57 protein-coding genes and 1 pseudogene (1 of these 58 running past the window's edge) are annotated in these 55,869 nt (G+C 65.2%); 38 read left to right on the top strand and 20 right to left on the bottom strand.

Going from position 1 to position 55,869, the window contains the following annotated elements; translation table 11 throughout:
* The 3 genes from LJ754_RS01555 to LJ754_RS01545 form a co-directional block, all read left to right on the top strand.
* A protein-coding gene (locus LJ754_RS01555) for an ABC transporter permease (RefSeq protein ID WP_227925054.1) crosses the window boundary here: on the top strand, positions 1–602 show its 3' portion. Its footprint begins 163 nt before the window's first position; 602 of the gene's 765 nt are visible here — the last part of the coding sequence; its start codon lies beyond the left edge, outside the window; the stop codon is at positions 600–602.
* Complete coding sequence (locus LJ754_RS01550) at positions 599–1,552, top strand: ABC transporter substrate-binding protein (RefSeq protein WP_227912902.1); 954 nt, start codon at positions 599–601, stop codon at positions 1,550–1,552. The genes LJ754_RS01555 and LJ754_RS01550 overlap by 4 nt, the downstream gene beginning before the upstream one ends.
* A gap of 169 nt (positions 1,553–1,721) precedes the next feature.
* Entirely contained in the window at positions 1,722–2,939 is a 1,218-nt protein-coding gene (locus LJ754_RS01545) for a pyridoxal phosphate-dependent aminotransferase (protein WP_227912903.1), read from the top strand.
* 3 nt (positions 2,940–2,942) lie between these two features.
* On the opposite strand, the gene LJ754_RS01540 is transcribed toward LJ754_RS01545, so the two are convergent.
* Positions 2,943–3,170: an exodeoxyribonuclease VII small subunit gene (locus tag LJ754_RS01540; protein WP_227912905.1), complete on the bottom strand. Its 228-nt coding sequence runs from the start codon at positions 3,168–3,170 to the stop codon at positions 2,943–2,945.
* Between the two features lie 71 nt (positions 3,171–3,241).
* Positions 3,242–4,510: an exodeoxyribonuclease VII large subunit gene (gene xseA / locus LJ754_RS01535; RefSeq protein ID WP_227925053.1), complete on the bottom strand. Its 1,269-nt coding sequence runs from the start codon at positions 4,508–4,510 to the stop codon at positions 3,242–3,244.
* Between the two features lie 143 nt (positions 4,511–4,653).
* Between xseA and LJ754_RS01530 the strand changes: the two genes are divergently transcribed.
* The 8 genes from LJ754_RS01530 (at position 4,654) to LJ754_RS01495 (ending at position 11,609) form a co-directional block, all read left to right on the top strand.
* On the top strand, positions 4,654–5,484 hold the full coding sequence (locus LJ754_RS01530) for a hypothetical protein (protein WP_227925052.1): 831 nt from the start codon (positions 4,654–4,656) through the stop codon (positions 5,482–5,484).
* A gap of 68 nt (positions 5,485–5,552) precedes the next feature.
* Entirely contained in the window at positions 5,553–6,644 is a 1,092-nt protein-coding gene (locus LJ754_RS01525) for a 4-hydroxy-3-methylbut-2-enyl diphosphate reductase (RefSeq protein ID WP_227925051.1), read from the top strand.
* Between the two features lie 518 nt (positions 6,645–7,162).
* On the top strand, positions 7,163–8,635 hold the full coding sequence (locus LJ754_RS01520) for an HNH endonuclease (protein ID WP_227925050.1): 1,473 nt from the start codon (positions 7,163–7,165) through the stop codon (positions 8,633–8,635).
* A gap of 1 nt (position 8,636) precedes the next feature.
* Positions 8,637–9,722 (top strand): redox-regulated ATPase YchF, encoded by a 1,086-nt coding sequence (gene ychF, locus LJ754_RS01515; RefSeq protein ID WP_227925049.1) that lies wholly within the window; start codon positions 8,637–8,639, stop codon positions 9,720–9,722.
* Positions 9,723–10,047: 325 nt separating this feature from the next.
* A complete protein-coding gene (locus LJ754_RS01510) occupies positions 10,048–10,212 on the top strand; it encodes a hypothetical protein (RefSeq protein WP_227925048.1) in 165 nt (54 codons plus the stop codon).
* Between the two features lie 59 nt (positions 10,213–10,271).
* Positions 10,272–10,523, top strand: coding sequence for a hypothetical protein (locus LJ754_RS01505; RefSeq protein WP_227925047.1), 252 nt, complete (start codon positions 10,272–10,274; stop codon positions 10,521–10,523).
* Between the two features lie 64 nt (positions 10,524–10,587).
* On the top strand, positions 10,588–10,836 hold the full coding sequence (locus tag LJ754_RS01500) for a hypothetical protein (protein ID WP_227925046.1): 249 nt from the start codon (positions 10,588–10,590) through the stop codon (positions 10,834–10,836).
* Positions 10,833–11,609, top strand: coding sequence for a hypothetical protein (locus LJ754_RS01495; RefSeq protein ID WP_227925045.1), 777 nt, complete (start codon positions 10,833–10,835; stop codon positions 11,607–11,609). The genes LJ754_RS01500 and LJ754_RS01495 overlap by 4 nt, the downstream gene beginning before the upstream one ends.
* 258 nt (positions 11,610–11,867) lie before the next feature.
* On the opposite strand, the gene LJ754_RS01490 is transcribed toward LJ754_RS01495, so the two are convergent.
* On the bottom strand, positions 11,868–12,071 hold the full coding sequence (locus tag LJ754_RS01490; protein WP_227925044.1) for a hypothetical protein: 204 nt from the start codon (positions 12,069–12,071) through the stop codon (positions 11,868–11,870).
* A gap of 644 nt (positions 12,072–12,715) precedes the next feature.
* On the opposite strand from LJ754_RS01490, the gene LJ754_RS01485 reads away from it, so the two are divergent.
* From LJ754_RS01485 to LJ754_RS01470, 4 genes are all read left to right on the top strand, one after another.
* On the top strand, positions 12,716–13,159 hold the full coding sequence (locus tag LJ754_RS01485) for a DUF6507 family protein (RefSeq protein WP_227925043.1): 444 nt from the start codon (positions 12,716–12,718) through the stop codon (positions 13,157–13,159).
* The gene (locus tag LJ754_RS01480; RefSeq protein WP_227925042.1) at positions 13,156–14,160 is read left to right on the top strand and encodes a hypothetical protein; all 1,005 of its coding nucleotides are present in this window, start codon (positions 13,156–13,158) and stop codon (positions 14,158–14,160) included. The genes LJ754_RS01485 and LJ754_RS01480 overlap by 4 nt, the downstream gene beginning before the upstream one ends.
* Before the next feature lie 402 nt (positions 14,161–14,562).
* Entirely contained in the window at positions 14,563–14,970 is a 408-nt protein-coding gene (locus tag LJ754_RS01475) for a hypothetical protein (protein ID WP_227925041.1), read from the top strand.
* Positions 14,952–15,791 (top strand): hypothetical protein, encoded by an 840-nt coding sequence (locus tag LJ754_RS01470; RefSeq protein WP_227925040.1) that lies wholly within the window; start codon positions 14,952–14,954, stop codon positions 15,789–15,791. Before LJ754_RS01475 ends, LJ754_RS01470 begins: the two co-directional genes overlap by 19 nt.
* A 448-nt stretch (positions 15,792–16,239) precedes the next feature.
* Here the strand turns inward: LJ754_RS01470 and LJ754_RS01465 are convergent, their stop codons facing one another.
* The gene (locus LJ754_RS01465; protein ID WP_227925039.1) at positions 16,240–16,866 is read right to left on the bottom strand and encodes a hypothetical protein; all 627 of its coding nucleotides are present in this window, start codon (positions 16,864–16,866) and stop codon (positions 16,240–16,242) included.
* Between the two features lie 550 nt (positions 16,867–17,416).
* Between LJ754_RS01465 and LJ754_RS01460 the strand changes: the two genes are divergently transcribed.
* A complete protein-coding gene (locus LJ754_RS01460; protein WP_227925038.1) occupies positions 17,417–17,800 on the top strand; it encodes a VOC family protein in 384 nt (127 codons plus the stop codon).
* A 10-nt stretch (positions 17,801–17,810) separates the two neighbouring features.
* A pseudogene (locus tag LJ754_RS01455) lies at positions 17,811–18,032 on the top strand (type II toxin-antitoxin system Phd/YefM family antitoxin); the annotation flags it as partial.
* Between the two features lie 84 nt (positions 18,033–18,116).
* Here the strand turns inward: LJ754_RS01455 and LJ754_RS01450 are convergent.
* Positions 18,117–18,728, bottom strand: a complete 612-nt coding sequence (locus LJ754_RS01450) for an NAD(P)-dependent oxidoreductase (protein ID WP_227925037.1) — start codon at positions 18,726–18,728, stop codon at positions 18,117–18,119.
* A gap of 348 nt (positions 18,729–19,076) precedes the next feature.
* Between LJ754_RS01450 and LJ754_RS01445 the strand changes: the two genes are divergently transcribed.
* The 6 genes from LJ754_RS01445 (at position 19,077) to LJ754_RS01420 (ending at position 27,145) form a co-directional block, all read left to right on the top strand.
* Positions 19,077–20,726 (top strand): peptide ABC transporter substrate-binding protein, encoded by a 1,650-nt coding sequence (locus LJ754_RS01445; RefSeq protein WP_227925036.1) that lies wholly within the window; start codon positions 19,077–19,079, stop codon positions 20,724–20,726.
* A 136-nt stretch (positions 20,727–20,862) separates the two neighbouring features.
* Positions 20,863–21,789 carry an ABC transporter permease gene (locus LJ754_RS01440; protein WP_227925035.1) on the top strand — a complete coding sequence of 309 codons (927 nt, stop codon included), beginning with the start codon at positions 20,863–20,865 and terminating at the stop codon, positions 21,787–21,789.
* Positions 21,782–22,735: an ABC transporter permease gene (locus LJ754_RS01435; protein WP_227925034.1), complete on the top strand. Its 954-nt coding sequence runs from the start codon at positions 21,782–21,784 to the stop codon at positions 22,733–22,735. Before LJ754_RS01440 ends, LJ754_RS01435 begins: the two co-directional genes overlap by 8 nt.
* Complete coding sequence (locus tag LJ754_RS01430) at positions 22,732–24,426, top strand: ABC transporter ATP-binding protein (RefSeq protein WP_227913597.1); 1,695 nt, start codon at positions 22,732–22,734, stop codon at positions 24,424–24,426. The genes LJ754_RS01435 and LJ754_RS01430 overlap by 4 nt, the downstream gene beginning before the upstream one ends.
* A gap of 350 nt (positions 24,427–24,776) precedes the next feature.
* A complete protein-coding gene (gene typA / locus LJ754_RS01425; protein WP_227925033.1) occupies positions 24,777–26,699 on the top strand; it encodes a translational GTPase TypA in 1,923 nt (640 codons plus the stop codon).
* A gap of 62 nt (positions 26,700–26,761) precedes the next feature.
* Positions 26,762–27,145 carry a hypothetical protein gene (locus LJ754_RS01420; RefSeq protein ID WP_227913599.1) on the top strand — a complete coding sequence of 128 codons (384 nt, stop codon included), beginning with the start codon at positions 26,762–26,764 and terminating at the stop codon, positions 27,143–27,145.
* A gap of 73 nt (positions 27,146–27,218) precedes the next feature.
* On the opposite strand, the gene LJ754_RS01415 is transcribed toward LJ754_RS01420, so the two are convergent.
* Complete coding sequence (locus tag LJ754_RS01415; RefSeq protein ID WP_227913600.1) at positions 27,219–27,455, bottom strand: putative acetyltransferase; 237 nt, start codon at positions 27,453–27,455, stop codon at positions 27,219–27,221.
* A 156-nt stretch (positions 27,456–27,611) separates the two neighbouring features.
* On the opposite strand from LJ754_RS01415, the gene fdxA reads away from it, so the two are divergent.
* The 3 genes from fdxA to LJ754_RS01400 all read left to right on the top strand — a co-directional run bounded on the left by fdxA (position 27,612) and on the right by LJ754_RS01400 (position 30,590).
* Positions 27,612–27,935: a ferredoxin gene (gene fdxA, locus LJ754_RS01410; protein ID WP_227903680.1), complete on the top strand. Its 324-nt coding sequence runs from the start codon at positions 27,612–27,614 to the stop codon at positions 27,933–27,935.
* Positions 27,932–29,113, top strand: a complete 1,182-nt coding sequence (gene dapC / locus LJ754_RS01405; protein ID WP_227925032.1) for a succinyldiaminopimelate transaminase — start codon at positions 27,932–27,934, stop codon at positions 29,111–29,113. The genes fdxA and dapC overlap by 4 nt, the downstream gene beginning before the upstream one ends.
* Before the next feature lie 184 nt (positions 29,114–29,297).
* On the top strand, positions 29,298–30,590 hold the full coding sequence (locus LJ754_RS01400; RefSeq protein ID WP_227913602.1) for a citrate synthase: 1,293 nt from the start codon (positions 29,298–29,300) through the stop codon (positions 30,588–30,590).
* A 99-nt stretch (positions 30,591–30,689) separates the two neighbouring features.
* Here LJ754_RS01400 and galE read toward each other — a convergent pair whose 3' ends face one another.
* The 3 genes from galE to dapD are packed head-to-tail and all read right to left on the bottom strand — an operon-like array spanning position 30,690 to position 33,623.
* The gene (galE, locus tag LJ754_RS01395) at positions 30,690–31,706 is read right to left on the bottom strand and encodes a UDP-glucose 4-epimerase GalE (protein WP_227925031.1); all 1,017 of its coding nucleotides are present in this window, start codon (positions 31,704–31,706) and stop codon (positions 30,690–30,692) included.
* 55 nt (positions 31,707–31,761) lie between these two features.
* Positions 31,762–32,631 (bottom strand): hypothetical protein, encoded by an 870-nt coding sequence (locus LJ754_RS01390; RefSeq protein ID WP_227913604.1) that lies wholly within the window; start codon positions 32,629–32,631, stop codon positions 31,762–31,764.
* Positions 32,632–32,642: 11 nt separating this feature from the next.
* Positions 32,643–33,623, bottom strand: coding sequence for a 2,3,4,5-tetrahydropyridine-2,6-dicarboxylate N-succinyltransferase (gene dapD / locus LJ754_RS01385; RefSeq protein ID WP_227925030.1), 981 nt, complete (start codon positions 33,621–33,623; stop codon positions 32,643–32,645).
* A gap of 33 nt (positions 33,624–33,656) precedes the next feature.
* Between dapD and dapE the strand changes: the two genes are divergently transcribed.
* The gene (gene dapE, locus LJ754_RS01380; RefSeq protein WP_227925029.1) at positions 33,657–34,748 is read left to right on the top strand and encodes a succinyl-diaminopimelate desuccinylase; all 1,092 of its coding nucleotides are present in this window, start codon (positions 33,657–33,659) and stop codon (positions 34,746–34,748) included.
* A gap of 129 nt (positions 34,749–34,877) precedes the next feature.
* Here the strand turns inward: dapE and LJ754_RS01375 are convergent, their stop codons facing one another.
* From LJ754_RS01375 to LJ754_RS01360, 4 genes are all read right to left on the bottom strand, one after another.
* Positions 34,878–35,759 (bottom strand): amino acid ABC transporter permease, encoded by an 882-nt coding sequence (locus LJ754_RS01375; RefSeq protein WP_227913607.1) that lies wholly within the window; start codon positions 35,757–35,759, stop codon positions 34,878–34,880.
* Complete coding sequence (locus LJ754_RS01370; protein ID WP_227913608.1) at positions 35,756–36,433, bottom strand: amino acid ABC transporter permease; 678 nt, start codon at positions 36,431–36,433, stop codon at positions 35,756–35,758. The genes LJ754_RS01375 and LJ754_RS01370 overlap by 4 nt, the downstream gene beginning before the upstream one ends.
* 100 nt (positions 36,434–36,533) lie before the next feature.
* Positions 36,534–37,385 (bottom strand): glutamate ABC transporter substrate-binding protein, encoded by an 852-nt coding sequence (locus LJ754_RS01365; RefSeq protein WP_227925028.1) that lies wholly within the window; start codon positions 37,383–37,385, stop codon positions 36,534–36,536.
* A gap of 113 nt (positions 37,386–37,498) precedes the next feature.
* Complete coding sequence (locus LJ754_RS01360; RefSeq protein WP_227925414.1) at positions 37,499–38,254, bottom strand: amino acid ABC transporter ATP-binding protein; 756 nt, start codon at positions 38,252–38,254, stop codon at positions 37,499–37,501.
* Positions 38,255–38,426: 172 nt separating this feature from the next.
* Here LJ754_RS01360 and LJ754_RS01355 point away from each other — a divergent pair, with 172 nt between their 5' ends.
* The 6 genes from LJ754_RS01355 (at position 38,427) to LJ754_RS01330 (ending at position 43,419) form a co-directional block, all read left to right on the top strand.
* A complete protein-coding gene (locus LJ754_RS01355) occupies positions 38,427–39,197 on the top strand; it encodes a TIGR00730 family Rossman fold protein (RefSeq protein ID WP_227913610.1) in 771 nt (256 codons plus the stop codon).
* Between the two features lie 31 nt (positions 39,198–39,228).
* Complete coding sequence (locus LJ754_RS01350; protein WP_227925027.1) at positions 39,229–39,606, top strand: DivIVA domain-containing protein; 378 nt, start codon at positions 39,229–39,231, stop codon at positions 39,604–39,606.
* Positions 39,603–40,178, top strand: a complete 576-nt coding sequence (locus LJ754_RS01345; protein WP_227925026.1) for a DNA-3-methyladenine glycosylase I — start codon at positions 39,603–39,605, stop codon at positions 40,176–40,178. Before LJ754_RS01350 ends, LJ754_RS01345 begins: the two co-directional genes overlap by 4 nt.
* Positions 40,171–41,448, top strand: coding sequence for a hypothetical protein (locus LJ754_RS01340; protein ID WP_227925025.1), 1,278 nt, complete (start codon positions 40,171–40,173; stop codon positions 41,446–41,448). The genes LJ754_RS01345 and LJ754_RS01340 overlap by 8 nt, the downstream gene beginning before the upstream one ends.
* Before the next feature lie 147 nt (positions 41,449–41,595).
* Complete coding sequence (locus LJ754_RS01335) at positions 41,596–41,763, top strand: DUF3117 domain-containing protein (protein WP_227913614.1); 168 nt, start codon at positions 41,596–41,598, stop codon at positions 41,761–41,763.
* A gap of 9 nt (positions 41,764–41,772) precedes the next feature.
* Positions 41,773–43,419 carry a leucyl aminopeptidase family protein gene (locus tag LJ754_RS01330; protein WP_227925024.1) on the top strand — a complete coding sequence of 549 codons (1,647 nt, stop codon included), beginning with the start codon at positions 41,773–41,775 and terminating at the stop codon, positions 43,417–43,419.
* Here LJ754_RS01330 and LJ754_RS01325 read toward each other — a convergent pair.
* Positions 43,416–44,051, bottom strand: a complete 636-nt coding sequence (locus LJ754_RS01325) for an O-methyltransferase (RefSeq protein WP_227913616.1) — start codon at positions 44,049–44,051, stop codon at positions 43,416–43,418. The two genes, LJ754_RS01330 and LJ754_RS01325, sit on opposite strands and share 4 nt — an antisense overlap.
* Before the next feature lie 278 nt (positions 44,052–44,329).
* Here LJ754_RS01325 and sigE point away from each other — a divergent pair, with 278 nt between their 5' ends.
* Genes sigE through LJ754_RS01310 form a run of 3 tightly spaced genes read left to right on the top strand, consistent with a single transcriptional unit; the run spans position 44,330 to position 46,423 of the window.
* Positions 44,330–44,938 (top strand): RNA polymerase sigma factor SigE, encoded by a 609-nt coding sequence (gene sigE / locus LJ754_RS01320; RefSeq protein WP_227925023.1) that lies wholly within the window; start codon positions 44,330–44,332, stop codon positions 44,936–44,938.
* Positions 44,939–44,941: 3 nt separating this feature from the next.
* Entirely contained in the window at positions 44,942–45,919 is a 978-nt protein-coding gene (locus tag LJ754_RS01315; protein ID WP_227925022.1) for a zf-HC2 domain-containing protein, read from the top strand.
* A gap of 48 nt (positions 45,920–45,967) precedes the next feature.
* Positions 45,968–46,423 (top strand): Sec-independent protein translocase TatB, encoded by a 456-nt coding sequence (locus LJ754_RS01310; protein ID WP_227925021.1) that lies wholly within the window; start codon positions 45,968–45,970, stop codon positions 46,421–46,423.
* 18 nt (positions 46,424–46,441) lie between these two features.
* Here LJ754_RS01310 and LJ754_RS01305 read toward each other — a convergent pair whose 3' ends face one another.
* Genes LJ754_RS01305 through LJ754_RS01295 form a run of 3 tightly spaced genes read right to left on the bottom strand, consistent with a single transcriptional unit; the run spans position 46,442 to position 49,496 of the window.
* Positions 46,442–47,626 carry an Mrp/NBP35 family ATP-binding protein gene (locus LJ754_RS01305; protein WP_227925020.1) on the bottom strand — a complete coding sequence of 395 codons (1,185 nt, stop codon included), beginning with the start codon at positions 47,624–47,626 and terminating at the stop codon, positions 46,442–46,444.
* A gap of 3 nt (positions 47,627–47,629) precedes the next feature.
* A complete protein-coding gene (locus LJ754_RS01300; RefSeq protein ID WP_227925019.1) occupies positions 47,630–48,217 on the bottom strand; it encodes a DUF1003 domain-containing protein in 588 nt (195 codons plus the stop codon).
* The gene (locus tag LJ754_RS01295; protein ID WP_227925018.1) at positions 48,210–49,496 is read right to left on the bottom strand and encodes a magnesium transporter MgtE N-terminal domain-containing protein; all 1,287 of its coding nucleotides are present in this window, start codon (positions 49,494–49,496) and stop codon (positions 48,210–48,212) included. Before LJ754_RS01295 ends, LJ754_RS01300 begins: the two co-directional genes overlap by 8 nt.
* A gap of 118 nt (positions 49,497–49,614) precedes the next feature.
* Here LJ754_RS01295 and LJ754_RS01290 point away from each other — a divergent pair, with 118 nt between their 5' ends.
* A complete protein-coding gene (locus tag LJ754_RS01290) occupies positions 49,615–50,517 on the top strand; it encodes a general stress protein (RefSeq protein WP_227925017.1) in 903 nt (300 codons plus the stop codon).
* A 76-nt stretch (positions 50,518–50,593) separates the two neighbouring features.
* Here the strand turns inward: LJ754_RS01290 and LJ754_RS01285 are convergent, their stop codons facing one another.
* Positions 50,594–52,162 (bottom strand): aminopeptidase P family protein, encoded by a 1,569-nt coding sequence (locus LJ754_RS01285; RefSeq protein ID WP_227925413.1) that lies wholly within the window; start codon positions 52,160–52,162, stop codon positions 50,594–50,596.
* A gap of 138 nt (positions 52,163–52,300) precedes the next feature.
* Between LJ754_RS01285 and LJ754_RS01280 the strand changes: the two genes are divergently transcribed.
* Positions 52,301–53,158, top strand: coding sequence for a PHP domain-containing protein (locus LJ754_RS01280; protein ID WP_227913624.1), 858 nt, complete (start codon positions 52,301–52,303; stop codon positions 53,156–53,158).
* Between the two features lie 17 nt (positions 53,159–53,175).
* Here the strand turns inward: LJ754_RS01280 and LJ754_RS01275 are convergent, their stop codons facing one another.
* Positions 53,176–54,072, bottom strand: a complete 897-nt coding sequence (locus LJ754_RS01275) for a DNA-methyltransferase (RefSeq protein WP_227913625.1) — start codon at positions 54,070–54,072, stop codon at positions 53,176–53,178.
* A gap of 18 nt (positions 54,073–54,090) precedes the next feature.
* Positions 54,091–55,824, bottom strand: a complete 1,734-nt coding sequence (locus tag LJ754_RS01270) for a DEAD/DEAH box helicase (protein WP_227925016.1) — start codon at positions 55,822–55,824, stop codon at positions 54,091–54,093.
* Between the last annotated feature and the right edge of the window lie 45 nt (positions 55,825–55,869).

Raw genomic sequence — 55,869 nt, 5'->3', positions numbered from 1 at the left:
TCATCGCCGTGCCTATTGGCCTGGTCATCGGGCACACCGGCAGGGGACAGGTAGGGGTGGTGGCCGTTTCCGGGCTGCTGCGTGCCCTGCCCACCCTGGGCATGCTCACCCTGTTCGTGCTCCTGGCCGGGCTGGGGCTGATGCCGCCAATCTGGGCCCTGGTGCTGCTGGCTGTCCCGCCGCTGCTGGCCGGGGCCTACGCCGGCGTCGCCTCCGTGGACCGCAGCGTCGTCGACGCCGCCCGCAGCCTGGGCATGACCGAAGCGCAGGTCCTGTTCCGGGTGGAGGTCCCCAACGGCATGCGGGTGATCCTCGGCGGACTGCGCGGCGCGGCCCTGCAGGTGGTCGCCACCGCCGCCGTCGTCGCCACCATCAACCTGGGCGGGCTGGGCCGCTACCTGATCGACGGACTGGCCCTGGCTGATTACGGAAGGGTGTTCGGCGGTGCTGTGGTCATCGCCCTGCTGGCGCTCGCCGTTGATGCCGTGATTGCCTTGGGATCACGCTTTCTGATCCCCACTGGACTCGGCCGCCGCCAGGCGGCCGGCACATCGACCGGCAGCGGAGGATCCGCTGCCGGCGCACAAGGAGGAAAACCATGAAGCAGCACGCGACCCGGGCATCCCGGCGTAAGGCCCTGACTGTCCTGGCCGGCGGACTGGCCCTGGCCCTGGCCGGCTGCAGCGGGGGAGGGGACCCGTTGCAGGAGGAAAGCACGGCAGCCGCCTCCGGCAGCGCTTCCGCCGAAACGCTGATAGTCGGTTCCGCCGACTTCCCCGAGAGCAGCACCATCGCCGAAATTTACGCAGGTGCCCTGAACGCCGCAGGCATCCCTGCCGAAACCAAGTTGAACATCGGCTCGCGCGAGGTCTACATTCCGGCCCTGAAAGACGGCTCGATTGACCTCATCCCCGAATACACCGGGGCACTGCTGGTGAACGTGGACCCGGAAACGGATCTGGTGGATCCCGGCGAGATCGTGGACGCGCTGGGGGAGAAGCTGCCGGAGAACCTGGTGGTCCTCGAACCCTCCGACGCCGAAGACAAGGACGCCATGGTGGTCACTGCCGCCACCGCGGAAAAATACCAGCTGGAGAGCATCGAGGACCTGGCCAAGGTCTGCGGGGAACTCACCCTCGGGGCCCCCGCTGAGTTCGCCGAGCGCACGCAGGGCCTGCCCGGCCTGAAGGACAAGTACGGCTGCGAGTTCAAGGAGTTCACCGCCATCGGTGACGCCGGCGGGCCGCTGACCGTCGATGCACTGCTCAAGGGCGACATCCAGGTGGCGGACATCTTCACCACCACCCCGGCCATCGAGGAAAACAGCCTGGTGGTGCTGGAGGACCCGAAGCAGAACTGGCCGGCCCAGCAGGTCATTCCGCTCGTTGCCGATGACCAGGTCAATGACCAGGCCCGCGAGGTGTTGGACAAGGTGTCGGCCCAGCTGACCACCGAGGATCTGATCGCCCTGAACCAGGCCGTCAGCGGCGACCAGAAGCTGGATCCGAGCGAAGCCGCGAAGGACTGGCTGGAGGAAAAGGGCCTGGCCTGATCCGCCCGCCCCTGTTTGTTCCACCCCGGCGGGGGCGGGGCCGCCCACACCCCCGCCGGGGGGCCCGCGGGGGGGTGGCTCTGATCCGCCCGCCCCTTTTTTTTCCACCCCGGCGCCCCGGCAGCGAAACATACGCTGCCGGGGCGCCGGCTTATGGCATCCTAAGGAAATGGCCGAATTCAAGCAGTCGCACAAACTCCACAACGTCCTCTATGACATCCGGGGACCCTTGCTGCAGCACGCGCAGCAGATGGAGGCCGCAGGCCACCGGATCCTGAAACTGAACATCGGAAACCCCGCGCCCTTCGGCTTCGAAGCCCCCGAGGCGATCCTGGTGGACATGATGCGCCACCTGCCCACCGCCCAGGGCTACAGCGATTCCCGCGGCATCTTTTCCGCCCGTACGGCCGTCGTGCAGTACTACCAGGGCCGCGGCATCAACAACATCGACGTTGACGACGTATACCTCGGCAACGGGGTCAGCGAATTGATTACCTTGTCGCTGCAGGCGCTGCTGAACAACGGTGACGAGATCCTGGTGCCCGCTCCGGACTACCCGCTGTGGACGGCGTCCGTCTCCCTGGCCGGCGGCACCGCGGTGCATTACATGTGCGACGAGGCCGGGAACTGGTGGCCCGACGTCGACGACATTGCCGCCAAGATCACGGACCGGACCAAGGGCATTGTCCTGATCAACCCGAACAACCCCACCGGCGCGGTGTACCCGGAGCACGTGGTGAAGTCGATCGTGGAACTGGCCCGCAAGCACGGCCTGATCATCTTCTCGGACGAAATTTACGAAAAGATCGTGTACGACGACGCCGTGCACGTGAACTCCGCCGCCCTCACCGGCGACGATGTCCTCTGCCTGACCTTCAGCGGCCTCTCCAAGGCCTACCGGATAGCCGGGTACCGCAGCGGCTGGATGGCAATTTCCGGCCCGAAGCGCGACGCTGCGGACTACATCGAAGGCATTAATCTCCTGGCCAACATGCGCCTGTGCGCAAATGTGCCGGCCCAGCATGCCATCCAGACCGCCCTGGGCGGCTACCAGAGCATCAACGACCTGATCCTGCCCGGCGGGCGGCTGCGCGCCCAGCGGGACAAGGCCTACCAAATGCTCAATGACATCCCCGGGGTCAGCTGCGAACCGGCGCAGGGCGCGCTGTACCTCTTCCCGCGCCTGGATCCGGACGTTTATCCCATCAAGGATGACGAGCAGTTTGCCCTGGACCTGCTCAAGCAGCAGAAAATCCTGATCTCCGTGGGGACGGCCTTCAACTGGGTCCGTCCGGACCACTTCCGGATGGTGTTCCTGCCCAGCGTGGAAGACATCGAGGACGCCATGACCCGGCTGGCCGAGTTCCTGGGCAGCTACAAGCCCTAAGGCCTACTCGCCGGCAGCATGCTCCCGGGCGGCGTCGAGGCGCTTGCGGGCACCCTCGAGCCAGGACTCGCAGCGGGTGGCCAGCAGCTCGCCGCGCTCCCAGAGGGCCAGCGACTCCTCCAGACTGGCGCCGCCGGTTTCCAGCCGGCCAACCACGGCCACCAGTTCGTCGCGGGCCTGCTCATAGCTCATGGCTTCGATGTCGGCCGGTACTGCGGGTGTTTCACTCATGTCTTGTCCTCTGCTGTTTCTCGGTGCTGGTTTGTAAGCTGGCTGGGCTGGCGCGCGGACGGCTTGTCCCGTCAGGCGCCCTCGGTGGCGGCCAGTTCGCCCACGGCCACCCGGATCCGCAGGCGTGCCGCCGGCGGGACCGCGGCGGCGTCGCGGACCACGCTGCCGTCTGCCTGGAGCTGGACGACGGCGTAGCCGCGGTCCAGCGTGTTCTGCGGCGACAGGGCCCGCACCTGCGCGCGCAGGTGCCCGATCCGGTCGGCATCCCGGCGCACCTCGGCGGTAACGGATGCCAGTGCCCGGGAACGCAGCCGGGAAATCTCTTCCTCCCGGCGCTCCACCATGGACTGCGGTGCGGCCAGGACGGGGCGGGAGCGGATGTGGTTCAGCCGGTCGGTTTCCCGGCTCACCAGCATGGTCAGTATCCGTCGCAGCTGCGCCCGGGACTGCCGCACACGGGCCAGTTCCTCGCCGACGTCGGGCACTATGCGTTTGGCGGCGTCGGTGGGCGTGGACGCGCGCAGGTCGGCGACCTCGTCCAGCAGGGGCCGGTCCGCTTCGTGGCCGATGGCGCTCACCACCGGGGTCTGCGCCGCGGAGACAGCCCGGACCAGGTCCTCATGGCTGAACGGCAGCAGGTCCTCCAGGGAACCGCCGCCGCGGGCAATCACAATCACGTCCACTTCCGCCATGGCGTCCAGCTCGGCCAGCGCCCGGGTCACTTCGGCCACGGCGTTCACGCCCTGGACCGCGACCTCGCGCACCTCGAAGGCGACGGCGGGCCAGCGCAGCGCGGCGTTGCGCATGACGTCCTTCATGGCATCGGAGTTCCGGCCGGTGATCAGCCCGATCCTGCCCGGCAGCAGCGGCAGCGGCAGCTTGCGGTCCCCGCTGAACAGGCCTTCGGCCGCCAGGGCATGCCGCAGCCGTTCAATCCGCGCCAGCAGGTCGCCCAGCCCCACGGGGCGGATGTCGCGGGTCTGCATGGAAAGCCGGCCGGTCTTGACCCAGAAGTCGGGCTTCACCTGCGCCACCACCCGGGCCCCGCGCTCGAGCGGCAGTTCCAGCCTGTTCATCACCGTGCTCCACACCGTCAGCGAGAGCGAGACCTCGGCGTCGACGTCGCGCAGGGTGATGTAGGAGGCGTTGGCGCGGCGGTTGAGCTCAATGACCTGGCCCTCCACCCAGGTGGCGGGCGCGCGGTCAATGTAGCTTTTGAGGTTCTTGGAGAGCAGCGCCAGCGGCCAGGGGTTCTCGGGGGTGGTCTGCGCGGCCGTTGCGGGCAGGGTTGTCTTCTCCGGGGTATTCTCGGGACTCAAAGGTCCGCTGTCGTCTTGCATCTGGATGCTCCCGCGGTGGATTGGAACTGGCTCTCGGGCCGGGATGGAAAACCGGCACAGGCTTAATGTCTATCAGGTGCATCCCCCGGTCCGGTTCCGGCCGCGTTTTCACAGGCCGGCGGCAACGGACAAGGAAGCAATTTATGCGCACATTCGCCTCAGCGGTATTCGGACTGCTGGCGGTCCTGCTCACCGCAGCTGCCTTCACGGGAGCATGGCTGAACACCAACGTGGCGTCCGAGGACGGCTTTGCCGCCCTGGGGGAGCCGCTGGCCGAAGACGCGCAGCTCCAGCAGGAACTCGCTGCGGCGATTTCCGCGCGGGCCGCGGAATCCGTGGACCTTCCCGGCCCGCTGGCGGGAATGGTGGAGCCCTTGGTCACCTCCGCCGTCGAAGGCGTCCAGGCGCTGCCGGAATATCCGCAGGCATGGAACGAGACCCTGCGCCGCTCGCATGCGCTGACCTTCGCCGAGAACGGCGGGTCGGCCGCGGAAGGCACGCTGACCCTCGACGTCGCACCCCTGGTGTCATTGGTCACCGGAAGCGTGGGCGGGGAACTGAATGTGGACGTTCCGGCGCCCGAGCAGGTGCCGGTGGAGGTCAGTGCCGCGGGGCGGGCGCAGCTGTTGGCCAATGTCCAGCGTGCCGGGGAGGCCTGGCCGGTCCTTGCCCTGGCTGCAGGCGTGGCGGGGATCCTGGCCCTGCTGATTGCCCGGCGCCGCTCCACCACCTTTGCGCTGATCGGCCTGGGCGTGGCGCTCGCCGGGGCGGTGCTGTGGCTGGCTGCCGGGATGTTCCCGGACCGGGTTGCCGCTCAGCAGTTCGGCAGCGCCGTGGCATCTTCCTTTGCCGAGGCCTTCGCCGGCCAGGTGACAGACAGCATGCGCACCTGGACCATCGGGCTGATGCTCGCAGGGGCTGCCGCGCTGGTGGTGGGACTGCTGGCACGGGTGGTCCGCGGCTCGCGGCGGTAGGTCACGCTGTGAGCGTACGCACGGTGTGAAGGCCCGGGAAGGACAGCTATACCCGATAGCATGGGTGCATGACCAGCACTGTAATCTCCGTGCCTATGCCCACCGTGCCCCGGCGGCGCCGCACCCCCGATGAAGTGGCTGCAGCCGCTCCCGTCTACGGGCCCCGGCGCGTGATGCTGGCGGCACCGCGCGGCTACTGCGCCGGAGTGGACCGCGCGGTCATCGCCGTCGAGAAGGCGCTGGAAGCCTACGGGCCGCCCGTTTACGTCCGCAAGCAGATTGTGCACAACCTCCACGTGGTCCAGACCCTGGAGGAAAAGGGCGCCATTTTCGTGGACGAGACCGACGAGGTGCCCGAAGGCGCCCGCCTGATTTTCTCCGCCCACGGTGTGTCGCCCGCCGTCGTCCAGTCCGCCAAGGACCGGAACCTGCAGACCATTGACGCCACCTGCCCGCTGGTCACCAAGGTGCACCGCGAGGCCGTGCGCTTTGCCCGCGACGATTTCGACATCCTGCTGATCGGACATGCCGGCCACGAAGAGGTCGAAGGCACGTACGGCGAAGCGCCGGAACACATGCAGATTGTCAACGGTCCCGAAGACGTGGACAAGGTCACCGTACGGGACCCCGAGAAGGTCATCTGGCTTTCCCAGACCACGCTGAGCGTGGACGAAGCCATGCACACCGTGAACCTGCTGCGCGAGCGTTTCCCGTCCCTGCAGGACCCGCCCAGCGACGACATTTGCTACGCCACCTCCAACCGCCAGGCGGCCATCAAGAAGATCGCGCCCGAGGCGGACCTGGTGCTGGTGGTCGGCTCGGCCAACTCCTCCAACTCCGTACGGCTGGTCGAGGTGGCGCTGGAGTACGGCGCCAAGGCCTCCTACCGAGTGGACTTCGCCAACGAGGTGGACGAAAGCTGGTTCGAGGGCGTGGCCACCGTAGGTGTGACCTCAGGTGCTTCCGTTCCCGAGAACCTGGTGCAGGACGTGCTCCACCTGCTGGCGCAGTACGGCTACGGCGACGTCGAAGAAGTAGTGACGGCCGAAGAGGACATCATGTTCTCCCTGCCCAAGGAAATCCGCGCCACACTGAAGGCCATGGGCGACTCCTCCCGCGGACTGGGCGGACGACGCCGCGGGGACGACGTCCAGGGGTAGGTTCGGTTCCGCGGGGCTGGGGACGGGGGTTAGGGCCAGCGCGTGGGCCAGGGGCGGGTCCAGGCACCGGGGTGCGGGCGCCGGGCCGGCCGCCATGCCAGATGCCAGGGAGTCAGACGCCGGGGTCCTGGTCCCAAGGTTTGCTCCCAGGGTCTTGGACTGCAGCCTAGAATGCCGCAGGTTTCCGCGGATCGTAAGGTCCGCCGGACGCTCCGCGACGCGCCGGAAGGCCAGTACCCGTTCGTCCAAGTACTTTTCCTCAGGGTCGAAAACACCCGTTGTTACGGCCTTAGGCCGCCGTTACTATCGAACACATGTTCGAATCATTGGAGCTGGCCAACTCCCTTCAGGCTGACGCAGTCAGTCCTCAAATAGTGCCTGTTTCCAGGCTTGCGGCGACACCTTTGGCCTTTGCTCCGGCTCCGGCAAAGGGATCGGCACCGGCACCGGCAAGGGCAAAGCGGACGATCCCAACAACGTCGCCCGGTTCGTCGCCAACGTCCGGACGGTTGGAGGACGTGTCGGACCGCGTAGGCGAAGCTGCGTCAGGCCCGCACGCGGCCCGCGCGGCTGAGGCAGCGTCCGCTGTCGAGGTGGCGTCCTGGTGCCGGGCGCTCGCCTCCGGGGAATCCCTTGGCAGTATTGCTGTTGATTCCGATGCGGTGCTGATCGACCGGCTCCGGGTCTTGGAGGAGTTGAAGGCTGCTGCGTGTGCGGCGCAGGCCCGGGTGGCGGCAGCGTTGGATGCGTCGGTTCGTGCTGCGCATGCCCGGGCGGGGCTGCCGGCGGAGAAGCAGGGTGTGGGCGTTGGATCGCAGGTGGCTTTGGCCCGGCGTGAGTCTCCTGCCCGCGGCGGACGGATCCTGGGCTTCGCGAAGGCCTTGACCCAGGAGATGCCGTGCACGCTCAAAGCGTTGTCGGAGGGCCGGATTAGCGAGTGGCGGGCGACCCTGCTGGTCCGCGACACTGCCTGCCTGTCCGTGGCGGACCGGCGGCTGGTGGACCGGGAGATTGCCGGGAATCCTGCCGGGCTGGACGGGTTGGGGGATGGACGCCTGATCGCGAGGATCCGGAAGATCACCTACCGGATTGACCAGGCCGCGTTGGTGCGGCGGGCGGCGAAGGCGGAGGTGGACCGGTTTGTGTCCTGCCGTCCGGCTCCGGACACCATGACCTACCTGACGGGTCTGCTGCCGGTGGCCCAGGGGGTTGCGGTGTATGCAGCCTTGTGCCGGGCTGCGGATTCGTTGCGGGCCCGGGGCGATGCCCGCGGCCGGGGCCAGATCATGGCTGACACGATGGTTGAACGCATCACGGGCCAGGCGAAGGCTGAGCAGGTGCCGGTGGAGGTGCAGTTGGTGATGACGGACCGGACCCTGCTGGCCGGGGATAAAGAGCCTGCACACTTGACCGGGTACGGGATAGTGCCGGCACCGTGGGCCCGGGATTTGGTGCGTAAGGGAGTCCGTCGGAGGGCTCAGAAGACAAGGAAGCCGGGGGAGTCGGAGGCGCCGGGGGAGTCCTGTCCCGGATTCTGGCTGCGCCGCCTCTACACTGCCCCAAGTTCCGGGGAGCTTCTGGCCATGGACTCGAAGGCCCGGTTCGTGCCGGCGTCCCTGGCCCGATTGATCACGGTCCGGGACCAGATGTGCCGGACCCCGTGGTGTGATGCCCCGATCCGGCACCAGGACCACATCCGGCCGCACCATGACGACGGTCCCACGCAGGCAGCCAATATCCAGGGGCTGTGCGAGGCATGCAACCAGGCCAAGGAAGCACCAGGTTGGAAGGCGACCGTTGTCCATCCGGACCGGCGCCGAGGGCTCAGGAGAGATCCATCACCATCGCCGTCAAACACCCCGGTGGCTTCTGCCAGCCACACGGTCGACACCACCACTCCCACTGGCCACCGCTACCGATCGACGGCGCCGCCGCTGCCGGGCACTGCGGGCCGTGAGAGTTCCAGCCCCACTCCCGGTATCATTTACTAACGTGGCTCTTACTATTGGCATCGTCGGCCTGCCCAACGTCGGCAAATCAACCCTGTTCAATGCGCTGACCCGCAACAACGTGCTGGCGGCGAACTATCCGTTCGCCACCATCGAACCGAACGTCGGCGTCGTGTCCCTGCCGGATCCCCGTCTGGCCAAGCTGGCTGAAATTCACGGTTCCGCACGTATCCTCCCGGCCACCGTGTCCTTCGTGGACATCGCCGGGATCGTGAAGGGCGCCTCCGAAGGTGAAGGCCTGGGCAACCAGTTCCTCGCCAACATCCGTGAGGCCGAAGCCATTGCCCAGGTTATCCGCGTGTTCGATGACCCCGACGTCATCCACGTGGACGGCAAGGTGGACCCGCGCTCGGACATGGAAACCATCAACACCGAACTGATCCTCGCTGACCTGCAGACGCTGGAAAAGGCGATCCCGCGGGTGGAGAAGGAAGTGAAGATCAAGAAGCGCGATGCTGCGCAGCTGGCTGCCATGCAGGCCGCGCAGGCTGTGCTGGAGCGCGGCGACACGATCTTCTCCTCCGTGGCCAGCGACAAGCTGGACATGGAGCACCTGCGCGAGCTGAGCCTGCTCACGGCCAAGCCGTTCATCTACGTCTTCAACGTGGATGACGCCGTCCTGGGCAACCCGGAGCGCCAGGCCGAGCTGCGTGAACTGGTGGCACCGGCGGACGCCATCTTCCTCGACGCCAAGCTTGAAGCAGATCTGGTGGAGCTGGACGAAGAAGAAGCCCGCGAGATGCTCGAAATGAGCGGCCAGGAGGAATCCGGCCTGGACAAGCTTGCACGCGTCGGTTTCCACACTCTCGGCCTGCAGACCTACCTGACGGCAGGCCCTAAGGAAACCCGTGCCTGGACCATCCGCAAGGGTGACACCGCGCCTCAAGCTGCCGGCGTCATCCACTCCGACTTCCAGCGCGGCTTCATCAAGGCAGAAATCGTGTCCTTCGAAGACCTCGTTGACGCCGGCTCGATGGCTGAGGCCAAGTCCCGCGGCAAGGTCCGCATCGAAGGCAAGGAATACGTTATGGCCGACGGCGACGTGGTGGAGTTTAGGTTTAATGTATAGATTTTTCTTCTGAATCAATAGAAATGCCGTCCATCAAGAATGTGGGCGGCATTTTTATTGGGAAATGTGGGTCTAGCGCCCCTATCGAATAACAGGGCGGACTTACCCACGCCTGAGATCAAACCCGCGAGGAGCGCCGGGAAGGGATAACGTCGTATCCAAAGGCGACGATTCATTTGATCCTATCGGGGGAGACATTGTCTTCGTCGGATCGCGGCAGTCACATGGGTAGTTCTCCCCATCCCCGCCTATTGACGCCACCCATGAATCCCGTTTTGATAAGCACCGAGCGTACGACCGTACCGGCTCATCGGGGGGGGGATTCATGAAATTCGATATGCAAACGCCGATAGATCCTGTTCCGGCCCGGCCGGGCACAGGTGGTGGAGACGGCAACTTCGACGTCGACCCACCGGTTATCGCTTCCATCCTTTCCACTATTGATGCGGAAGCTCAGGCATATAACTCCTTCGCCGGACGCTGGCGGTAGCGGCGCAAGACATTTGTGAGGCGGCCAATGCCTGGCCGGTGGCAGCGGAGATGGACAGCGTGAATACTTTCGTGCTGCAGCGCTATGTGCGGATCATCGGTGCCAGGACAGGACAGAATATTGGTGCGGTAACCGACGTCGTCAACATCCTCGTCGCGGCGGACCAGCAAATGAGCGACACAGCCAAGAACAGTGCTGCCCAAGCCGCCCAGGACGGGATTGGTGATGACCCGCTGGCCGACCGGAACGCCCCCCGTCCGAGTCGGCCCCGGGCCCGGGGCAGTCCAGTGATCCGGCCAGTGCGGCGATAACAACGTTGATCCAGGACCGCCGCCCATGCACGTCTTTCCCGAGACAAAGGGATATTACTCATGAATGGCAAACATTCCAGAACGTATGGATCAACAGCTCGACACTTGGTTCGCCGAGAATGGTCAGTTCACTCGGCAGGCTAAAGCCATCGAGGATATTCCTAATGCTCGTCTAGAGTGGACTTTCGATGACGAAATCGTAGCAAGACGCTTTCTGGAAGAAGGGAGAGAGAACCCGCGGGCTAAGAAGATGTTGGAGATGGGGAAACTTGTGATCAAATGGACGCCAGCCCCCGGAAAAGGGATAGGTTGAGCATCGTGAAAACCGTATTCGAAGTATTCGGGTCCGAGAGCCGCCGCACCCATGTGAATCTCAATTGGGCGGGACGAGCCGAACCGGTGTCCGACACAGCGGACCGGTTATCAGCCACCATGGCGATGATCTCGAAGGGGACCGGTTTTTCGTGGTACCGCGACACGGAAGACTTGCAGAGCCGCAAATCGCACTTTGAGCTCGTACCTGCCGACAGCAAAAGCCTCAGCGGCTTGCTTGTGCCCGGCGATGAGCGCAACGAAGAGGCCGCTTCCTTTTTCATGAGCCTGTTCCGCGACCCGGCCACCCCCTCGGTCGCCACCTTGAGCGGCTCCGTGGGCTTACGAAATGACCAGGAAAATAATGTGAAGTTCCGTTTGGGGGAGGACTTTCCGATGGGGTCCCCTTCCGAGGCCGCCGTCTGGTTCCTTGATCTGGTGCGAATCTGGCAGCCGGACCGGGCTGTGCTTAACAACTCCGCGACCCAGATGGTTACTGGGCTTAGACGCAGTGCTTACCTCTCCTGGACATCTTCTAAAGCGTACGAAGAACCGAATAGCAATGCAGAGATTCATATTGAGTTTGGGGATGGTAGCCTCCGTGTAGCTCGGGCATGGACCGTTGAGGGCATTGGCGCTCTCGACAATGAGCTGAAGGATGCCGGCGCCCCCGAGTACGATGAGCGGCCGCCCGTTCAGGACCCGCCTGAGTTCCCTGACGGCTACCCGGCAGGCCTTGAAGTGTTGGATCGCGAGGTCATCTGGGCCAGATGATTCGGACCCGTATCGGTGCGCGGACCTCGGCACCTGCCGTTGGCCCGAAACCGCCTAGCCCACTTCATGAGGGCCTTCCATAGGGCCGAGGATCAACCTACTCTGCCGAAAGAGTGCTGCCACCTGCGGGATGGTTCCAGGTTCCGCTCTAAGTTTCGCCGCAACTCGAAGAAAGCCCTTCCCGGGTATCCCCGGGAAGGGCTTTCTTTTTCTTGGCTCTAGTGGGCGGCGCGGGTCTGTGCGACCGCCTCCTCGCTTTCAGCGTTCCGGTGCTGGGCCGCGGAAGCCGAGGTGGCAGTCCCGTCGCTGGTCCTCATTATCGGCGGCAGTGATGTACGCCAAGAGCTGCACCTTGACCGGCGTCGTGCGCCCGAGCTGGTTGTCCAAAGTGACCTTGTGCTGAGCGGCCAAGATCTGCCGGCGCAGCGCATTCACGATTCGTGCCTGCTTGTCACTGACCATGATGATCCTCCTCAGGGATATACCTAGGGGGTGAAAGTCCTCCACGTGCTGGCCAAGAGTAACTTTGCCGCGTTTCTTCTGCCATATGGTTGCCGGTCCGGGCGCTCGAACCGATCTCGTCTTCCTTTGGTTATGAACTGGGTCCCGAGGAAGTCGAAGGCCCGGCGGTGCAGGACCCTCCGAGCTTTCCGAATGGTTACCCCGCGGAACTGGATGGGCTGGATAGTGAGATTGTTTGGGGCAGCGGACCCAACGGATGAGTCAGGGGCGAGCTCGACGATGCCTTGAGGCAGGGCCCTCACTCCACATGATCGTAAGGTTATTCCGTGACGGAACGTGGTTGAATTTAGATTTAATGTATAAGGCTGGCTTGGTCTAGCTTGCGAGAAAGGCCCGGAATGCTTTGGCATTCCGGGCCTTTTCATGTGCGCGGTGTAGTGGGCCGTCAGAAAATACCTGTCCTAAGTCCGCTTTCGTAAATTGCATTGGTGTTGTCCGTTGAAGCGCAACTGATGATTTGTGGCGCCGAGGCGCAGTAACGCCGTTGTCTGCTCGCCATGGGTAGTTCTGCCCATCGCTAACCCTTGACCCTTGGCTCCTTTCCCGTTTTGATAGGGCCGTCAGCGGAGGCGATGGGGGAAGCCGTGAAATTCCAAGTACATACAGAGAGCGCCCCGTCAGGGTCGGCATCCGCGGATGGAAACTTCGATACGGATCCTGCCGCTGTCACCCATATTCTTCTGGACATCGATGCCCAGGGGGCTGAATTCTCGCCTCTCAGGTCCACACTTGTGGAGGACACCGTCGCTTTGGCCGACGCGTGTAAATCCGATGTGATCGCCGAGCAACTGCTCGCCTTAGCTGAGGAGCAGTTCCAGCACGGATTAGCCGATATCCAGGGACGGACCGGCAACGCCTTGAACGCCGTCGCCGAGGTACTGACGATCCTCCATTCCACAGATGCCCAGATGAGCGATACGGCACGGCAGGCAGCGGCCTCCGCTGCACAGGCAAAAGCGGACGATGATCCCTATGCCGCAGGTGAGACCGACCAGATGGTCGACGGCGCACCGGTGGCCGTGCGATGAGCGCCGTTCTGGACGTTGATGCTTTCCTTCAGATGCTTCCCGACACGGCGGTGCTGAGAACCCACTCGGAATCCGTCAAGACGGCTGGGGCGGAAGTGGAATCCGTTGCCGGTTCCGCGGGGCAGGCCTGGGGACGGCTGCAGGGCGGGGGCGTGTACTCCGCGCCGGGTCAGGAAACAGTCTTCTCGGCGTTCGCTCCGATCCTTACCAGGGCAGGTGACGTCTCAACTGCCGCGAGTGAGCTCTTCCTGGCCATAAAGTCCTATGCCGACGAGGTGGACGATATCCGCCGGCGTTTCGAGGCAGAAGTCCGTCCGGCAGCAGACGCTCTCGCGGCCGATACGGCGGGGGAGCACGTTACGGACTGGGACGACGACGGCGACCTGGTCGACCGTCACAACGCCATCATCTCGCAGATCAACAGGTTCGTAGGTGAGCTTGACGCCGCCCAACGCGCTTGTGCAAGGGCACTGGGCAGAGTCAGGTCCGGCAATAAGTGCGAACCGGCCGAACCGAACGGGGATCCTTTGGGTTTCGGTTTGGCCTACGGCAAGGGTGCGGGCGTTGTTCCGGCCGGCGCCGGCCCGATGACACCTGCACAACTGGATTCAGCCGCCGAAACCCCTGACGGGCTGCCGTGGGGGCGATTCGTTGAACGCGACTACGGCATCCACCCGTTCGCTAAAGGCGTCCTCGACCAGGCTTTGGCGCCGGTGGAAACCTACCAAACGTTCACTGGCAAGCGGGGGCCCGATGGCCATGATCACCGCTACCCAAGGGCTTTTCTTTACGTTGGGCTCCCTAACCGGCCGGAACACGGCCGCGGCGGAGAACAGGAAGCAGATGCTTCTTCAGATGGCCCAGGTGGACCTGTTGAAGACGGATCCCATGCGGGCTGCCGGACGCCTGACTTTCGATCTCGGTTCCCTGCTCATACCCAGTGGCGCCGTTGCGAAGGCCGGCTCCGCCGGCCGGCTGCCGGCGAAGGCAGGGCATGTTGAGCTGCCTGCGCCGCGTTTGGAAGTGACCGTACCGCCGGCGCCGGGGATACGGGCCGTCACGGAAGCACGCCCCGGACTGTTGGACCGACTGAACCAATGGGTGGACCACCATATTGTCAGGCCTGAGCCCGCCTATTCGGCGGGACGGTTCCGGGCCCCCGTCAGTTCGAGTTGGTCCACAACGAAGCACCTGACGGGAAGCCAGGGCCGGGCGGCGGAAACAGCGCCCCGGAGGGACCACCACAGTACGGTGTGCGGATCTCTGACCAGAGCAACCCGAACGGTCCAGGCCGCGACCCTGCCATGCAGCCAAGGTTGGGTGACAGCGAAAACGGTCCGGGGATTTGGGTGGATGAGTACTCGTCCTCGCGGGGTCGCGATTATCAAAAACACATAACTGGAGTGGACCACGTCGACGGCAGAGCACTGGAATACGTCGTGGAATATAACCACACCGACGGGAAAACAGGACTAGTTTCACGTAGACCGGTCAAGCTAGACGGTTACTACTGGGAGAAGGGACCACCGCCCACTCAGGTTTATCAAGAAGGCAAAGGCCGCTACGAGTGGATGGAGACTAGCTTCAAGGACGCCACTGTCTATCGATCCACACTGACAAACATGGCTGAGGGCCAGTTCAAGAACCAGGTCGACATGCTGATCCAGTCCGGAGGCAATACGCGCCTGGAATGGCATTTTCAGGAGCAAAAAGTAGCCGACGATTTCTTCGACCTTATAGCTCTGGACCCACGATTTCGATCGCTCGTCGACCAGGGAAGGATTGTCATCCAGTGGACACCGATGCCGTAAAACAGGATTCGAGTACATTGAAGTCCATGAAAACTATCCGTGAGGTCCTAGGGTCTGAGTGCCGTAAGCCGTTTATTTCACTCATCTGGGAAGGCAGGGATGAGTCTGCGCTGGAAGTTGCACGCAGGCTTGCCTCCTCTATGCGTCTGATCTCCGGCCACTTCCCTGCAGAGACCAACAAGTGGTATCCGCCCACGGACGATAATGGCGGCGGAGAGATTCCCGTCGAAGAGGATCCGGGGGCCCTTGAGAATCTTATAGAACCTACGTTCAACCACGTGTTCGAAGACAATTTCTTCCGATCTAGTACCTACCTTTTCCTGTTCGAGGATCCAGCGCAGCGATTGAACCCGGCCGCGAGTATCAACGTCGTTGCGGGGTTTAGAACACAAAACAGGGTCACAATCGAACTTCCGGAAAGTTTTCCGTTGGGTCCGCCGTCGGCTGCCGCACGCTTGTTCCTCGACCTGATGCGGATCTGGCAGCCAGACTCAGCTGAGTTTTCAACTATCTCAGCTGTCCGCGCAAGCATGGGCAAGGGCTATGCGTCGCACGCGGCCTACTTGGCTTGGGCCTCGGCGAAGGCGCAGCCTCCGGCCCCAGCAGCGGAGGGAGAGCTGGTGATCCCGTTCGGGGATGGGTGGCTTTATGTTGCCAAAAAATGGACTGTCCCAGCGATCGTGGCGCTACACCAGGAACTAAATCCGGGTAGGACCGACGCACCTAAGATTCAGGACACACCCAACTTTCCCGACGGTTACCCGGTACAACTGGACGGGCTAGATAGCGCGATTCTGTGGGGTAGCGAACCCAACGGATGAGGTAGGGGCGTGAGCTCAACGATGCCTTGAGAGACAAGATAAACGCAGTGCCTGGTGCTCAATCGAACGAGCCGCCCGCTCGGCGTTCCATCCAAAGGCATCCCCGTCGTAGGTTCGGTCCGTCGGGATGCTGGAGGGGCTTGGCTGCCTCGCACGGGGTTGCCAACTACGGCCGTCAACCGTTTTGCACTTGGTTACGGAACGTGGTGCAATTTTGTTTCAACGTCTAGATTCTTCACCTGAATCAATAGAAATGCCGCCCTCCGTGAAAACGTTAGAGGGCGGCATTTCTATATCGGGGGCAAGCTTTGATAAGTGTCTATTCCGGCAGGCGCCAGTCGGTTACCTTCGACTGCTTGCCGTCGATGCTTAGACCACCCACCAGTATTTCTCGCCCCGCTGGCACCCGAAAAACCTAGTTTAAACAAGGACGCGGTGCTGCGGGCATCTACCCTGCGAAATCAAAGGCGACGGTGATCTCGGGGTCGATGCTTGTGATGATTCCGGAGTAGAAGGACTTGGCCTGGTCTTTCAATTCTGCTTCATTTTCGCTGATGTACTTCTGCTTGTTCTCGTCACTGAGAATGTTGTTGATCATGCGAGTTTGAACGGCTGGCGGTGCCAGCCAGCTAAGCGCGTTGTTGCTCTCGAGGGCGTCCTCGAACACGGGATCGTCAAAGCCGATGCCGATGAATTCAGGGATAGTCACGCGAAATGACCCTGGGCCGGTGGGTTCGATCTTCACCTGTGACCCATCGATGCCTAGTTTCGCGTCGAACTTGTACTGGATCAGCGTCGTTTTCTCACTCGCGGGTATGGCCACGCCGAGTATCTCGCGATTTCTTTCGTCTCTCGCGAGACCCTCGATGTGAAGGCTCAGCAAGGCGACCTCTTGAATGCTCGTGACGGACTGAACCACCTGCGAATCGCGTTCGTTCGAACTGCTGGTGAACAGCGACTTGAGAGCGAGAGCGTTGAGTCCACCGAATGCGAAAGCGGCGCCCATTCCCGCGAGAACCAAGAAGGTGATCAGCAGGAGAGGCCAAAGCAGAACCCGTGCTTTGAAAAAGTTCATTACGATTAAGTCTCCAGTTTCGTTCGACGTCGAAACGCCTTCGGAATTCCGCGGTGTTGAATGGTCACAACAGATCGCCGCGTCAAGTCCCCTCGAACCATATACGCAAGCAGGAGTCGGCCTATTAAGGCGCGCCTTCCGACCTGGATATGCGCCTGCGAGCCGATGCGCACGTGTCGGGTGCCTTGAAGCCGGAGGTGGGCGGTTCCCTTGCCTCGCATTGCTCGTACGTGTCCAATGGCCGGCTGATCTGGGCGGCAGCAACGCTGGGGTCCGACTGGTCGCTCAGGATGCTGCCGGTCCAAACCTGCTGGTCCGCGTCTCAGAGCGTGAGCACGAATACGGACGCAGGATGGTCGGTCCCGGGCGTCGGACTCGACTGGCAGCTTCCAGAGGGCATTCGGCTAGGCAACGTAGTGGAGTTCCAGTTCAACGTCTAGCCCTTCGACGTCGAGCGAGCGAATCGAGACGAAACGGACGGAACTTTGTTCCAGGTCGGCACGGAGCGGATACGCCGAGTGATTCGTGCCCGGATGCATACCATCGGCGTATGAGCAGAATCGTGTGGTGGGAAATCGAAACGTCCGATCCAGAGGAGTTCATGCGGTTCCACTCGCAACTGTCGGGATGGTCGTTCGAGCCTGCCTTCGCTGGGACGGAGCTCGGCGCAGACTACTGGGTGATCCACGCTGACGGATCTGAGATCGGAGGCCTCCAGCGGGCGTCAACGCCTGCGACTTCTCCGGCTGCGGGTCCGCGCCTGTACCTAGCGGTCGACGACCTCGAGTCTGCGCTGGATCGAGTTGTTGCCCTGGGGGGCTCGGTGGAGCGTTCGCGTGTGGAGCTGGGTGGCGACGATCGCTGGTTCGGTATCTACTGCGATCCAACGGGTGTTTCCTTCGGCATGTGGACAGCAAATCCCCTGAGAGCGTGAGGCGCGAAAGACGCTGTTCCAGCTCATCGAGCGCATCAATGACGATCGTGAAGCTGTTGAGATTGTTTCCCCAAAGGGTAGTGCTGTCCTGATGCCAGCCGACGAGTATGCCGCTTGGCAGGAAACCGCGTATCTCTTCCGCTCGCCCGCCAACGCCCGCCGTCTGCTCGACTCCTACGAACGGGCACGCACAGGTCAGACCGAGGAGCACCCGCTCAACCAAGAGGACTGAAAGTCTTTATTGTTCCCGCAGCGGGGTACCGAAGGGGAGTCCGGCGCCGCTGCCGTGTCGTTGAGCGCGCGGAGGCCCCAATCCCTAGCCGCTCACCCCGAACGCCTTCCCTACTGCGGAATCGTCTTCGAGAATTTTGAGCATGCAGGCCGCCAGGTCCTTTCGAGGCACAGACCCCCGCAGCTTGTCCGGGTTCCCCACCTCGAGCGCCCGCCAGGTACCGGCGGGTTCCCTGTTGGTGAGGCCGGTTGGCCGCAGGATGGTCCAGTCCAACCCTGAGCCCGTCACCAGGGACTCCTGCTCATTGTGGTCAGCCAGCGGAGCGGCAAGCGCCACCCGGGTGATCAGTCCCAGTGGACCGGGCAGCTGGGATGACGAATTCCCCGCCCCCAACGAGGACTGGACCACGAGCCGCCGCACGCCGGCGTCCTGCATGGCCTTGATGACAGTTCCGGTCACTGCGGCACGCTGATGCTTCACGCCCCTTGCGCCGCCCACAGTTACGACGACGGCGTCGGCTCCGGTCACGGCGCCGGCAACTACGGCAGGGTCTGTTGCGTCACCGGCGACTGCACGGACGCCCGCAGGCGCGCCGCCGCTTCGCGAGAGGACAGTAACCTCGTGGCCGGCCTCCTGCGCCAGGGAAGCCAAATGGGCGCCGGTGCCATGGGATCCGCCCACAATGGTGATTTCCATAGGTCCTCAGTTCGGGATTCAGCGGGCGGGGGTGCTTCCCATCATCGGGCAAACATCGCGAGAGTCTCGCACTGAACAGCCCAATGTGACATGCCAACGCATGTATTACGCCGCCTGTATGCCAAATCGTTACCGGGAGGTTTTGCCGCACCTAAACCCAAGTGGGGAGCGCCTTTCGCGGCCCTCGGGCGGCACTTGGCGGCCCCGCCCCCGCAAAGCACCCCCTCTTTGTTACCGTCCGGAAACAAGTTGGGCTTATGCTTTTGGCTTTGTGAGTCGGTTCACCATTTGGCGGAGCCGCAACACCGGCGTCATTCACGCCGGAACCGAACAGAACTAGGAGGCGGAATGCGCGTCACACGCACTTCCAAAATGCTGAGCGTAGCGGCCGTTGCCGCACTTGCGCTGAGCGCCTGCGGTGGAGGATCCGACGAATCGGCCGAAGGCTCAGGTGAGACCGAGGGCAACAGCACCGCGATCATCACGGCCAACGGCACCGAACCGCAGAACCCGCTGATGCCGGTCAACACCAACGAAGTTGGCGGCGGACGCATCATGGACCTGCTCTTCGAAGGCCTCGTCAGCTACGACGCCGACGGCAACACTGTTAATGAACTCGCTGAGTCCATCGACACCGAAGATTCCCAGACGTACACCATCAAGGTGAAGGCTGACCAGAAGTTCACCAACGGCGAGGCCATCACGGCCAAGTCCTTCGTGGACGCCTGGAACTTTGGCGCAGCCGCCAAGAACGCCCAGCTGAACTCGTACTTCTTCGAGAGCATCGAAGGCTACGACGAGGTCAGCGCAGAAGGCGCTGAGGCCGACACCATGAGCGGCCTGACCGTTGTTGACGACAACACGTTCACTGTGAAGCTCAGCCAGCCCGAGTCCGACTTCCCGCAGCGCCTTGGCTACACGGCCTTCTTCCCGCTGCCGGCTGAAGCCGTCACGGATCCGGCCAAGTTCGGCGAGACTCCGGTCGGCAACGGCCCGTACATGCTCGCCGGCGACGACGCCTGGCAGCACGAGGTCCAGATCGAACTGGTCACGAACCCGGACTACACCGGAAGCCGCGTTCCGCAGAACGGCGGAGTGACCTTCAAGTTCTACTCCTCGTTCGACGCAGCTTACGCTGACCTGCAGTCCAACAACCTGGACATCCTGGACACCATGCCCAATGCTGCCCTGAAGACGTTCAAGACTGACCTGGGTGAAGGCCGCTACTCCGAAAAGGCGTACGCCGGCAACCAGACCATCACCATCCCCGGTTACCTGCCGGCGTTCTCCGGCGAAGCCGGCGAGCTGCGCCGCCAGGCCATCTCCATGGCCATCAACCGCGACCAGATCACCGATGTTGTCTTCTCCGGTTCGCGTGAGCCGGCCAAGGACTTCACCGCTCCGGTGATCGAGGGCTACAGCGACAGCATCCCCGGCAACGAGGTGCTCGAATTCAACGTGGAGAAGGCCAAGGAACTGTGGCAGAAGGCAGACAAGATCTCGCCGTGGCCCGCAGATGAAACCTTCACCATTGGCTACAACGCCGACGCAAACCACAAGGAATGGGTCGACGCCGTCGCCAACGGCCTGAAGAACAACCTCGGCATCAAGGCTGAAGGCAAGCCCTACGCAACGTTCAAGGAACTGCGCGCAGACGCTACCGCCAAGACCCTGAGCGGTGCCATCCGCACCGGCTGGCAGGCTGACTACCCGTCGCTGAACAACTTCCTCGGCCCGCTGTACGGCACCGGTGCAGGTTCCAACGACGGCGACTACTCGAGCGAAGAGTTCGACAAGCTGCTGGGCGAAGGCCTTGCCGCTTCCACTCCGGAAGACGGCGCAAAGATCTTCAACCAGGCACAGGAAGTCCTGCTCAAGGATCTCCCCGTCATCCCGCTGTGGTACCAGGTGGCACAGTCCGGCTGGAGCGAGAACGTGGATAACGTTGAGACCGGCTGGAACGGCGTTCCGGTTTACTACAACGTCACCGCCAAGTAGCAGAATCTAGACCGACCCAACCGGGACCCGGCCAAAAGGCCGGGTCCCGGTTTGTATTCGGGTTCTTACCCCCAAGAACAGGCATACAAAAAATGCGAGACCACAATCCCCACAAGCTGGCCGGAGGCCACCCCTGATGGCCGGCTACGTCATTCGACGGTTCCTTCAAATGATCCCCGTTTTCTTCGGGGCCACTTTCCTTGTTTACTTCCTGGTGTTTTCCCTTCCGGGCGACCCGATTGCAGCACTCTTCGGAGACAAGCCGGTCAACGAAGCCGTTGCCGCACAGCTGCGCAGCCAGTACAACCTGGACCAGCCCTTCATCGTCCAGTACCTCCTGTACCTGAAGAACCTGGTCACCTTCGATCTGGGCGTTGACTTCTCCGGCCGCCAGGTGACCGACGTCCTGGCCCAGGCCTTCCCGGTCACGATCCGCCTCGCCATCCTGGCCCTGATCTTCGAAGCGGTCTTCGGCATTGCCTTCGGCCTGATTGCCGGCCTGAAGAAGGGCAAGATCTTCGACAGCACGGTCCTGGTTGTATCCCTGATCGTGATCGCCATTCCGGTCTTCGTGCTCGGCTTCCTGCTGCAGTTCCTGGTGGGTGTGAAACTCCAGTGGACGTCCCCAACGGTGGGCGGCGACGCCGGGTTTACGGACCTGATACTGCCGGCGCTTGTGCTCGGCCTGGCGTCCTTCGCCTATGTGCTGCGCCTAACCCGTACCTCGGTGATTGAAAACATGAACGCCGACTACGTGCGCACCGCCACCGCCAAGGGCCTTTCCCGCCCGCGCGTTGTCACGGTGCACATCCTGCGCAACTCGCTGATCCCCGTGGTGACCTTCCTCGGAGCAGACCTGGGTGCGCTGATGGGCGGCGCCATTGTCACCGAAGGCATCTTCAACGTCCCCGGAGTGGGACAGCGACTTTACCAGTCCGTCGTCAGGGGAGAGGGTCCCACGATCGTCTCGATCGTCAGCGTTCTCGTTTTCGTCTACGTGATCGCCAACCTCCTTGTAGACCTCCTGTACGCCTGGCTTGATCCGAGGATCCGTTATGAATAAAGACACCACAAGCATCGAGCACTATGTTGCTCCGCTGGAGGAAACCCCTCTGGCCGCAACTGACAGCGTCAAGGATGACGTGCAGCCGCTGAGCCTTTGGGGGGAGGCCTGGCGGAACCTGCGCCGGCAGCCGCTCTTCATCATCTCGGCGCTGCTGATCCTGCTGATCCTCACCGTGGCAGCCTTCCCGGGCCTGTTCACCAGCGCGTCCCCGGATGAAGGGTGCCTGTTGGATAATTCCGACGGCGGACCCACGGCCGGGCATCCGCTCGGCTACACCTTCCAGGGCTGCGACGTGTACGCCCGCGTTATCTACGGCGCACGTGCCTCCGTGCTGGTCGGCCTGCTGACCACCATCGCCGTCGTTATCATCGGCGGAATCCTGGGTGCGCTGGCAGGGTACTACGGCGGCTGGCTGGACGCTGTCCTGGCCCGCCTCGGCGACATCTTCTTCGCGCTCCCGCTGATCCTCGGCGCCATCATCATCATGCAGCTGCCCGCGTTCCGCGAGAACCGGACCACCCTGACGGTGGTCTTCACGCTGTTGATCTTCGGCTGGCCCCAGGTTGCCCGCATTACCCGCGGCGCTGTGATCTCGGTCCGCAATGCCGACTTCGTGGTGGCCTCCCGCTCACTGGGCGTCTCGAAGTTCTCGGCGCTGATGAAGCACGTCATCCCGAACTCGATGGCACCGGTAATCGTTATCGCCACCATCTCGCTGGGCACCTTCATTGTTGCCGAGGCCACCCTGTCCTTCCTGGGCATTGGCCTGCCGCCCAGCATCATGTCCTGGGGCAATGACATTTCGGCTGCCCAGACCTCGCTGCGGTCCAATCCGTCAACGCTGCTCTGGCCTGCTGCCGCCCTGTCCATTACCGTGCTGAGCTTCATCATGCTCGGTGACGCGGTCCGTGATGCTCTTGATCCGAAGGCGCGCAAACGATGACCACCAATACTGAAGAAACGGCTGTTCAGCCGCTGCTTGAAATCCGCGACCTTGCCATCACGTTTGCCACGGCAAACGGCGACGTCGAGGCCGTCCGCGATGCTCACCTGACCATCATGCCCGGCGAAACCGTGGCCATTGTGGGGGAGTCCGGTTCGGGCAAGTCGACGACGGCCCTCGCGGCCATCGGCCTGCTTCCAGGCAACGGACGCGTCAGCTCCGGACAGATCCTGTTTGACGGCGAGGATATTTCCAACGCCAGTGCCAAGCGGATCCAGGAACTCCGCGGCAACTCCATCGGCATGGTTCCCCAGGACCCCATGTCCAACCTGAACCCGGTATGGAAGATCGGTTTCCAGGTCAAGGAAACACTGCGGGCCAACGGCCTGCCGCACGCTCCGGCGGATATCGCCAAGGTGCTGGAGCAGGCCGGACTGCCCGACGCCGCGCGCCGGGCCAAGCAGTACCCGCACGAGTTCTCCGGCGGCATGCGCCAGCGCGCGCTGATCGCCATCGGCCTTTCCTGCCGACCGCGCCTGCTCATTGCCGATGAGCCGACGTCGGCCCTGGACGTTACCGTGCAGCGGCAGATCCTGGACCACCTGGGCACCCTGACCGATGAACTGGGAACAGCAGTACTGCTGATTACGCACGACCTCGGCCTGGCCGCAGAGCGTGCACAGAAGGTAGTGGTGATGTACAAGGGCCGCGTGGTGGAAGCCGGGCCGGCCCTCGAAATCCTCACCAACCCGCGCCACCCCTACACGCGCAAGCTGGTGGAGTCGGCCCCGTCGCTGGCCTCCAAGCGGATTGACTCCGCCAAGAGCCTGGGCCTGCAAAGCGCGGACCTGCTGACCTCCGAAGACGAGGACAAGCTGAAGGCCGCGGACAACGTTATTGAGGTCAAGGACCTGACCAAGGTCTTCAAGCTGCGCAGCGGCATTGGCCGGTCCACGGATTTCACCGCCGTGGACAACGTGTCCTTCAACATCAAGCGCGGCACCACCACGGCCGTGGTGGGCGAGTCCGGTTCGGGCAAGTCAACGGTGGCCCGCATGGTGCTGAACCTGGAGACGCCTACCAGCGGTTCCATCCTGTTCAACGGGGTGGACATGACCACGCTGAACAGCAAGCGCCTGTTCGAGTTCCGCCGCCGGGTGCAGCCGATCTTCCAGGACCCGTACGGTTCCCTGGACCCGATGTACAACATCTTCCGCACCATCGAAGAACCGCTGCGGGTACACAAGATCGGCGACGCCAAGAGCCGCGAGGCCAAGGTCCGCGAACTGCTTGACCAGGTGGCCCTGCCGTCCTCGGTGATGCGCCGCTTCCCGAACGAGCTCTCCGGCGGACAGCGCCAGCGCGTTGCGATTGCCCGCGCGCTGGCACTGGATCCCGAAGTGGTTATCTGCGACGAAGCCGTTTCGGCACTGGACGTGCTGGTGCAGGCCCAGATCCTGAACCTGCTCGCTGACCTGCAGTCGGAATTGGGGCTGAGCTACCTGTTCATCACCCATGACCTGGCCGTAGTGCGCCAGATTGCCGACTACGTCTGCGTGATGGAAAAGGGCAAGCTCGTGGAAACCGGTTCCACGGACGCCGTCTTCGACGCGCCCCAGCAGGCCTACACCCAGGCCCTGCTGGCAGCCATCCCGGGCTCACGCCTGGAACTGCCGCCGGCAGTCGCCTAACAGCGCACTGCAGAACTGCACGGAAGGCGGGGAGCCCCAACGGGTTCCCCGCCTTCTGCGTCTGTGCGTCCGGCTGTGCGACCCAGCTGTGAGACCGCGCTGTGCGACCCCGCTGTGAGACCCCCGCCCTGCCCCGGATTTGCGCCCTCGGTGAAGCCGCATTAGGGCAGACATGGTATTGCGACTAGAATGTTAGCGTGCCTGCTGACGGCGGGGCCTTCGGTGGATTCTGACTGGTGATTGAGCAAGAGATTGAATCAGCATTCGTACAGAACAGCCGGATACGCCGGAGCCCCTCCGGTGGAAAAGAAACACCCCGAACTGATCTCCTATGAATTGAGTCCTCACGCATGTCAGAAACCAACACGGCTGTAAACAGCGCAGTGCGAAGCGACCTCCGCAACGTTGCTATTGTGGCCCACGTTGACCACGGTAAGACGACCCTCGTCGACGCCATGCTGAAGCAGACGAACTCGTTTGCTGCCCACGGAGACGTGGAAGACCGCGTGATGGACTCCGGTGACCTGGAGCGCGAAAAGGGCATCACCATCCTGGCCAAGAACACCACGGTGTTCTACAACGGCCCGGCTGCCAACGGCGAAACCATCACCATCAACGTCATCGACACCCCCGGCCACGCCGACTTCGGCGGCGAGGTCGAGCGCGGCCTGTCCATGGTCGACGGCGTTGTGCTGCTGGTGGACGCCTCTGAAGGCCCGCTGCCCCAGACCCGCTTCGTGCTGCGCAAGGCACTTGCCGCGAAGCTGCCGGTAGTCCTGCTGGTCAACAAGACCGACCGTCCCGATGCCCGGATCGACGAAGTCGTCAGCGAGTCCATGGACCTGCTGCTCGGCCTGGCCTCCGACCTCGCGGACGAAGTTCCGGACCTGGACCTTGACCTGATCCTGAACGTTCCCGTTGTCTACGCCGCAGCCCGCGTCGGTGCTGCTTCCCTGGAGCAGCCGGCCGACGGCGAAGCTCCCGCGAACGACAACCTGGAGCCGCTGTTCCAGACCATCCTGGAGCACATCCCCGCTCCCACGTACGATCCCGAAGGCGTCCTCCAGGCGCACGTTACCAACCTGGACGCCTCGCCGTTCCTGGGCCGCCTGGCCCTGCTGCGTATCTTCAACGGCACCCTGCGCAAGGGCCAGATGGTTGCATGGGCCCGCCACGACGGAACCATGAAGACGGTCAAGATCACCGAACTGCTGGCCACCAAGGCACTGGACCGTGTTCCCACCGAATCCGCCGGCCCCGGTGAAATTGTCGCCGTCGCCGGTATCGAGGACATCACCATTGGTGAAACCCTCACCGACGTGGACAACCCCAAGCCGCTGCCGCTGATCACCGTGGATGACCCCGCCATCTCCATGACCATCGGTATCAACACCTCGCCGCTCGCCGGCCGGGTCAAGGGTGCCAAGGTCACGGCCCGCCAGGTCAAGGACCGCCTCGACAAGGAACTGATCGGCAACGTGTCGCTGAAGGTCCTTCCGACCGAGCGTCCGGACGCCTGGGAAGTACAGGGCCGCGGCGAGCTCGCCCTGGCCATCCTGGTGGAGCAGATGCGCCGCGAAGGCTTCGAACTGACTGTCGGCAAGCCGCAGGTCGTCACCAAGCTCATTGACGGCAAGGTCAATGAGCCGATGGAACACATGACCATCGACGTACCCGAGGAATACCTCGGAGCCGTCACGCAGCTGATGGCAGTCCGTAAGGGCCGCATGGTCAACATGTCGAACCACGGCACCGGCTGGGTCCGCATGGAATTCATCGTCCCCGCCCGCGGCCTGATCGGTTTCCGCACCAAGTTCCTGACGGAAACCCACGGCGCAGGCATCTCCTCGTCCATCGCCGAGGGCTACGAGCCGTGGGCCGGTCCGATCGAATACCGCACCAACGGTTCGCTGATCTCCGACCGCTCCGGCGTCGTTACCCCGTTCGCCATGATCAAGCTGCAGGAACGCGGTTCCTTCTTCGTGGAGCCCACTTCCGAGGTTTACGAAGGCATGATCGTCGGCGAGAACTCCCGCGCCGATGACATGGACGTGAACATCACGAAGGAAAAGCAGCTCACCAACATGCGTGCTGCGTCCTCGGACACCTTCGAGAACCTGACACCGCCGCGGAAGCTCACCCTGGAAGAGTCGCTCGAATTCGCCCGTGAGGACGAATGCGTCGAGGTCACACCGGAATCGATCCGCATCCGCAAGCTGGTCCTGAACGCCAACGACCGTGCGAAGGCCAACCGCGCACGCGCCAAGGCCTAGTCATCACCGCAACGGCCGACACCGGCAAGAGGCCCCCGCGCTGGCGGGGGCCTCTGGTCGCCGTGCTGGGCGGAATCACGGCGGCTGTCCTCGGCACCTCGCTGCATAACCAAGTGGTGTATGCCGGCGACACCGGGCTTCCGGTCGGCGCAGTGCTGGCGGTGGTGTTCAGCTGCGCTGTGGCGCTGCTGGCCGGCCTTTGGCAGCGCAGCGCAGCGGTCAGTGCCGCCGCCGGCGTCATCACGTATCTGCTGCTGGGGCTGTTCTCCCTGGACCTGCTCAACGAGGCCCCGCTGATCGTGACCGGCGCTGCTGCCGAGGAGCAGCCGCCCGTTGTTACAGCGGGACTGGTGTGGCTGTTCGGCCAGGCGGTAGCCACGGTTGGCGCTGTCCTGGCCTGCACCCGGGTGCTCGCCCGGGACCGGGCCGCCGCCAAGGCTGCCTAGCGCAGCCGGAAAAGCGTGTAAGAGCGGCAAAGGCCGCCGGAACAACTGTTCCGGCGGCCTTTGCCGTTTTTTCTCAGGACCTGCGGGGAGCGCGGCGCGGGGGAGGCGGCGGCACGGTTTTGGCGGCCGTGACCAGCGGGTAGGCAATAACGACGTCGCCGCGCCGGGTCGCTACTGTGCATTCGGTATCGCCCACGGCCCCCAGTGTGCCCAGGGCGTCGGTGAAACCGCCGTCGATCCGGTAGCGCACCACCACGCGGACCCCCGGCTGCAGGCTGCGCAGCAGGGCTGCCGGTTCGGAAAAGTTCATTGAACCATCCTATGCGGCGGGTCCCAGACCGGACCCGGGCCGTGCGCCGGGCCGTCCCGGCTGGGAGATAATGGCTTCGGCTACTAACGTGGAACCAACACCCAGCGGAACCGCCGGCCTCCGGCAGGCGGGACGCAGATCAGGAAGGCAAGGGACGTGACGTACGTAATTGCGCAGCCGTGCGTAGATGTGAAAGACAAGGCATGTATCGAAGAATGCCCCGTGGACTGCATCTACGAAGGTGAACGCTCCCTCTACATCCACCCGGACGAATGCGTGGACTGTGGCGCCTGTGAACCTGTATGCCCGGTAGAGGCCATTTACTACGAGGATGACACCCCGGAGGAATGGGCCGACTACTACAAGGCCAACGTCGAGTTCTTTGATGACCTGGGATCCCCGGGCGGTGCGGCCAAGGTGGGCAACACCCATAAGGACCACCCCATCATCGCTGCCCTGCCTCCGCAGAACCAGGCATGAGCCCGGCAGGATCAAGGGCCTTCGGGCTCGACCTGCCGGAATACCCCTGGGACGCCATGGCCCCGTACCAGCGACGGGCCGCAGAGCACCCTGAGGGTGCCGTGAACCTCTCCATCGGCACGCCCGTTGACCCGACCCCCGCCGTCGTCCGCGAAGCCCTCAGCGCCGCCGCTGACGCGCCGGGTTACCCCACCACCCACGGCACCGCAGACCTGCGGAACGCAGTGGTCGAGTGGTTCGCCCGGCGGCGCGGGGTGCCGGGCCTGGACCCGGCGGACGTGCTGCCCACCATCGGCTCCAAGGAACTGGTGGCCTGGCTGCCGTTGCTGCTGGGGCTGGGGGAGGGAGACGTTGTGGTCCGCCCCGTGGTTGCCTATCCCACCTACGACATGGGGGCGGTCTTTGCCGGGGCGACGGCGGTGGCCGCCGACAACCTTGACGAACTGGACGGGGAAACCCGTTCCCGCGTGCGGCTGGTCTGGGTGAACTCCCCGGGCAACCCCACCGGCATTGTGCGGACTGCGTCCTCGCTGCGCACCCTGGTGGAGCAGGCCCGGGAAATCGGCGCCGTGGTGGCCTCCGATGAGTGTTATGCCGAACTGGGCTGGGGCCCCTGGGACCCCGCACGCGGCGGTGAACCGGTGCCCAGCATCCTTGACCCCCGCGTCAGCGGCGGCAGCAGCAATTCCCTGCTCGCCGTGTACTCGCTGAGCAAGCAGTCCAACGTGGCCGGCTACCGGGCGGCGTTCACCGCCGGCGATCCGGCGATCATCGCCAATATGGTCAACAGCCGTAAGCACGCCGGAATGATTGTCCCCGCCCCGGTGCAGGCTGCCATGGCGGCAGCACTGCGCGACGACGAGCATGTGGCGCAGCAGAAGGACCGCTACCGGGCCCGGCGCGAACAGCTGGTCCCGGCGCTGGAGGGTTTCGGGTTGAAGATCGAGCATTCCGAGGCCGGCCTGTACCTGTGGGCAACCGCCGGTGAAGACACTTGGACAACGGTCTCCCGTTTCGCGGACCTGGGAATTGTTGTTGGTCCCGGTGTTTTCTACGGCGATGCCGGTGCAGGATATGTCCGCATTGCGTTGACCGGTTCGGATGCCGATATCCGTGCCGCGGCGGACCGGCTCTTGGCCGCGGCGGAATTGGACCGCGGGCGGCCCCGGCAGGAATAGTATTAGGCACTGCACCGGAATACCGTCCGTGCCTATGTTGCGCTTGTACAACGGTGCCCGCACCGATTAGTGGTAAGGGCACTGATACCGGTAGCGTTTTAGCGAAATAGTTTAGCGGAATGCACTATGTCCCGTCGGAAGCGGCTACATAGCGGCGGTTTCGAAAACTCCTAAAGGAGACTTAATGACTGAGCAACCCAGTGCCAAGCTTCAGTACGGGGCAAACCCGGAAGACGAGCTTGTGCTGCCCCGCGTTGCCGCAGCGGAGGGAAACGACGGACTCGACGTTTCCAAGCTGCTGAAGCAGACCGGCACCGTTACGTTCGACCCCGGGTTCATGAACACCGCGGCCACCACATCCGCCATCACGTACATCGACGGCGACCAGGGGATCCTGCGCTACCGCGGCTACCCGATTGAGCAGCTGGCCAAGCACTCGAGCTTCCTCGAGACGTCCTACCTGCTGATCTACGGGGAACTGCCGACGCCCGCCGAGCTGGAGAACTTCGACCAGCGGATCCGCCGCCACACCCTGCTGCACGAAGACCTCAAGGGCTTCTTCGGCGGCTTCCCCCGCGACGCCCACCCGATGCCGGTGCTGTCCTCGGCCGTGAGCGCGCTGTCCACGTTCTACCAGGACTCGCTGGACCCGTTCGACGAAGAACAGGTGGAACTGTCCACCGTCCGGCTGATGGCCAAGCTGCCGGTCATTGCTGCGTACGCGCACAAGAAGTCCATCGGCCAGCCGATGCTCTACCCGGACAACTCCATGAACCTGGTGGAGAACTTCATGCGGCTCTCCTTCGGTCTGCCGGCCGAGCCGTATGAAATCGATCCGGACCTGGTGAAGGCCCTGGACCTGCTGCTGATCCTGCACGCGGACCACGAGCAGAACTGCTCCACCTCCACTGTGCGCCTGGTCGGCAGCTCCAACGCGAACATGTTCGCGTCCGTCTCCGCCGGCATCAGTGCACTCTTCGGCCCGCTGCACGGCGGCGCGAATGAAGCAGTGCTGAACATGCTCCGCGACATCCAGGCCACGGGCATGCAGCCGGAAACCTTCATGGAGAAGGTCAAGAACAAGGAAGACGGCGTGAAGCTCATGGGCTTCGGGCACCGCGTCTACAAGAACTACGATCCGCGGGCGAAGATCGTCAAGGCCACCGCCCACGAAATCCTGTCCAAGCTCGGCGGCAACGACGAGCTGCTGGATATCGCCATGCGCCTGGAAGAGAAGGCCCTGGCCGATGATTACTTCATCGAGCGCAAGCTGTACCCGAACGTCGACTTCTACACCGGCCTCATTTACAAGGCCATGGGCTTCCCGGAGAAGATGTTCACCGTCCTCTTCGCCATCGGCCGCCTGCCGGGCTGGATTGCCCAGTGGCGCGAAATGATGCAGGATCCCCAGACGAAGATCGGCCGCCCGCGCCAGCTGTACACGGGCGCCCCCGAGCGGAACTACCCGCAGCGCTGATTGTTCCGGCCGTAAAACGCCAAAAGAGAAGGTCCCCGGATGTTTCCGGGGACCTTCTCTTTTGGTGTTTCGGCGGATTCGGTCCGTCCAGCTGAACCGCTAGGACGCGGCGTAACCCTCGGGGTTGTTCTTCTGCCAGCGCCAGTGGTCCTCGCACATGGTGGCCAGGCTGCGCTCGGCACGCCAGCCCAGGTCCGCGTGCGCTGCGGAGGGATCGGCGTAGCTGACGGCGGCGTCGCCTGGACGGCGGGCCGCGAACTCATAGGGGACATCCCGGCCCGCGGCAGCGGAGAACGCGGTGAGGACCTCGAGGACGGAGGACCCGTTGCCGGTGCCCAGGTTCCAGCGGTGCACTCCGCCGTTGCCGGCCAGGAAGTTCAGGGCGGCGAGGTGGCCCGCTGCCAGGTCCACCACATGGATGTAGTCGCGGACACCCGTGCCGTCCGGGGTGGGGTAGTCGTTGCCGAAGACCATGACCTTCTCCCGGCGGCCCACGGCCACCTGCGCCACGAACGGCAGCAGGTTGTTGGGGATGCCGGTGGGATCTTCACCGATCCGGCCCGATTCGTGCGCACCGGCAGGGTTGAAGTAACGCAGCAGCGCAATGTTCCACCGGCCGTCGGCGGCGCCCAGATCACTGAGGATGTCTTCGATCTGTTCCTTGGTGCGGCCGTAGGGATTGACGGCATCCATGGGGGAGTCCTCGGTCAGCGGGACCTCCTCAGAGGCACCGTACACGGTGGCGGAGGAGCTGAAGACCAGGGTGCGGACGTTGTGCCGGTCCATGGCCCGCAGCAGGTTGATGGTGCCCACCACGTTGTTGTGGTAGTAGTACAGGGGCTTGGCTACGGATTCGCCCACGGCCTTGAGCCCGGCGAAGTGGATAACCGCGTCAATGGCGGCGCCGTTGAAGACCGTTTCCAGCGCTGCTTCTTCCAGCAGATCCGCCTTCACGAACTCGGCCTTGCGGCCGCTCAGCTCCTGGACCCTGCGAAGCGACTCCTCGCTGGAGTTCATCAGGTTGTCCAGGACCACCACGTCATGGCCTGCTTCCAGCAGGGCAAGCGTGGTGTGGGATCCGATATAGCCGGTGCCACCGGTGACTAGAATACGCATGCCCTTAGCCTAATCGGTCGGTCGCCGGGTTCCCCATCCGGCGGTCCGGCGTGCCCTATTCCTCGGGGACGCTGTAGGCGGTGACGGCAACCTGGCCGGCGTCCGCAGAAGACTGCTCCCACACGGAACTGCCCAGCTGCCAGGTGCGTCCGTCGTAGGCCACCGACTCGATGCCGAGGAGTTGGGCATTTGCCACGAACCACTGCGCAACGGACCAGCCGTAGGTTCCCTCGACGTCGGCCAGGTACAGCGGGCCGAGCACCGAGCCGTTCAGCGGACCGTAGATTTCCTCGACGGCGGACGCGCTGGCGCCGGCATCGGCGGAAACCGATGGCGGGCGCAGGGTGCAGGACAACGCGGCAGGAGTCTGGCCGGTAAGGGCGGAGGCGAACGCCCGGGCAGGTCCTTCGTGTTTGGCGTATGCCTCGGGGAAGGCGCTGCGCTGGACGGCCTGGGCGGCGTCGGTAATGGTCAGGTCCAGGTATCCCGGCACCTTCTCCAACCCGTTGTAGAAGGCATTGGCGGCATACACGGGGTCCATGACCTGCTCTTCACTGCCCCAGCCCTGGCTGGGACGCTGCTGGAACAGGCCGCGGGAGTCCGGGCCGGCGTCGTCCCCGTAATCCAGGTTGCGCAGCCCGGATTCCTGCATGGCGGTGGCCAGTGCAATGGACACGGCTCGCGGCGGCAGGCCGCGGGTCACCGCCACACCGGAAATGATCGAGGCATTGCGTGCCTGTTCCAGGGTCAGCGAGTATTCCGCTCCGCCCACCGACGCGATGCAGCGTTCGGTAATGACGGGGGTATGTTTTTTGCCGTTCAGGGCCGCCACCGCGAAGAGCGAGACGAACGCGGCCAGGCACAGCCCCAGCAGCAGGACCAGGAGCCGGAAGCTGCGGGTCTCATGCTGCTGGAGCCGTTGCATGCCGGTGCCGCTTAGTTCGCGTGCAGCGCGGAATTCAGCTCCACGGTGCGTCCGTTGCGGGGCAGGGCCTGGACGGCACCGGTCACCGAGTCACGGCGGAACAGCAGGTTGGGCACGCCGGACAGCTCGGCGGCCTTCACCTGCCGGGGCTCCCCGCCGCCGAGCACCGTGACGCGGGTACCGGCCGTGACGTACAGGCCTGCCTCCACCACGCTGTCGTCGCCGATGCTGATGCCCACACCGGAGTTCGCGCCCAGCAGCACGCGCTCACCGAGGGTGATTTTTTCCTTGCCGCCGCCGGACAGCGTGCCCATGATCGAGGCACCGCCGCCGACGTCGGTGCCGTCGCCGACCACCACGCCGGCCGAAATCCGGCCTTCCACCATGGAGGTGCCCAGCGTTCCCGCGTTGAAGTTCACGAAGCCTTCGTGCATAACGGTGGTGCCTTCAGCCAGGTGCGCGCCGAGGCGCACCCGCCCGGCGTCGGCTATGCGCACACCCGCTGGGAGCACGTAGTCGGTCATGCGGGGGAACTTGTCCACGCCGAAGACCGTCACCGGACCGCGGCTGCGCAGCCGCAGCCGCACGGCGTCAAAGTCCGCGACGGCGCAGGGTCCGTAATTGGTCCAGACCACGTTGGGCAGCGAGCCGAAGATCCCGTCCAGGTTGATGGTGTTGGGGCGGACCAGGCGGCTGGAGAGCAGGTGCAGGCGCAGGTAGGCGTCGGCGGTGCCGGCAGGTGCGGCATCGAGGTCAATCCGGGTGTCCAGCACTTCGCCGTGCGTGCCGCGGATCCCGTCGGCCATCGCCTCGGCGGCGGCCTCCAGTTCACTGTGCAGGGCGGAGTCCGTGGCGGACTCTCCGAGAACCGGGCGGGGGAACCATACATCGAGCACCGCGCCGTCGGCGGCAACCGTAGCGAGGCCGAGGCCGGAGGCAGTGCGGGAGTCCGTGCTTGCTTCAGTGGGGGCTGGGGCAGGGCTTGAAGTCATGGGCCCCAGTCTACCGAGCGGTACTGTGGGAAGGTGACCGAAACTGACACAACTTCCCTGGACCTGACCGACGACGTAGCCCGGCTGACGGCAGTCCTGATGGATTTCGAGAGCGTCTCGGGCAATGAAAAGGCCCTCGCCGACGCCGTCGAAACGGCATTGCGCGCCTACCCGCACCTTGAGGTGTCACGGGACGGGGATTCCGTGGTGGCCCGGACCAACCTTGGCCGGACAGAGCGGGTCATCCTCGCCGGCCACCTGGATACCGTGCCCCTGCCGACAGTGCCCGGATCACGGGGAACCGTGCCGTCCTCCCGGGACGGCGACGTCCTGTACGGCCGCGGTGCCACGGACATGAAGGGCGGGGTTGCGGTGCAGTTGGCGCTGGCTGCTGCACTCACCGAACCCACCCGGGACATCACCTACGTTTTCTACGACCATGAAGAAGTCGAGGCCTCCCTCAGCGGGCTGGGCCGGTTGGCCGTCAGCCATGCGGACTGGCTGAAGGCCGATTTCGCCATCCTATTGGAGCCCACCAACGGCACTGTGGAAGGCGGCTGCAACGGCACCATGCGGTTCCATGCCACCACCGCCGGGCGGGCTGCGCATTCGGCGCGAGCCTGGATGGGAGAGAACGCCATCCACGGCGCGGCCGAAATCCTGGTGCGGCTGCGGGACCACTCGCCGGCCACCGTGTCCGTGGAAGGCCTGGACTACCGCGAATCCCTGAACGCCGTACGGATTTGGGGCGGTACGGCGGGCAACGTTATTCCCGATGCCGCCACGGTGGAGATCAACTACCGCTTCGCCCCGGACAAAAGCGTGGATGAGGCCGAAGCCTACGTGCGGGACCTGCTGGCCGGTTTCGACCTGGTCCGCACCGACGCCGCCGCCGGCGCCCGACCGGGACTGACCCTGCCCGCCGCCGCCAGCTTTGTGGCCGCCGTCGGGGCCGAGCCCAAGCCCAAGTACGGCTGGACCGACGTCGCCCGGTTCAGTGAACTGGGCATCCCGGCGGTGAACTTCGGGCCCGGCGATGCACTGTTGGCCCACACGGACAACGAGCATGTGCATGCCGGCGCGATCCGGGACTGCCTGGCCGCGCTGCGGTCCTGGCTGGGCTAAGCGGCAGCGCCGCCCTGACACCGGAGGAACACAGAAGGGTCCGGGAACACACGAGGGGAGGACAGGCGATGCCTGTCCTCCCCTTTTTCTTGTGCGTGCTGGGCTACCGGGCTGGGCTACCGGGCTGGGCTACCGGGCACCGGCCGGGGCTTCGACGCCCTCGGGTTCAATGGTGTCTTCAATCTTGAGGAGCTTGCCGGCACGTGCCCCCAAACGCCGGGAGAGGCGCTGGGCGGCGAACGTCAGCAGGAAGTTCAGGAGGATGAAGATGGCCGCGGTGACCAGCAGGGCCGGCAGGATGTTGCCCTCGCCGGAAGCGAGGCGGCGGGCATTTTCGAGCAGTTCGGTGTAGCCGATGAAGGTACCCAGTGCGGAATCCTTGAGGATCACCACGAACTGGCTCAACAGAGCCGGCAGCATCGCAACCAGCGCCTGCGGAATCTCGATGCTCCGCAGCGACTGGCCCGGCGTGAGGCCGATGGCCAGGCCGGCTTCGCGCTGGCCCTTGGGCAGGCCGAAGACACCGGAGCGGACCAGTTCGGCAATCACCGAACCGTTGTACAGGGTCAGCGCAATGACTACTGCCCAGAAGGGAACCTGAGCCGGGTCCACGGACGTGGACTTGGAGAGGAACTGGTAGAAGAACACCATCATCAGCAGCACTGGCACGGCCCGGAAGAATTCCACCACAATGCTGCAGGCCCAGTTCAGTGGCTTGAAGGGGGAGAGCCTGCCGATGCCGAAGAGCAGGCCGAAAACAATGGATGCCACGACGGCAACGGCTGCGGCCTTCAGCGTGGAGAGCAGGCCGGGCAGCAGGTAGAACTGCCAAGTGCTCCACTCAAGGAACGGCGTCCACTTGGCTGCTTCGAACTGGCCCTTGTCCGCCAGCGCCGAAACCACCAGCCACAGCAGTCCGAGGACCAGCAGTACACCAAGGATGTTTGCGAACATGATGGTCCGCCGGGCGCGGGGCCCCGGGGCATCAAACAGGACGTTCTGTGTGCTCATCGTGCCACCGCCAGTTTCTTCGAGGCCCAGGTGGTGAGCAGGCCAATGGGGATAACGATGATGACGTACCCGATGGCGAAGGTCAGGAAGATCTGCGTCATGAGGTTGGGGTAGAACTCGATCATGGTTTTCATGGTGCTGGAGGTCTCCACGGCTACGCCCGCCGTGGCGGCCACGGTGGTGTTCTTGACCAGGGCGATCAGCACGTTGCCCATGGGGGCAATGGCTCCCCGGAAGGCCTGCGGCATGATGATGATCCGTGCCGCAGGCAGGAAGCCCAAACCGATGGCCCGGGCGGCTTCAGCCTGCCCCATGGGGACGGTGTTCACGCCGCTGCGGATGGCTTCGCAGAAGAAAGCCGCGTGATAGATGGTCAGCGAGAGTACCGCCAGCCGGAAGAAGTTGGTGGTGAAGTCCGTGGACAAGCTGATATTCAGCTGCGACCAGAGCGCAAGCGAACCGAAAACCATGATGATGGTCAGCGGTGTGTTCCGGAAGATATTCACGTAGGCGGCACCGAACCACCGCAGGCTGGGGATCGGCGAGATCCGCATCAGTGCCAGAACGGTGCCGAGTATCAGCGACCAGAGAGCCGCCCAGAACGTGAGCTGGATGTTGACCCAGAAAGCGCCGACGACGTCGTACTGCTCGAAGAGGGCAGTAAAACCCTCCATGTTTCACCTCTTTATGGTGGACGAAGCCCGGGCCGGGAAAGCGGGTGGCTTTCCCGGCCGCGGGGTGGAACGGAAGGTGCCGCAGCACCTGTGGAACTGGTTAGGCGCAGGCGTCCATCTTCGGCGGGTTCAGCTCTGCGTTGAAGGTGTAGTCGGCACCCTCGGTGTTCTTCTTGATGGCTTCTTCCCAGGCACCGTCGTCCATCATCTTGGTGATCGCGGCGTTGATGTCCTCACACTTGACGATCCCGCCTTCCTTCGGCAGGCCCACACCGTACTTCTCCTCGGAGAACGTGTTGCCGACAACCTTGAACTTGCCCTTGTTGGCGTCCGTGGAGGCCAGGCCGGCGAGGATGATGTCGTCAGTGGTCACGGCGTCGATCTGGCCGCCCTGCATGGCAGTCACGCACTCGGCGTAGCTCGGCTGCTCCAGCAGGTTCACGCCCGCGGCGTAGTTGTCCTTGATCTTCTGCGCGGAGGTGGAACCGGTGACCGAGCACAGGTTCTTGCCTTCCAGGTCCTCGGGGCCGGAGATGTCACTGTCGGAGGGGACCAGGAGGTCCTGGCCGGCCACGAAGTACGGACCGGCGAAGGCCACCTTTTCCTTGCGGGTGTCCGTGATGGAGTAGGTCGCGAAGATCATGTCCAGCTGGTCGTTCTCGAGCATGTTCTCGCGCTGGGCGGAGGGGCTGGAAATGAACTCGATCTGGTCTTCGGGGTAGCCCAGTTCGTTGGCAACGTACTTGGCGACGTCCACGTCGAACCCGGTGTACTCGCTGCCGTCCTTGAAGCCCAGGCCCGGCTGGTCGAACTTGATACCGATGCGGATTTTCTCGCCGGCGGATTCGGAGCTGCCGGACCCGGACTCGGAACCGGAATCGCTGCCGCAGGCGGACAGGGTAAGGGCTGCAACGGCAGCAATGGCTGCCGCCGCGTAACGGGTCTTGCGCATGATTTCTCCTTGCATTGCGGTGTCCCGGTGAACGGGGCACCTAGCCTCATAAGGATTTCCCCCAACTGGTGAAACCCCGGTACTGCGGTACTGCCGGTGGTGCGGTGAACTCTCTAGTGCGAGAGGATCTTGCCGAGGAAGTCCTTGGCCCGGTCGCTCTTGGGATTGGTGAAGAACTCCTCCGGGGTGGCTTCTTCGACGATCTGGCCGTCGGCCATGAAGATCACGCGGTCCGCTGCCTTGCGGGCGAAGCCCATCTCATGGGTGACCACCACCATGGTCATGCCGTCCTTGGCCAGTTCCACCATGGTGTCGAGGACCTCGTTGATCATTTCCGGGTCCAGGGCCGAGGTGGGCTCGTCGAAGAGCATCACCTTGGGTTTCATGGCCAGCGCGCGGGCAATGGCCACGCGCTGCTGCTGGCCGCCGGAAAGCTGCGCCGGCAGTTTGTTGGCCTGGTTGGCTACGCCCACGCGTTCGAGCAGGGACATGGCCAGTTTCTTGGCTTCAGCCGGCTTGGATTTGCGGACCTTCACCGGTCCCAGTGCCACGTTGTCCACGATCGACTTGTGGGCGAACAGGTTGAAGGACTGGAAGACCATTCCGACGTCGGCGCGGAGCTTCGCCAGTGCGCGGCCTTCGGCCGGCAGGACGGCGCCGTCAACGGTGATTTCGCCGTCGTCGATGGTCTCCAGGCGGTTGATGGCGCGGCACAGCGTCGACTTGCCGGATCCCGAGGGGCCGATCACGACGACGACCTCGCCGCGGGCAATGTCGAGATTGATGTTCTGCAGGACGTGGAGGTCCCCGAAATGCTTGTTTACGTTCTTCAGCGAAACAAGCGGTGCAGCGGATTCAGGCGCGGACATGCCTGGGGATGTGTCACTGGTCATAAGGAAAATCTAACCAGACATTGTTGCCAGTATGTGTCACGTGCCACGTCGACGGGAAATTGTGACGTAAGAGCAATCAAACCCGGACCTTGGGATCCGATGCGGCCAAGCTCGTTGCCAGCAGCGGGATGGCGGTTAGCCTAGAGGCATGCCTATCAGCGAAGACCCCCGTTCCACGTCCCCGGACCGCCCGCGCAAGCGGGGGATGGTGGAACTGCGCCGGGGTGCGGCCCTGACGCCGCAGTCGGACCGTTTCCTGCTGGACTCCGCCGACGCGACGCATTTCACCCACACCGACCCCTGGCGGGTGCTGCGGATCCAGAGCGAGTTCGTGGAGGGATTCGGCACCCTGTCCGAGCTGGGGCCTGCCGTCAGCGTTTTCGGTTCCGCCCGGAGCGTGCCCGGCTCGCGGTACTACAAGCTCGGTGAAGAAGTGGGCAGGCTGCTCGCTGAAGCCGGGCTGGCCGTGATTACCGGCGGCGGACCCGGATCGATGGAAGCGGCCAACAAGGGTGCCGTGGGAGCGGACGGGCTGTCCGTAGGCCTGGGCATCGAACTGCCCTTTGAAACCGGCCTGAACGAGTGGGTGGACCTGGGCGTCAACTTCCGGTACTTCTTTGTGCGCAAGACCATGTTCGTGAAGTACGCGCAGGGCTTTATTGTGCTGCCGGGCGGGTTTGGCACGTTGGATGAACTGTTTGAGGCGATGACCCTGGTCCAGACACAAAAAGTCACGTCCTTCCCGATTGTGCTGGTCGGCTCAGACTTCTGGAATCCGCTGCTGGACTGGGTCCGGGACAGCCTGCTCGCGGAGGGCATGGTGTCCGAGACTGACCTCAGGCTCCTGCACGTGGTGGACGATCCCTCCGAAGCGGTCCGGCTGATGATCAACGACAGCGCCGGGCACGTCGCGCCCTAGGGGCATCGGGGGCATCTGGCACCATGGTCGTGTGACACTCCTCCTGGTTTTCCTAGCCATTGCCGTCCTGGGCCTGGCGGCCGTACTCGGTGCGGGCAGATTGCGGGCCGGCAGTCCTGCCGAAGCCGCAGCGGACGCTGTACAGGGCCTGCCGGAGCCGGATCCCCGCCTGCCGCCGGTCCTGCTGCCCGAACGCCCCGACGCCGGTGACGTGGGCAGGCTCCGGTTCTCCGTTGCCCTGCGCGGCTACCGGATGGACCAGGTGGACGCGGTCCTGGACCGGCTGGCGGAAGCCCTGGCGGCACGCGATGCGAAGATCAGCGCGTTGGAAGCAGGCGCGCGGGAACCAGGCGCGCGGGAACCAGGCGCGCGGGAAACAGGCACCGCCCCGGACGGGGACAGGGAATGAGCGCGGTGCCGGGCCCGGACGGACTGGCGCGCTGCGGCTGGGCGCTGGCCAGCGAGGACTACACGCACTACCACGACACTGAATGGGGCCGCCCGGTGGTGGGCGAGGCGGCGCTCTTTGAACGGCTGAGCCTGGAGGCCTTCCAGTCCGGACTGAGCTGGATCACCATCCTGCGCAAGCGCGAAGCTTTCCGGGCCGCCTTCGCCGGGTTTGATCCCGTGCGCGTGGCGGCGTTCGACGACGGCGACCGGGCCCGCCTGATGGCCGACACCGGCATTGTGCGCAACGCGGCCAAGATCGACGCGGTGATCGGCAACGCCCGGGCACTGCTGGCACTGCCGGAGGGGGAGAGCCTCTCCGGCCTCCTGGCCGGATACCGTGCCCCGGATGGGCGGCCCGCACCGCAGACGGCCGCCGATATCCCGGCCATCACCCCTGAATCCACGGCACTGGCCAAGGACCTGAAAAAACGCGGATTCCGGTTTGTCGGACCAACAACCGCCTATGCAATGCTCCAGGCCACCGGATACGTCAATGACCATCTGGCCGGATGCTGGGTGCGCAATGGCTGAGGAATCCGGAGACCACAGCGCTGTTGATCGGCGCACGGAGGGACCCGGCGGCAGTGCACCCTCGCCGGCCGGGCAGCTGGCCGGCCTGGCGGGTCGGGCGGCCGGCACCCTGGCCCGGTGGCCCTGGTACGCGCAGGTCCTGGCCCTGTGGGCCGCGGCCCGCCTGTTCTCGGCCGCTGTGCTGGTTGCCGCGGCCCGCTTCCAGCCGGCCGGGCCCTGGGGCGAGGCGTCGCCGTCGTACGGGGAGTTCATCAACATCTGGGACGCCCAGTGGTATTCGAGGATCTACGAAGACGGATACCCCGCTGCTGTGCCCCGGGACCCTACCGGAAAAGCGCAGGAAAACGAGTGGGCGTTCTACGCGTTGTTCCCCGTGCTGGTCCGTGGCCTCGACGCCCTCACCGGGCTGGGGTGGAACGTGCTGGCACCGGTTGCCGCCACCTTGGCGGGCTTCGCCGCCGCGCTGGTGGTCTACCGGCTGTTCCGGCTGCGGGCACAACACGGGACCGCAATGTGGGGCCTGGCGTTTGTGGCCGTGTTTCCCGTGTCGCCCATCCTGCAGGTTCCCTATGCCGAATCCCTGAATTTGCTGTTGCTGGCCGCAGCCCTGTACCTGCTGGTTTCCCGCCGTTACCTCACCGCCATTCCGGTGGTGGTCCTGATGTGCCTGTCGCGGCCGGTGGGGGTGCCCTTTGCGCTCGCCGTCGGGCTGGTGTTCGTGGTGCGCTTGGCGCGCCGCCGGCACACGGAACCGGCACCCGGGCAGGCCTGGCGGCTGGTTGCCCTGACAGCCGTGTCCGGAGTATCGGCACTGGCCTGGCCGGCGATCGCCTGGGCCTTTACCGGGGACCTGCGGGCGTACACGGACACCGAGAGTGCCTGGCGGTACGGAGACCTGATCCCGTTTAAGCCGTGGCTGACCATGTCGCAGCACCTGTTTGGTTCAGTCTTCGGACCGGTGCTGCTGGCGGTTCTGGTGCTGGCCGCCGCGGTTTACCTTTCGTCAGCGTCCGTGCGCCGCCTGGGACTGGAACTTCAGCTTTGGTGCGCCAGCTACGTGCTTTACCTGCTGGTATTCCTGAATCCGCAAACCAGCACGTTCCGACTGCTGCTGCCCCTGTTCCCGCTGGCCCTTTCCACCGCTTGGCTCAGCCGCTCCAGGGCCTACCGCGGAGCGGTCGCTGCAGCCTTCGCCGTCCTGCAGATTGTGTGGGTTGTTTGGCTATGGAGGTGGACGGAATTACCCGGCGGAGGGGACTATCCACCCTGAGTTGTGGCGCGCAACACACGAAATTTCGTTTGCCCGGTACTTGTACGGAATAATGACAGCAATTGCCGAAGGGATATTTTACTTTCGTCGGCAGCGGATTACAGGTGATCCGGGATAACCGGCGCACTGTGAAAGGGGAAATCTGAAATGGCTGCGATGAAACCACGCACGGGCGACGGGCCCATGGAGGTTACAAAGGAGGGGCGCAGCCTCATCTTGCGGGTGCCGATCGACGGCGGCGGGCGCCTGGTGGTCGAGCTCAACGCAGAAGAGGCGGGCAAGCTGAAGGACTGCCTCTTGGGTGTGACGGGCTAGCCTTAACCCATGCAGTTGCCTCCCAAGCCTTCGTCCAAGACCGGCTCCGTTCCGGCTTCGCCCTTTGTGTCCGCACCGCTGCCGGGAGTCACTGCCCTGGCCGGACTGGACGCACGCACAGGCAGGGCCGGTAACGGCAGCGGACTGCAGCCGGCTGCGGAGGAGCGCGTGGACGTGCTGGCCGTGGCCATCGCCCCGGCTCCCGTGGAGGCAGGACAGGACGATGCGGAAGAGGCGGCGTATCCGGTCCCGGAGCCGCGGCGCGGCGCGGTGGAAGCAGCTGTCCGCTACGGCGCCGACATTGCCGCCCGGGCGCGCAGCGCCAAAGTGACCGGCCGGGCCGGGGAGATCCTCGTGATCGAACCGCCCCGGGATTCAGCAGCCCTGCCCGGCAAACTGCTTTTTGTGGGCACCGGTGACGAATCCCCGGCAGCGCTGAGGCGTGCCGGGGCTGCCCTCGCCCGTGCCACCATGGGCTGCGCAAGGATCCGCAGCTCCGTGGTGGACGGGCTCGGTCCGGACGCACAGGCAGCTTTCCTTGAGGGGTTCCTGCTCGGGGGCTACCGGCCGCCGCGGGCCGGAGTTACCCAGGCGCCGGCCCCGATCGCCGAGCACCTGGAGCTGACCGGACTCGAAGCCGGTGCCGCTGCCCGGGCTCTGGCCACCGCCCGGGCCGTGTGGCACGCCCGCGACCTGACGAACACCCCCGCCGATACTGCCACGCCGGAATGGATGGCAGCACAGGCCAGGGCCGCCGCGGTCCGCAGCGGCCTGCAGGTCCGGGTCCGCACCGAGGATGAACTGCGGGCCGAGGGCTTCGGCGGCCTGCTCGCCGTGGGCTCCGGATCCGAGCACCCGCCGCGGCTGGTGGAGGTTGCCTACGTCCCCAAAGGGGAGAAGGCCGCACCGCACGTGGTCCTGGTGGGCAAGGGCATCACCTTCGACTCCGGCGGCATATCGCTCAAGCCGCGGGACGCGATGATGACCATGAAAACGGACATGGCCGGTGCTGCCGCCGTGCTGGCCGTGGCAGAAGCAGCAGCCGCACTTGAACTGCCCGTCCGGGTCACCGCCGTGCTGGCCCTTGCGGAAAATGCCATTGGCGGCGCCGCCTACCGTCCGGCCGATGTGGTCCGGACCTATGACGGCACCACCGTGGAAGTGGGCAACACCGACGCCGAGGGCCGGATGGTGCTCGCAGATGCCCTTGCCTATGCAGCGGCCGAGCTGGCCCCCGACGTGCTGGTCGACGTCGCCACGCTCACCGGTGCGGCTGCCCTGGGGCTGGGCCTGAACCACGCCGCACTGTTCGGCAACGCCCCGGCCCTGGTGGCGGCGCTGGAAGCGGCGGGTAAGACTTCCGGCGACGCCGTGTGGCAGCTGCCGATGGTCCGGGAGTACGCCGGCATCCTGGATTCCGACGTCGCCGATCTGTCCCACATTGCGCCTGTGAAGGCCAAGTTCGGTGCAGGCGCCATTGTGGCCGCACTGTTCCTGGAGAAATTCACCGCCGGAGTCCCGTGGGCGCACGTTGACATTGCGGGTCCCTCCCGTGCCCCGAAGGACAGCCGGGAGCAGACCAAGGGTGCCACCGGGTTTGGCGTCCGCCTGCTGCTGGCGTACCTGGCCGGATACCGTTCCGGCGGCGCCGCCTAGGCGGTTTTGACGGCCAGCAGCAGGCCGTCGCCGGTGGGCAGCAGCGCCGAGGCAAGCTCCTCGTTTTCCCGGATGGCCTTGCCGACCTTGCGCATGGTGTTGGTGGTTGCTTCGCGGACCGCCGGGTCGGCAACCTTGCCGTGGTCCAGGGCGTCATTGACCACCAGCAGCCCGCCGCGCTTGAGCAGGCGCACAGCCTGGGTCACATAGAGCGGGAAGGACGGCTTGTCGGCGTCGATAAACACCATGTCATACGCAGCGTCCGTGAGCCGGGGGAGGACCTCCGCGGCCCGCCCCGAGATGGTCCGGGTCCGGTTGCCCGGGATCCCCGCTTCGGCGTAGGCTTCCCGCGCTGCGCGGAGGTGGTCCACGTCCGAATCAATGGTGGTGAGCACAGCGTTTGAGCCCAGGCCGCGCAGCAGGCACACCCCGGACACCCCGGCGCCTGTACCTACTTCCACTACGGTGGCCGCCTTGCTTGCGGCGGCCAATACGGTCAGCGCGGCTCCCACGCCACTGGACACCGCGCTGACGCCGAGCTCATAGGACCGTTCACGCGCGCGGAGCAGGACCTCATCCTCGGTAGGCAGGGCCTCCGTGTAGGACCAACTGGTCTGCTTGTCGGCGCGCATGTTTTCACTTTCGGTGCTGGTGCGGAGGGGGTGCTGCTTCCACAAGCTTAAGGCCAAGCGCAGCCGAACCCCGTACACGCTGCCGGAGCGTCTTGTGCGGGAAGTTCATGCGTGCTAACAGCCAACTCCCAGATTGGTGCGTAAACATTGTTAATCGGTGCTCCGCGTGGTATTTGGGGCCAAGCACGATAGACACAGCAAAATGCACAGTCACGATGCACAGTGACCGTGCACAGTAACGAGCAGGTCCGAGCAGGCTGGAAGGAAGGAGGAAGACTATGGCAACGACGCCGGATGCGGCAGCCGCAGACATGGCTGCGGACTGGGTGCGCCCCTCATGGGAGGAAGTGGTGGAGGCACACTCCGCCAAGGTATACCGGCTGGCCTACCGGCTGACCGGCAACAAGCATGATGCCGAGGATCTGACGCAGGAAGTCTTCGTCCGCGTTTTCCGTTCCCTGGCAAACTTCCAGCCGGGCACGCTGGACGGCTGGCTGCACCGCATCACCACCAACCTTTTCCTGGACCAGGCCCGGCGCCGCAGCCGTATCCGCTTTGACGGGATGACCGAGGAAACCCAGAGCCGGCTGCCCAGCAACGGTCCCGGCCCAGAGCGCAGCTTCGAATTCAACAACCTGGATGTGGACATTGCCCGCGCCCTCGAGGAACTGCCGCCGGACTTCCGGGCGGCCGTAGTGCTGTGCGACCTCGAAGGGCTCTCCTATGACGAGGTGGCGCAGGTGCTGGACGTCAAGCTCGGCACGGTGCGTTCCCGGATCCACCGCGGACGGGCCATGCTCAAGGAGAAGCTTTCACACCGGGACCCGCGGCAGCGTCCGCTGTCCCGGCCACGGCTGAAACTGCCTCGCGTTGCGGGAGTTAACTGACCCGTGCGACACCCCACCAGGTATCTGCGGGACTACGTTGATGCCGAAATGACGCCGGAGCGGCAGCATGCCGTGGAAGCCCATCTCGCCCGCTGTGCGTCCTGCCGCGCGGCAGTAGCCGAAGAGCGCCGGCTGCGCAGCCGGCTGCGGGCCCTGCGTGTTCCCGCCGCGGGGCCGGACCTTGCTGCCCGGATAGCCGGTACTGCGGCAGCCACCGCCGAACGCGCGGACCAGGAGGCCGGTGGGGAACCCGGGAACGGATCCAATACCGCGGGCGGCGCCGTCACCGGAAGCCAACGGCAAGGGGCGCCGCTGGACCGCCGCAGCCATGCTGTTGCTGCGGGTGTGGCCGTTGCTGCAGCAGCGGCAATGCTTTTGGGCGGGGCCTACGCGGCTGGCACTGTGCTGGAAGTTCCGCCGGAGACGGGCACGCGCACGGCCATGGCGGCCGGTTGGGAGGAAGTGACCGGTTCCGGATCCGCTGCCCTCAGCCCGGACCAGCTGCAGTCGCTGCGGGGCCACGGATGGTCCTGCCCTGAACTGGCGGACCTGGGGCTGGAACTTGAAGCGGCGCGTTCGCTGCAGGTGCAGGGCCACCCCGCCGTCGAAATGGTCTTCGCGGGCGCCGGTGAGCGGATTCGGCTGGTGGAGCAGCACCCGCTGCCGGGGGAGGACCGGCAGCCGGTCGTCAACGCCTTTACCGGCCATTCCGTGGCCGCCGACGGTTTCACGGCGCTTGGATCGGACAAAGGCCCCGCGGTGTTCAGCTCCGACGAGCACCCCGGGCAGACCGTCGTCGCCGCCGGGAGCGTTACCTATACCTTCGAATCCACCATGCCGGTGAAGTCACTGCCCCGGGCAGTGGAAGAACTGTCCCTGCTGGAGTCCTCCCGGCTGGCCCGGCCCGGTGCAGGCGCGGAACCGATGGAACGCATTGCCCGCGGGCTTGCCGTGTTCGCCCGCGCGGGCTGGAGCATCTAGGATGCCCGAAAGTGGCTTGCTGATCCCGGGAAAAGGTAGTCTTCAAGAGTGGTAGGAATCAACGGTTACGAGTTCATTATCCTGGCGATACTCGCCGTAGTGATACTGGGCCCCGAACGCCTGCCCGAATATGCCTCCCAGCTGGCCAGGCTGGTCCGGGAAGTCCGGCGGATGGCCAGCGGTGCCCGCGAGCAGCTGCGCGAAGAGGTTGGCCCGGAAATAGACGAGGTGGACTGGCGGAAGCTGGATCCCCGGCAATACGACCCGCGGCGCATCATCAAGGAAGCGCTGCTGGATGACTTCGAAGACGCCGCGCAGGCCGCGAAGGGCCGGCCTCCGGCGGCCCGGGCGGGTTCTGCGCCTGCCCCCGCACCGCAGCCGCCGACACCGGCCTCTGCGTCCGGTGCCGCACCCGTTCCGGCGGCTGCCCGCCCGCCGGCCGTCAAACCCCTCGAACGCCTGGCGCCGGGAGAACCGGCGCCCTTCGACATCGAGGCAACCTGAGTCCTGCGGCGATCGCCCCTACGCGGGGCTGACCCCGAGGTTCCGTCCGGCCAGTCCGCGCGGCCGGTGCGCCAGGTTCCGCGCAATCCGGCGCAGTTCCGCCGCAGCGGTGCCGGCAGCAGTTCCGCCCGACGCTGCGTCATCGCAGGCCAGGCTTTCCAGCCCGTCCAGGGCCACCGGGCGTCCGCCGTCGCCGCCTTCCCGCAGGGCGACGTCGAGCGGGATGCTTCCCAGCAGCGGTACCGGGTAGCCGAGGGTGCCTGTGAGCCGTCCGGAGACGGCGGCGCCCCCACCGGAGCCGAAGACCTCAAGGCGTTCCCCGCCCGGCAGGGCCAGCCAGGACATATTTTCAATCACTCCGGCAACCTTCTGCCCGGTCTGCTTCGCCACACTGCCGGCACGCTCGGCTACGTCGGCGGCGGCGCTCTGCGGTGTGGTCACCAGCAGGATCTCAGAGCCCGGGAGCAGCTGGCCAACGGAGATTGCAATGTCGCCGGTGCCCGGCGGAAGATCGAGGAAAAGCACGTCCAGGTCACCGAAGTACACGTCGGTAAGGAACTGCTCCAGCGCCCGGTGCAGCATGGGCCCGCGCCAGGCCACGGGCTGGTTGCCTTCGACGAACATACCGATGGAAATGGTCTTGATGCCGTAGGCCACCGGGGGCAGGATCATTTCATCCACGCGGGTGGGCGGACGGGTAATGCCCAGCAGGCCGGGCACGGAGAAGCCGTGCACGTCGGCGTCGACAATCCCCACCCGCAGTCCGGCGGCTGCCATGGCTGCGGCAAGGTTCACGGTGACGCTGGACTTCCCGACACCGCCCTTGCCGCTGGCCACGGCGTAGACGCGGGTCAGCGAACCGGGACGGTTGAACGGAATGGTCCGCACCGGATCCCCTCCGCGCAGCCGATCCTTCAGCGCATCGCGCTGCTCAGGGGTCATCACGTCCAGGCCGACGGCCACGCTGCTGACACCGGGCACGGCCGCCAGCGCATTTTCGACGTCGGTGGTGATCGTGCCGCGCAGCGGGCAGCCGGCGATGGTCAACAGCACTTCGACGCGGACCGCGCCCGACGGGTCCACTGTGACGCCCTTGAGCATGCCTAGTTCGGTGATGGGCCGGCGCAGTTCCGGGTCCTGGACGGTATCCAGGGCACGGAGCACCTGCGCTTCCAGGGTGGAAGCCGGTTCGGATACGGGCACGGGCTAGTGTTCCCTTCCGCCGGGATTCAGTTTGGGCATGGCATCGGCCGTCTCCGGGGGCCGGCGCCGGCGGCGGTTGGTTCCGCCGTCGTCGTCATTGGCCTCCAGCAGTTCTTCCAACAGCCCGCGGATCTCGGAGCGGACGTAGTCACGGGTGGCCACCTCGCGCAGTGCAATGCGAAGCTCCGCGATTTCCCGGGTGAGGTACTCGGTGTCCATCAGGTTGCGCTCGGCGCGTTCCCGGTCCTGGCGCACCGAAACACGGTCGCGGTCATCCTGCCGGTTCTGCGCCAGCAGCAGCAGCGGTGCGGCGTAGGAGGCCTGCAGGGACAGCATCAGGGTCAGCACGGTAAAGCCCAGCGCGGCGCTGTCGAAGCGGGCAGCTTCCGGACCCCAGGTGTTCCAGGCCAGCCACACCAGGCAAAAGACCGTCATGTAGACCAGGAACTGCGGGGTACCCATAAACCGGGCGAAGTTCTCCGTGGCATGGCCGAACGCGTCGGGGTTCGGGGACAGCCGCGGCAGCCACCGGGTGCGTGCAGTGCGGGGAGTGTCGAGGCCGCGGGTTGTCGACTTGATCTTTTCAGCCATTTGTCCTTCCCTGCTGCGTTATCGGGCCGGTCTCATCGGAAATACGCCAGTCGTCCGGCAGCAGGTGGTCGAGCACGTCGTCCACCGTCACCGCCCCGACCAGGCGCCCGGTGTCATTGATGACCGGCAGAGAGTTCAAGTTGTAAGTGGCCAGCATGCGCGAAACCTCGCTGATGCTCGCGTAGTCCCGGACCGGTTCCAGGTCCGTGTCCAGGATGTTGCCCAGGGCCTCCGGCGGTGCCGACCGCAGCAGTGCCTGGATATGCACAACGCCCAGATACTTGCCGGTGGGCGTTTCCAGCGGCGGCCGGCAAACGTAGATGGAGGAGGCGAGGGCAGGGGTGAGTTCCTCCCTGCGCACGTGCGCCAGTGCTTCCGCCACCGTTGCCTCCGGCGGCAGGATGACCGGGACCGGAGTCATCAGCGAGCCTGCTGTGTCCTCTTCATAGTTCAGCAGCCGGCGCACGTCGCGGGCGTCCTCGGGCTCCATCAGCTGCAGGAGCTCTTCCTTCTGCTCCTCGGGCAGCTCGTTGAGCAGGTCCGCGGCGTCGTCGGGGTCCATCTCCTCGAGCACATCCGCCGCGCGCTCCACGTCCAGGGATTGCAGGATCTGGACCTGGTCGTCGTCGGGCAGTTCCTGCAGGACGTCCGCCAGGCGTTCGTCCTGGAGCTCGCTCGCGACCTCGATGCGGCGCTTGCCGCTCATTTCATGCAGGGCGTCGGCGAAGTCGGCAGCCTTGAGGTCATCGTTCTGCGCGACGAAGGAGGTGGCAGCCTGCGGACCGGAGGTATCCCAGTGGATGATGTCCTTCCAGTCCACAATCATCTGCTCGCCGCGGCGGCGCAGGGGCCGCAGGCGCGATTCGGATCCGCCGCGGCGGACAAAGAGGTTGGAAACGTGCCAGTCGCCGGCCCGGTTCTGTTCAATGGCGATGTCCTCGATGGTGGCTTCTCCGCTGCCGTCGCGCAGTTCCACGCGGCGGTCGAAGAGCTCGCCGACCACCAGCATCTCCGCGCCGCGCTGCTCGAAGCGGCGGAGGTTGACCAGGCCGGTGCAGATGATCTGTCCGGGGTCCATGGAGGTAATGCGGGTCAGGGGCACGAACACACGCTTTTTGCCCGGCACTTCCACCACAATGCCCACGGCCTGCGGCGGGCGGCCGGGACCCCGGTCGAGCACGACCGCATCGCGCAGCCGGCCGAGCCTGTCTCCGAGGGGGTCGAAAACGTCAAGGCCAAGCAGGCGCGCGATAAAGACGCGGGTAGGATTTGTGCTCACCATATAAGGCTACTTTGTAGCCGGAGCTAACGGCGTATTAAGAGGTACGACGACGGCGCCCCGTTCACTGCAAGCGATACCTCCCCCGTCCTGCGCCGGAATGCGCGAGAATGGAGCAATGTCGAACCTATTTGGTGCCACACCTCCGCGTGAAGCGGCCCGCAGCTTGCCCAAGGGCGAAACGGTGGGACGCTACACGGCCTACCTGGACGCGCAAAAGGCGGTTGACTACCTGGCGGACAGCAAGTTCCCGGTGCAGCTGGTTTCAATTGTGGGAAACGAGCTCAAATCCGTGGAGCGCGTCACCGGCCGCCTGAGCTATCCGCGCGTGGCCCTGTCCAGCGCCGCCACCGGCGCTTGGTTCGGCCTGTTTGTTGGCCTGGCCCTGATGCTCTTCGGCGGCAGCGCCGCCGCCATCTCCCTGATTCCCTCCATGGCCCTGGGCGCCGTCTTCTGGCTGCTCTTTGGGGTGTTGGCCTATGCCCTGCAGCGCGGACGCCGTGACTTCACGTCCACCAGCCAGGTCATTGCCACCAGCTACGACGTGATTGTGGCGCCGGAGGCGGCCAACGACGCCCGGCGCCTGCTGCACCAGCTGCCCATGGTGGGCCAGGCCGGACACCCGCAGGCACCCCGCAACCAGCAGCAGCCCGGCGTGCCGCCGTTCGGGCCGCCGGCAGGCGGTACCGGACAGGCACCGGAACGCCCCTCCGGCTGGACCAACCCGTACGGGCGCCCTGCCTCAGACGCCGCCCCGGCGGATCCGAACAGGCCGGGGCAGGCAGGGCCTGCGGGTGAACAGGAACCGGTCAGTGGAAGCACCCGGCGCGGCCAGTTCCCCGACCTTCCGGACGGCCGTCCGCAGTACGGCGTTCGCCGCCCGAACGGGCCGGTTTCAAACGACCAAGGGTCAAACGGGCAAAGTTCAAACGGGCAGGAGAACCCCGGAACGGCTCCGGATCCGGCCGGCAGCCACGCCCTGCAGCCGGGCAACGGCGACAGCGGCCAGCCGCGCCAGTAACCTCACCGCCAACAGATAAGGCCCGCATCCTTTCGGATGCGGGCCTTATCTGTTGGCGAAACTATTCCGGGATGAACTACTCCGCGGCGTAGATGCCGGCCATCCAGTCCTCGACGTCGTCGGGGTTGCGCGGCAGGGCGTCACTGAGGTTCACGGGACCGTCAGCGGTGATGAGGATGTCGTCTTCGATCCGCACGCCGATGCCGCGGTACTCCTCCGGAACCGAAAGGTCGGTGTCCTTGAAGTAGAGGCCCGGTTCAATGGTGAAGACCATGCCCTCGGTGATGGTGCCGTCCAGGTAGAGCTCGGCGCGGGCCTGCGCGCAGTCGTGCACGTCCATGCCCAGGTGGTGGCTAACGCCGTGCGGCATCCACCGGCGGTGCTGCTGGCCTTCGGGGGACAGTGCTTCCTCCAGCGGCACGGGCAGCAGCCCCCAGGCATCCAGTCGCTCGGCCAGTACCTTTACGGAGGCAGCGTGCACGTCGCGGAACTTGGCGCCGGGCTTGGCGGCGGCGAAACCGGCGTCGGCGGCGTCCAGGACGGCCTGGTAGACCTTGCGCTGGACCTCGCTGTACGTGCCGTTGACCGGCAGGGTGCGGGTGACATCGGCGGTGTACAGGCTATCGGCTTCCACGCCGCCGTCGAGCAGCAGCATGTCACCGGCGTTCACGGCGCCGTTGTTGCGGATCCAGTGCAGGACCGTGGCGTTGTTGCCGGCCGCGGCAATGGTGTCATACCCGAGGTCGTTACCCTCTTCGCGTGCGCGGGCAAAGAAGGCGCCTTCAACCACGCGTTCCCCGCGCGGATGCGAGATGGCCCGGGGCAGTGCCTTGACCACTTCGGTGAAGCCGTTGACTGTGGCCGCCACGGCGGCCTTCATCTGCTCGATTTCCCACTCGTCCTTGACCAGGCGCAGTTCGGAGAGGGCCTCGGTGAGCTCGCCGTCCAGGGCGTCCAGGGCGCTGAGGTCGGCGTTCTCCGGGTCCAGGGCGGTGTTGTAGCGGACGGTGTCCACCAGCGCGTCCACCATTTCGTCCACGCCGCGCAGCAGGCGGACGGAGATGCCGCCGAACTGCGGGTCGCCCACGTTGCGGGTGATAGCGGTTTCAGCCTCGTCCAGGTGCCGGGTGGGCACCTCCAGCATGGTGCTGACCGCTTCAAGACCAAGGCGGTCCCCGATCCAGAAGGAACCGTAGCGGGCGTTCGAGTAGAACTCGTCACTGTCAGTGCCGGCCAGCGGACGGAAGTACAGGACGGCAGTGTGGTTGCCGCCGTCGTCGCCCGTGCCGGTTTCCACCGGTTCCATCACCAGGACGGCGTCGGGCTCGCGGTCCAGCCCCAGGCCGGTCATGTGCGCGAAGCCGGAGTGCGCGCGGAAACGGTAGTCCGTGTCATTGGAGCGGACCTTCAGCGGGCCGGCCGGAATCACCAGGCGTTCGCCCGGGAAACGTTCGGACAGCGCACGGCGGCGGCGGGCTGCGAACCCGGCGACGGCGTCGCGCTCGGGAAGGGCGCCGGATTCGGGGGCCCAGCCGGAGGACATGAACTTCTTGAAGGCCTCCGAGGAGGGCCGCTGGGAACGGTTGTTGACCCGGTCCTCCAGCGGCTGGCCTTCGGAGGGCTCGGGCAGGGTGTTCTCTGTCATTGTCTTCTCGGGGAAGGCGTTAGCGTCTGTAGTCACCCTTCCATGGTCTCACCGCCCCGCGGGGCGGCAAAACACCCCGCACGTACGTGCCTCGTCCGCGCGGACGGAAGCCAGGCGCGCAGGGCGTAGATTGTAAGCGTGAGAATCGACCTGCACACCCACTCCAGCGTGTCCGACGGCACCGAACCTCCGGCCGATGTACTGGCGGCGGCCGCGCGGGAGGGACTGGACGCCATTGCGCTGACTGACCATGACACGACAGCGGGCTGGGAGCCTGCGGCGGCGGCGGCGCGGAAGCTGGGGATCACCATGGTGCCGGGTATGGAGGTGTCCTGCCGCAGCAGCGAGGGAATCAGCGTCCATGTGCTGTCCTACCTGCATGATCCGGCCCACCCCGGCCTGCTGGAGGAAATTGCCCGCTCACGGGCGGCCCGGGTGTCCCGGGCCGAATTGATGGTGAAGCGCCTGGCGGAGGATTTCCCCATCGACTGGGATGCGGTGCAGGAGCAGGTGGCGCCGGGAGCGACCATCGGGCGTCCGCACATTGCTGACGCCCTGGTGGCAGCCGGGGTGGTGCCCAACCGCTCGGCGGCGTTCAGCGGCATCCTGACTGCCCGGTCCCCGTACTTCGTGGCGCACTACGCCCCGGATCCAGCGCGCGCCGTGGAACTGGTGCGGCAGGCCGGCGGTGTGCCGGTGTTCGCGCATCCCGTGGCTTCTTCCCGCGGCCGGGTGGTGGGGGAGGGAACGTTCCACGAGATGATCGACGCCGGCCTGCTGGGGGTGGAGGTCAACCACCGGGACAATCCGGAGGCCGGGCGGGACTGGCTGCGCCGGCTGGCGAAGGACCACAACCTGCTCGTCACCGGATCCAGCGATTACCACGGCACGGGCAAACCGAACCGGCTGGCGGAAAACACCACCGACCCCGCGGTCCTGGCACAGATCGCCGGACTCGGAACCGGCAGCGCCCTGGTCGGGGATCTGCCCGGCTGACGGCCCCGGCGGAAGCGCTAGTTCCCTGCGGCCGGCAGCGGTTCGCCCGTTTCGGCGGAAACCACCGTGGCCGCGGTGCCCAGGCGCCGGGCCATGACCTCGATGGCCTGCGGGTTGGCATCCACGCAGACGAACCTGCGGCCCAGCTTGGCCGCCACCGCGCCCAGGGTGCCCGACCCCGCAAAGAAGTCCAGCACCCAGTCGCCTTCGCGGCTGCTGGCCGCTACTGCGCGGCGCAGCAGGCCCTCCGGTTTCTGCGTGGGATAGCCGGTTTTTTCCCGGCCGGTGGGGGACACAATGGTGTGCCACCAGACGTCGGTGGGCAGTTTGCCCAGTGCCACCTTTTCCGGTGTCACCAGCCCCGGGGCCATGTACGGTTCCCGGTCCACTTCGGCATTGTCGAAATGGTACTTATCCGGGTTCTTGACGTAGACCAGGATGTTGTCGTGCTTCGCCGGCCAGCGGTTCTTCGCCCGTCCGCCGTAGTCGTAGGCCCAGATGATTTCGTTGAGGAAGCAGTCCCGGCCAAACAAGGCGTCCAGCATGACCTTCGCGTAATGCACTTCGCGGTAGTCCAGGTGCACGTAGAGCGTGCCGTCGTCGGCCAGCAGCCGCCACGCCTGCGCCAGCCGGGGCTCCAGGAACGCCCAATAGTCCTCGAAGGCGTCGTCGTAGCTGGAAAGCAGCCCTTTGACCGTGCTGTAGCTGCGGCCCTTGAACCCGACCCGGTCCCCGCTGCCGTCAATGCTGCGGACCATGGTGGTCTGCTGCCGGCGCTGGGCCCGCCCCGTGTTGAAGGGCGGGTCCACGTAAATCATCGTGAAGGAGCCGTCCGGCAGGGTCGGCAGGAATTCCGCGTTATCCGCGTGAACCACCAGCGACCCGCCGTCCGGGGTCCACAAAGGGATGCTCATAGCCGTGCTGCGGCTCGGCTATTCAGCGGCCGGGCTGGAGTTGCCGACTACCTCGCCGTTGCGGCGGCGCGTCCGGCTGCGGCGCGGACGGTCCGCGGCGGTGCCTTCGGCAGCCGGTGCTGCTGTGCGTGCTTCGGCCGTGCGCGTCTCGGCGGCGCGGTCGGTGCTGCGGGACTCGGTGCTGCGTGACTCGCCGGAGCGGGACTCGCCGCGCCGGGATCCTTCGCGCTGGGATCCTTCACGCTGGCCGCCGCTGCGTGCACGGTCAGAGCTGCGGCCGGAACCGGAACCGCTGCGTCCGGAACCGTTGCGGTCGGATCCGCTGCGGCCACCCTCGCGGGAGTTGCCCCGCCCGCCGGACTTGCCGGTTTCGCCCAGGTCCTCGATCTTCTCGGCATCGATGCCGGCGTGGGTGCGCTTGTTGCGCGGCAGGCGTCCCTTGGTGCCTTCGGGAATGTCCAGGTCCGTGTACAGGTGCGGCGAGGAAGAGTAGGTTTCCACCGGCTCCGCCTGGTCCATGCCCAGGGCCTTGTTAATCAGGCCCCAGCGCGGGACATCGTCCCAGTCCACGAACGTGACGGCCGTGCCCTTGTTGCCGGCGCGGCCGGTGCGGCCCACGCGGTGCAGATAGGTCTTCTCGTCTTCGGGGCACTGGTAGTTGATCACGTGGGTCACGTCGTCGACGTCGATGCCGCGGGCGGCGACGTCGGTGGCCACCAGCACGTCCACCTTTTCGTTGCGGAAGGCGCGCATGGCCTGCTCGCGGGCACCCTGGCCCAGGTCGCCGTGCATGGCGGCCACGGCGAAGCCGCGGTCCACGAGCTCTTCGGAAAGCTTGGCGGCGGTGCGCTTGGTCTTGGTGAAGATGATAGTCCGGCCGCGGCCGCGGGCCTGCAGGATGCGGGACACCACTTCGCTCTTGTCCAGGTTGTGGGCCCGGTAGACCACCTGGCGGATGTCCTTCTTCGTCAGGCCTTCGTCATCCGGATCAGCGGCGCGGATGTGGGTGGGCTTGGTCATGTAGCGGCGGGCCATGGAGACGACGGCGCCGGGCATGGTGGCGGAGAAGAGCAGGGTCTGGCGCACTGCGGGGGTGGCGGCCATCAGGGTCTCCACGTCCGGCAGGAAGCCGAGGTCCAGCATTTCGTCGGCCTCGTCCAGGACAACAATGCGCACGTTCTTCAAGGAGAGCTGCTTCTTGTTGTAGAGGTCGATCAGGCGGCCGGGAGTGCCGACCACGATTTCGACGCCGGCTGCCAGGGCCTCGATCTGCGGTTCGTAGGCGCGGCCGCCGTAGATGGTGACCACGCGGGCGCCGCGGCGGCGGGCCGCAGTGGTCAGGTCTCCGGCCACCTGGACCGCGAGTTCGCGGGTGGGAACCACAATCAGGGCCTGCGGGGCGCCGGGAACGGCGAGGTCTGCGTAGCCCTCGTCTCCGGGGGCCACCACGCGCTGCAGCGCCGGGATGCCGAAGCCGAGGGTCTTGCCGGTACCGGTTTTGGCCTGGCCGATGATGTCGTGGCCGCCGAGGGCAACCGGCAGCGTCATGGACTGGATGGGGAAGGGGTGGGTGATGCCGGCATCCGCGAGGGACTCCACAATGTCCGAACGGACGCCGAAGTCGGCGAAGGTCAGTTCGGGGATTTCCGCCGCCTCGGCCTTGGTGGCCAGAGTGTCGGCAACCTTCAGTTCTTCGGTGCTGTCATCAGCAGTGAGGTGACGATCGTCAGCCTGGGAAAGTTCAGTGTTCAATTAAATACCGTTCAGTTTAGGCAGCGCGGGGCACCAGGCTCGACG

The organism is Arthrobacter sp. zg-Y40 (assembly GCF_020731535.1).
In the GTDB taxonomy this organism is placed as follows: Bacteria; Actinomycetota; Actinomycetes; order Actinomycetales; family Micrococcaceae; genus Arthrobacter_B.
This window is presented reverse-complemented; position numbering and strand designations above follow the sequence as displayed.

Excerpts from the sequence above, each read along its gene's own strand:
- LJ754_RS01360 (WP_227925414.1), bottom strand. The coding sequence starts at position 38,254 with ATGTCCGCGCCTGAATCCGCTGCACCGCTTGTTTCGCTGAAGAACGTA.
- LJ754_RS01465 (WP_227925039.1), bottom strand. The coding sequence starts at position 16,866 with ATGAACTTTTTCAAAGCACGGGTTCTGCTTTGGCCTCTCCTGCTGATC.
- dapC (WP_227925032.1), top strand. The coding sequence starts at position 27,932 with ATGAGCCCGGCAGGATCAAGGGCCTTCGGGCTCGACCTGCCGGAATAC.
- LJ754_RS01275 (WP_227913625.1), bottom strand. The coding sequence starts at position 54,072 with ATGAGCATCCCTTTGTGGACCCCGGACGGCGGGTCGCTGGTGGTTCAC.
- LJ754_RS01545 (WP_227912903.1), top strand. The coding sequence starts at position 1,722 with ATGGCCGAATTCAAGCAGTCGCACAAACTCCACAACGTCCTCTATGAC.
- LJ754_RS01375 (WP_227913607.1), bottom strand. The coding sequence starts at position 35,759 with ATGAGCACACAGAACGTCCTGTTTGATGCCCCGGGGCCCCGCGCCCGG.
- galE (WP_227925031.1), bottom strand. The coding sequence starts at position 31,706 with ATGCGTATTCTAGTCACCGGTGGCACCGGCTATATCGGATCCCACACC.
- LJ754_RS01400 (WP_227913602.1), top strand. The coding sequence starts at position 29,298 with ATGACTGAGCAACCCAGTGCCAAGCTTCAGTACGGGGCAAACCCGGAA.
- typA (WP_227925033.1), top strand. The coding sequence starts at position 24,777 with ATGTCAGAAACCAACACGGCTGTAAACAGCGCAGTGCGAAGCGACCTC.
- LJ754_RS01370 (WP_227913608.1), bottom strand. The coding sequence starts at position 36,433 with ATGGAGGGTTTTACTGCCCTCTTCGAGCAGTACGACGTCGTCGGCGCT.
- LJ754_RS01335 (WP_227913614.1), top strand. The coding sequence starts at position 41,596 with ATGGCTGCGATGAAACCACGCACGGGCGACGGGCCCATGGAGGTTACA.
- LJ754_RS01445 (WP_227925036.1), top strand. The coding sequence starts at position 19,077 with ATGCGCGTCACACGCACTTCCAAAATGCTGAGCGTAGCGGCCGTTGCC.
- LJ754_RS01500 (WP_227925046.1), top strand. The coding sequence starts at position 10,588 with ATGGCAAACATTCCAGAACGTATGGATCAACAGCTCGACACTTGGTTC.
- xseA (WP_227925053.1), bottom strand. The coding sequence starts at position 4,510 with ATGCAAGACGACAGCGGACCTTTGAGTCCCGAGAATACCCCGGAGAAG.
- LJ754_RS01460 (WP_227925038.1), top strand. The coding sequence starts at position 17,417 with ATGAGCAGAATCGTGTGGTGGGAAATCGAAACGTCCGATCCAGAGGAG.
- LJ754_RS01450 (WP_227925037.1), bottom strand. The coding sequence starts at position 18,728 with ATGGAAATCACCATTGTGGGCGGATCCCATGGCACCGGCGCCCATTTG.
- LJ754_RS01435 (WP_227925034.1), top strand. The coding sequence starts at position 21,782 with ATGAATAAAGACACCACAAGCATCGAGCACTATGTTGCTCCGCTGGAG.
- LJ754_RS01540 (WP_227912905.1), bottom strand. The coding sequence starts at position 3,170 with ATGAGTGAAACACCCGCAGTACCGGCCGACATCGAAGCCATGAGCTAT.
- LJ754_RS01490 (WP_227925044.1), bottom strand. The coding sequence starts at position 12,071 with ATGGTCAGTGACAAGCAGGCACGAATCGTGAATGCGCTGCGCCGGCAG.
- LJ754_RS01480 (WP_227925042.1), top strand. The coding sequence starts at position 13,156 with ATGAGCGCCGTTCTGGACGTTGATGCTTTCCTTCAGATGCTTCCCGAC.
- LJ754_RS01440 (WP_227925035.1), top strand. The coding sequence starts at position 20,863 with ATGGCCGGCTACGTCATTCGACGGTTCCTTCAAATGATCCCCGTTTTC.
- LJ754_RS01510 (WP_227925048.1), top strand. The coding sequence starts at position 10,048 with ATGAAATTCGATATGCAAACGCCGATAGATCCTGTTCCGGCCCGGCCG.
- LJ754_RS01290 (WP_227925017.1), top strand. The coding sequence starts at position 49,615 with ATGTCGAACCTATTTGGTGCCACACCTCCGCGTGAAGCGGCCCGCAGC.
- LJ754_RS01415 (WP_227913600.1), bottom strand. The coding sequence starts at position 27,455 with ATGAACTTTTCCGAACCGGCAGCCCTGCTGCGCAGCCTGCAGCCGGGG.
- LJ754_RS01430 (WP_227913597.1), top strand. The coding sequence starts at position 22,732 with ATGACCACCAATACTGAAGAAACGGCTGTTCAGCCGCTGCTTGAAATC.
- LJ754_RS01325 (WP_227913616.1), bottom strand. The coding sequence starts at position 44,051 with ATGCGCGCCGACAAGCAGACCAGTTGGTCCTACACGGAGGCCCTGCCT.
- sigE (WP_227925023.1), top strand. The coding sequence starts at position 44,330 with ATGGCAACGACGCCGGATGCGGCAGCCGCAGACATGGCTGCGGACTGG.
- dapD (WP_227925030.1), bottom strand. The coding sequence starts at position 33,623 with ATGACTTCAAGCCCTGCCCCAGCCCCCACTGAAGCAAGCACGGACTCC.
- LJ754_RS01365 (WP_227925028.1), bottom strand. The coding sequence starts at position 37,385 with ATGCGCAAGACCCGTTACGCGGCGGCAGCCATTGCTGCCGTTGCAGCC.
- LJ754_RS01355 (WP_227913610.1), top strand. The coding sequence starts at position 38,427 with ATGCCTATCAGCGAAGACCCCCGTTCCACGTCCCCGGACCGCCCGCGC.
- LJ754_RS01550 (WP_227912902.1), top strand. The coding sequence starts at position 599 with ATGAAGCAGCACGCGACCCGGGCATCCCGGCGTAAGGCCCTGACTGTC.
- LJ754_RS01340 (WP_227925025.1), top strand. The coding sequence starts at position 40,171 with ATGGCTGAGGAATCCGGAGACCACAGCGCTGTTGATCGGCGCACGGAG.
- LJ754_RS01525 (WP_227925051.1), top strand. The coding sequence starts at position 5,553 with ATGACCAGCACTGTAATCTCCGTGCCTATGCCCACCGTGCCCCGGCGG.
- LJ754_RS01330 (WP_227925024.1), top strand. The coding sequence starts at position 41,773 with ATGCAGTTGCCTCCCAAGCCTTCGTCCAAGACCGGCTCCGTTCCGGCT.
- LJ754_RS01390 (WP_227913604.1), bottom strand. The coding sequence starts at position 32,631 with ATGCAACGGCTCCAGCAGCATGAGACCCGCAGCTTCCGGCTCCTGGTC.
- LJ754_RS01285 (WP_227925413.1), bottom strand. The coding sequence starts at position 52,162 with ATGACAGAGAACACCCTGCCCGAGCCCTCCGAAGGCCAGCCGCTGGAG.
- LJ754_RS01345 (WP_227925026.1), top strand. The coding sequence starts at position 39,603 with ATGAGCGCGGTGCCGGGCCCGGACGGACTGGCGCGCTGCGGCTGGGCG.
- LJ754_RS01530 (WP_227925052.1), top strand. The coding sequence starts at position 4,654 with ATGCGCACATTCGCCTCAGCGGTATTCGGACTGCTGGCGGTCCTGCTC.
- LJ754_RS01300 (WP_227925019.1), bottom strand. The coding sequence starts at position 48,217 with ATGGCTGAAAAGATCAAGTCGACAACCCGCGGCCTCGACACTCCCCGC.